The 48,464-nt window shown below is 43.9% G+C and carries 48 protein-coding genes and 1 pseudogene (1 of these 49 cut by a window edge); 43 read left to right on the top strand and 6 right to left on the bottom strand.

Translation table 11 applies throughout. From position 1 onward, the window contains the following. Together OKX56_RS05990 and OKX56_RS05995 are read right to left on the bottom strand one after the other, a co-directional pair. A protein-coding gene (locus tag OKX56_RS05990) for a hypothetical protein (protein WP_025204954.1) crosses the window boundary here: on the bottom strand, positions 1-763 show its 5' portion. The gene continues 2 nt to the left of window position 1, outside the view; 763 of the gene's 765 nt are visible here — the first part of the coding sequence; its start codon is at positions 761-763; only part of the stop codon is in view: it crosses the left edge, with 1 base visible at position 1. A gap of 20 nt (positions 764-783) precedes the next feature. Further along, positions 784-1,446, bottom strand: a complete 663-nt coding sequence (locus tag OKX56_RS05995) for a matrixin family metalloprotease (RefSeq protein WP_083221925.1) — start codon at positions 1,444-1,446, stop codon at positions 784-786. A 563-nt stretch (positions 1,447-2,009) separates the two neighbouring features. On the opposite strand from OKX56_RS05995, the pseudogene OKX56_RS06000 reads away from it, so the two are divergent. Continuing rightward, positions 2,010-2,747, top strand: a pseudogene (locus OKX56_RS06000) (transposase); the annotation flags it as partial. A 231-nt stretch (positions 2,748-2,978) separates the two neighbouring features. Here the strand turns inward: OKX56_RS06000 and OKX56_RS06005 are convergent. The 3 genes from OKX56_RS06005 to OKX56_RS06015 form a co-directional block, all read right to left on the bottom strand. Next, the gene (locus OKX56_RS06005) at positions 2,979-3,563 is read right to left on the bottom strand and encodes an indolepyruvate oxidoreductase subunit beta (protein WP_025204956.1); all 585 of its coding nucleotides are present in this window, start codon (positions 3,561-3,563) and stop codon (positions 2,979-2,981) included. Next, positions 3,556-5,319 carry an indolepyruvate ferredoxin oxidoreductase subunit alpha gene (gene iorA, locus OKX56_RS06010; protein ID WP_025204957.1) on the bottom strand — a complete coding sequence of 588 codons (1,764 nt, stop codon included), beginning with the start codon at positions 5,317-5,319 and terminating at the stop codon, positions 3,556-3,558. The genes OKX56_RS06005 and iorA overlap by 8 nt, the downstream gene beginning before the upstream one ends. A 217-nt stretch (positions 5,320-5,536) precedes the next feature. After that, positions 5,537-5,887, bottom strand: a complete 351-nt coding sequence (locus OKX56_RS06015) for a type II toxin-antitoxin system Phd/YefM family antitoxin (RefSeq protein WP_019224840.1) — start codon at positions 5,885-5,887, stop codon at positions 5,537-5,539. A 307-nt stretch (positions 5,888-6,194) separates the two neighbouring features. Between OKX56_RS06015 and OKX56_RS06020 the strand changes: the two genes are divergently transcribed. From OKX56_RS06020 to OKX56_RS06080, 13 genes are all read left to right on the top strand, one after another. Beyond that, positions 6,195-7,316, top strand: a complete 1,122-nt coding sequence (locus tag OKX56_RS06020; protein WP_025204958.1) for a PRK06851 family protein — start codon at positions 6,195-6,197, stop codon at positions 7,314-7,316. 139 nt (positions 7,317-7,455) lie between these two features. Beyond that, complete coding sequence (locus tag OKX56_RS06025) at positions 7,456-8,127, top strand: AlbA family DNA-binding domain-containing protein (RefSeq protein ID WP_025204959.1); 672 nt, start codon at positions 7,456-7,458, stop codon at positions 8,125-8,127. A gap of 1 nt (position 8,128) precedes the next feature. Continuing rightward, positions 8,129-8,752, top strand: coding sequence for a ribonuclease M5 (locus OKX56_RS06030; protein ID WP_025204960.1), 624 nt, complete (start codon positions 8,129-8,131; stop codon positions 8,750-8,752). Next, positions 8,753-9,607, top strand: a complete 855-nt coding sequence (rsmA, locus tag OKX56_RS06035) for a 16S rRNA (adenine(1518)-N(6)/adenine(1519)-N(6))-dimethyltransferase RsmA (RefSeq protein ID WP_025204961.1) — start codon at positions 8,753-8,755, stop codon at positions 9,605-9,607. It abuts the gene before it with no gap. 115 nt (positions 9,608-9,722) lie between these two features. Beyond that, positions 9,723-10,550 carry a sporulation peptidase YabG gene (gene yabG / locus OKX56_RS06040; RefSeq protein WP_019224834.1) on the top strand — a complete coding sequence of 276 codons (828 nt, stop codon included), beginning with the start codon at positions 9,723-9,725 and terminating at the stop codon, positions 10,548-10,550. A gap of 69 nt (positions 10,551-10,619) precedes the next feature. After that, positions 10,620-11,495, top strand: a complete 876-nt coding sequence (locus tag OKX56_RS06045) for a cyanophycinase (protein ID WP_025204962.1) — start codon at positions 10,620-10,622, stop codon at positions 11,493-11,495. Next, positions 11,492-14,122, top strand: a complete 2,631-nt coding sequence (cphA, locus tag OKX56_RS06050) for a cyanophycin synthetase (RefSeq protein ID WP_025204963.1) — start codon at positions 11,492-11,494, stop codon at positions 14,120-14,122. Before OKX56_RS06045 ends, cphA begins: the two co-directional genes overlap by 4 nt. Positions 14,123-14,210: 88 nt before the next feature. Beyond that, complete coding sequence (gene ispE / locus OKX56_RS06055) at positions 14,211-15,110, top strand: 4-(cytidine 5'-diphospho)-2-C-methyl-D-erythritol kinase (RefSeq protein ID WP_025204964.1); 900 nt, start codon at positions 14,211-14,213, stop codon at positions 15,108-15,110. Between the two features lie 6 nt (positions 15,111-15,116). Further along, positions 15,117-15,803, top strand: a complete 687-nt coding sequence (locus OKX56_RS06060) for a GntR family transcriptional regulator (RefSeq protein ID WP_015042331.1) — start codon at positions 15,117-15,119, stop codon at positions 15,801-15,803. A gap of 47 nt (positions 15,804-15,850) precedes the next feature. Next, entirely contained in the window at positions 15,851-16,663 is an 813-nt protein-coding gene (purR, locus tag OKX56_RS06065; RefSeq protein ID WP_019224831.1) for a pur operon repressor, read from the top strand. Positions 16,664-16,775: 112 nt separating this feature from the next. Continuing rightward, positions 16,776-17,033 (top strand): septation regulator SpoVG, encoded by a 258-nt coding sequence (spoVG, locus tag OKX56_RS06070; RefSeq protein ID WP_015042333.1) that lies wholly within the window; start codon positions 16,776-16,778, stop codon positions 17,031-17,033. Between the two features lie 230 nt (positions 17,034-17,263). Next, positions 17,264-18,625 carry a bifunctional UDP-N-acetylglucosamine diphosphorylase/glucosamine-1-phosphate N-acetyltransferase GlmU gene (glmU, locus tag OKX56_RS06075; protein WP_025204967.1) on the top strand — a complete coding sequence of 454 codons (1,362 nt, stop codon included), beginning with the start codon at positions 17,264-17,266 and terminating at the stop codon, positions 18,623-18,625. Between the two features lie 10 nt (positions 18,626-18,635). Beyond that, the gene (locus OKX56_RS06080; protein WP_019224828.1) at positions 18,636-19,577 is read left to right on the top strand and encodes a ribose-phosphate diphosphokinase; all 942 of its coding nucleotides are present in this window, start codon (positions 18,636-18,638) and stop codon (positions 19,575-19,577) included. A 13-nt stretch (positions 19,578-19,590) separates the two neighbouring features. Here OKX56_RS06080 and OKX56_RS06085 read toward each other — a convergent pair whose 3' ends face one another. Next, complete coding sequence (locus OKX56_RS06085; protein ID WP_025204968.1) at positions 19,591-20,352, bottom strand: PRC-barrel domain-containing protein; 762 nt, start codon at positions 20,350-20,352, stop codon at positions 19,591-19,593. A 202-nt stretch (positions 20,353-20,554) separates the two neighbouring features. On the opposite strand from OKX56_RS06085, the gene pth reads away from it, so the two are divergent. From pth to dusB, 29 genes are all read left to right on the top strand, one after another. Then, positions 20,555-21,127, top strand: coding sequence for an aminoacyl-tRNA hydrolase (gene pth, locus OKX56_RS06090; protein WP_025204970.1), 573 nt, complete (start codon positions 20,555-20,557; stop codon positions 21,125-21,127). 66 nt (positions 21,128-21,193) lie between these two features. Beyond that, complete coding sequence (locus tag OKX56_RS06095; protein ID WP_167539421.1) at positions 21,194-21,370, top strand: hypothetical protein; 177 nt, start codon at positions 21,194-21,196, stop codon at positions 21,368-21,370. Positions 21,371-21,468: 98 nt separating this feature from the next. Next, a complete protein-coding gene (gene mfd / locus OKX56_RS06100) occupies positions 21,469-25,038 on the top strand; it encodes a transcription-repair coupling factor (RefSeq protein WP_287895883.1) in 3,570 nt (1,189 codons plus the stop codon). Positions 25,039-25,099: 61 nt separating this feature from the next. Beyond that, positions 25,100-26,044, top strand: a complete 945-nt coding sequence (locus OKX56_RS06105; RefSeq protein ID WP_025204972.1) for a peptidylprolyl isomerase — start codon at positions 25,100-25,102, stop codon at positions 26,042-26,044. Between the two features lie 237 nt (positions 26,045-26,281). Continuing rightward, complete coding sequence (spoVT, locus tag OKX56_RS06110; RefSeq protein ID WP_015042341.1) at positions 26,282-26,830, top strand: stage V sporulation protein T; 549 nt, start codon at positions 26,282-26,284, stop codon at positions 26,828-26,830. A 232-nt stretch (positions 26,831-27,062) separates the two neighbouring features. Continuing rightward, entirely contained in the window at positions 27,063-28,232 is a 1,170-nt protein-coding gene (mazG, locus tag OKX56_RS06115; RefSeq protein WP_025204973.1) for a nucleoside triphosphate pyrophosphohydrolase, read from the top strand. Between the two features lie 87 nt (positions 28,233-28,319). After that, positions 28,320-28,592, top strand: a complete 273-nt coding sequence (gene hbs, locus OKX56_RS06120) for a non-specific DNA-binding protein Hbs (protein WP_015042343.1) — start codon at positions 28,320-28,322, stop codon at positions 28,590-28,592. Between the two features lie 99 nt (positions 28,593-28,691). Then, positions 28,692-28,946, top strand: a complete 255-nt coding sequence (locus tag OKX56_RS06125; protein ID WP_015045101.1) for an RNA-binding S4 domain-containing protein — start codon at positions 28,692-28,694, stop codon at positions 28,944-28,946. Positions 28,947-29,011: 65 nt separating this feature from the next. Continuing rightward, entirely contained in the window at positions 29,012-29,290 is a 279-nt protein-coding gene (yabP, locus tag OKX56_RS06130; RefSeq protein WP_025204976.1) for a sporulation protein YabP, read from the top strand. Positions 29,291-29,332: 42 nt separating this feature from the next. Further along, entirely contained in the window at positions 29,333-29,785 is a 453-nt protein-coding gene (yabQ, locus tag OKX56_RS06135; protein ID WP_019224820.1) for a spore cortex biosynthesis protein YabQ, read from the top strand. Positions 29,786-29,922: 137 nt separating this feature from the next. Then, on the top strand, positions 29,923-30,162 hold the full coding sequence (locus tag OKX56_RS06140; protein WP_025204977.1) for a sigma factor-like helix-turn-helix DNA-binding protein: 240 nt from the start codon (positions 29,923-29,925) through the stop codon (positions 30,160-30,162). Beyond that, positions 30,152-30,463, top strand: coding sequence for an FtsB family cell division protein (locus OKX56_RS06145; protein ID WP_019224818.1), 312 nt, complete (start codon positions 30,152-30,154; stop codon positions 30,461-30,463). The genes OKX56_RS06140 and OKX56_RS06145 overlap by 11 nt, the downstream gene beginning before the upstream one ends. Before the next feature lie 245 nt (positions 30,464-30,708). Beyond that, on the top strand, positions 30,709-32,832 hold the full coding sequence (locus OKX56_RS06150; RefSeq protein ID WP_025204978.1) for a SpoIIE family protein phosphatase: 2,124 nt from the start codon (positions 30,709-30,711) through the stop codon (positions 32,830-32,832). A 135-nt stretch (positions 32,833-32,967) separates the two neighbouring features. After that, a complete protein-coding gene (gene tilS, locus OKX56_RS06155) occupies positions 32,968-34,377 on the top strand; it encodes a tRNA lysidine(34) synthetase TilS (protein ID WP_025204979.1) in 1,410 nt (469 codons plus the stop codon). Positions 34,378-34,512: 135 nt separating this feature from the next. Further along, positions 34,513-36,405: an ATP-dependent zinc metalloprotease FtsH gene (gene ftsH / locus OKX56_RS06160; RefSeq protein ID WP_025204982.1), complete on the top strand. Its 1,893-nt coding sequence runs from the start codon at positions 34,513-34,515 to the stop codon at positions 36,403-36,405. A 66-nt stretch (positions 36,406-36,471) separates the two neighbouring features. After that, positions 36,472-36,921, top strand: a complete 450-nt coding sequence (ndk, locus tag OKX56_RS06165; protein ID WP_287895887.1) for a nucleoside-diphosphate kinase — start codon at positions 36,472-36,474, stop codon at positions 36,919-36,921. A gap of 109 nt (positions 36,922-37,030) precedes the next feature. Then, complete coding sequence (locus tag OKX56_RS06170) at positions 37,031-37,744, top strand: DUF881 domain-containing protein (protein ID WP_019224813.1); 714 nt, start codon at positions 37,031-37,033, stop codon at positions 37,742-37,744. A gap of 2 nt (positions 37,745-37,746) precedes the next feature. Beyond that, positions 37,747-38,451, top strand: a complete 705-nt coding sequence (locus OKX56_RS06175; protein WP_019224812.1) for a DUF881 domain-containing protein — start codon at positions 37,747-37,749, stop codon at positions 38,449-38,451. Between the two features lie 62 nt (positions 38,452-38,513). Continuing rightward, positions 38,514-39,737, top strand: coding sequence for a dihydropteroate synthase (folP, locus tag OKX56_RS06180; protein WP_083221926.1), 1,224 nt, complete (start codon positions 38,514-38,516; stop codon positions 39,735-39,737). Further along, positions 39,724-40,119: a dihydroneopterin aldolase gene (gene folB, locus OKX56_RS06185; protein ID WP_025204988.1), complete on the top strand. Its 396-nt coding sequence runs from the start codon at positions 39,724-39,726 to the stop codon at positions 40,117-40,119. Before folP ends, folB begins: the two co-directional genes overlap by 14 nt. Next, positions 40,088-40,561, top strand: coding sequence for a 2-amino-4-hydroxy-6-hydroxymethyldihydropteridine diphosphokinase (folK, locus tag OKX56_RS06190; protein WP_019224809.1), 474 nt, complete (start codon positions 40,088-40,090; stop codon positions 40,559-40,561). The genes folB and folK overlap by 32 nt, the downstream gene beginning before the upstream one ends. A gap of 281 nt (positions 40,562-40,842) precedes the next feature. Beyond that, positions 40,843-41,748, top strand: coding sequence for a Rossmann-like and DUF2520 domain-containing protein (locus OKX56_RS06195; RefSeq protein WP_019224808.1), 906 nt, complete (start codon positions 40,843-40,845; stop codon positions 41,746-41,748). Continuing rightward, positions 41,745-42,608 carry a pantoate--beta-alanine ligase gene (panC, locus tag OKX56_RS06200; protein ID WP_025204992.1) on the top strand — a complete coding sequence of 288 codons (864 nt, stop codon included), beginning with the start codon at positions 41,745-41,747 and terminating at the stop codon, positions 42,606-42,608. Before OKX56_RS06195 ends, panC begins: the two co-directional genes overlap by 4 nt. Before the next feature lie 6 nt (positions 42,609-42,614). Then, positions 42,615-42,998 (top strand): aspartate 1-decarboxylase, encoded by a 384-nt coding sequence (panD, locus tag OKX56_RS06205; protein WP_015042360.1) that lies wholly within the window; start codon positions 42,615-42,617, stop codon positions 42,996-42,998. A gap of 61 nt (positions 42,999-43,059) precedes the next feature. Further along, the gene (nadA, locus tag OKX56_RS06210; protein ID WP_025204993.1) at positions 43,060-43,980 is read left to right on the top strand and encodes a quinolinate synthase NadA; all 921 of its coding nucleotides are present in this window, start codon (positions 43,060-43,062) and stop codon (positions 43,978-43,980) included. A gap of 32 nt (positions 43,981-44,012) precedes the next feature. Beyond that, positions 44,013-45,626 carry an L-aspartate oxidase gene (gene nadB, locus OKX56_RS06215; RefSeq protein WP_019224805.1) on the top strand — a complete coding sequence of 538 codons (1,614 nt, stop codon included), beginning with the start codon at positions 44,013-44,015 and terminating at the stop codon, positions 45,624-45,626. Continuing rightward, positions 45,604-46,482 (top strand): carboxylating nicotinate-nucleotide diphosphorylase, encoded by an 879-nt coding sequence (nadC, locus tag OKX56_RS06220; RefSeq protein WP_019224804.1) that lies wholly within the window; start codon positions 45,604-45,606, stop codon positions 46,480-46,482. Before nadB ends, nadC begins: the two co-directional genes overlap by 23 nt. 37 nt (positions 46,483-46,519) lie before the next feature. Then, the gene (locus OKX56_RS06225; protein ID WP_019224803.1) at positions 46,520-47,287 is read left to right on the top strand and encodes a type III pantothenate kinase; all 768 of its coding nucleotides are present in this window, start codon (positions 46,520-46,522) and stop codon (positions 47,285-47,287) included. 20 nt (positions 47,288-47,307) lie between these two features. Continuing rightward, positions 47,308-48,285 (top strand): tRNA dihydrouridine synthase DusB, encoded by a 978-nt coding sequence (gene dusB / locus OKX56_RS06230; protein WP_025204995.1) that lies wholly within the window; start codon positions 47,308-47,310, stop codon positions 48,283-48,285. Positions 48,286-48,464 lie beyond the last annotated feature (179 nt).

Genomic DNA, 48,464 nt, shown 5'->3' on the forward strand with positions numbered 1-48,464 from the left:
ACAAATCACCTAAGACGTCATTAATAGTTTCAAATTTTCCACTTTCGTTATTCTTTACTTTTATCGTTGACATTTCGTCTTTAATTAATTTTTTAGATTCTGATTTTGCCATTGTGCTTTTATCAATTTCTCTCAAACCATCCTGCAAAAATACAATGCCGTATCTATCATAATCAGGATCATATTTTAAATACATTAAATATGTTTTACCTTGTTCTATATTTATGTTGCCCATTGTATAGGATGAAACATACTTTGTCTTTTTCTCTTCATTTGTAAGCGTCTTGGTTAATTCTACTTTTGTTTTTTGACTTTCAGTTAGTCCTTTTTCATATTCACTAAAACTAATTACTCCGCCAAGTCTTATAAATGGAATAATATTATCCTCAACATTTCCTTTGATAACTTTTTCAACTTTTATTTTGCCAATAGTTTGAATATCTGTATATAATTCTTCTTTAGGATTATAGTTTATACTTCCATCTACTGATTGGACTGTCCCGATAATTATAAAATCCGAATTTTCATTTCTAACTTTTTTATCAGTAGTATTGATTAAATAATCTAATTCAGATCTTAAGTCTAATACTACATCTTTATTCTCCGTAGTTGAACTTAAGCTATTTACATTTTTATCTATTGTGTTTTTAATGTTTGCAGATGCTAATACGGAATTGTTGCTTGTCTTAGATAATATAGTAATTCCACTCAATAATAGTATAAAAAATATACTACTAAAAATTATAACGGTTTTCTTTTTCATGAAAATCCCTCCTTGTATTATTAATATTTTGCATTTATTGCATCATTATCTTCTTGTTGTACAGTTTGTACTGTCCTACCATAGGCAGTTTGGCACATAATACTACCTGTGGGGTTACTATTATAATGTGCCAACCCGAATGCGTGTCCCATTTCATGTGCCGTTACTCCTTGCCTTAATGAAGAAGACAAAGTTGATAGTGCAGTATTATTTAAATAAATTTCTGAATACAACCAATTACTTAAATTTGGGTCTATTTCATAACCAGACGCATTCATTGGGCGAGTTTGTCCTCCTATATTATCTCCATCTGGACCCCAATAGGAGCTAGTCTTAGCATAGAAATCAATTGCGGTTCCACTATTTGTACTTTTAATATATAAATATATTGGATTAGATCCATAGCCTGTATGTTCCCAGTTATATGCGGCATCTCTAATCGGAGTATATAGAGGATTACTTGAACCATTCTCTATATAATAATATACATTAACTCCTCTAGAGCATGAATAAGTAAATGTAGGTGTTATTGCAAATACGGGTGTCGCCAAAAGAATAGTAAATAATGTTGATAAAATTATAGAACACAGATATTTTTTTGGTTTCATGTTCATGAATAAACATCCCTTCATCAGATATTTTTTACCAATAATTCTTGATAGGTTTTCAATTCCAACGTTCATTTTTCATGAGAACTGCCTCTTCAATTTAATTTAGTTAAATTAAACCAGACCTGAACTTTATTAAGCAAAGTTATGGACGTCGCCCTTGATAAACAGTACCCTTGGAAGTCCTGTTTATTGGGGGTTTCTTTATTGTAATATTTCTATTGCCTCACTCTTAAATGTCCTAATAATAAATCACCTCACTTTGGATATTTTTTTGCTACTTTCAATAAAAGCGTAAATTTCCAATATTGCTTTCTCATTACATAAAGACAATCACAATGACTTTTCGCAACACATTTTTATAGAATTCAAATAAAAAATAAAGGTCCATTGTCCAAGCTACGGACAGAGATAGAAAAAACGCTTGTTCTATTTTTGGTAAAATTGACTTATAAAGAGAGAAATAAACCCCTAAAGGTGGTTTTCGTCAGACAATAATAAATATAGAAGGGGCTGTGTGAAAACTAGCCCGAAGAAGCCGTCTAGAACGCAAGTTTTAGGCGGCTTTTCATACCATATAGAAAGCAAAAAATGGTAAAATATAAACATAGATATATAGTAAAAGCAGGTGAAAAAAGTTGTCAAAACCCGAGCAAAAGGTACATAACAAAGTCATTTTTAAAGAATATAACCAAAATCAGCTGAGTCTGCCCATCGACCTAGAGAGCCTGATTCCCCCGAATCATATGGTTAGAGTAATCAACACGGCCATAAAAAAAATGAACCTGGAACCACTCTATGCCCAGTATCCCGGCAAAGGAAGATCCAGTTTTCATCCGATAATGATGACAAAACTCGTTGTTTATGCCTATTTCGATAAAACATATTCCAGCCGCAGGATCGAAAAAGCTGCCAGAGAAAATATTATGTATATGTGGATCTGCGGAGGCAATGTCCCTGATTACAAGACTATCAATACCTTTCGCGGGGAAGGGATGAAGGATGTGATTCTCGACGTTTTCAGTGAAGTTGTAGAACTGCTTATAGAAGAAGGATATATCAAACTCGAAAACTACTTTATGGATGGCACAAAAATCGAAGCCAATGCCAACAAATACAGCTGGGTATGGGGGAAATCATCCAAACGCTACAAAGAAAACCTGCGTCAAAAGTGTCAGGAACTTATTCAATATGCCGAACAAGAAAATGACGAAGAGAACGCAGAATACGGGGAGCGAAACCTGGAAGAACTTGAAACCGACAAACCTATCGATTCTACAGCAATCGAAGCAGCAGTAAAACGTATCGATGAAAGGCTGTCCCAAATCCCGAAAGATAAAAAACTCAAAAAAGCCAAACGAATAATAGAAAAAGAATTGAGCAAGGTCAAACTGAAATGGGGATTACATTGCATAGCACATAATATGCGAAAAATGGTGGTCTGTAAGGGGTAATATGCCCCTTTTTTTATTCTTCTGCTTTGCTGTTACTGCAATGCGGCATAAATGGTCAATATTATATCAAAATAGCAAAGAAGCTGTGTGAAACTATTTAAGTTTCAGCACAGCCTCTTTCGTAATCAGTTATGTTGTAATCATCATAAATGCTTAACTTAGGTAACCGTTCCAACCAGCTTCAAAAGCTTTCAGATTAACTGCCAGTAGTTTAGACGGGACTGTTTCCCGGATAACATCAAGCCAAATCTGCTTGTCGATCTTCAGGCATCTGGCCAGCAATCCCAGCAAAACAACGTTGACTGCTTTGGCGTTGCCAGCTTCGACAGCCTTTTCGAGCCCGTTGATGATAAAAACTTCTTTACGTTCTTTTTCAATAATATCCAACACATCGGAAGGATATTGCGCAGCTCCGACGACTACCGGCATAGGATCGATTCTTTGGTCATTAATTAAGATGCTGCCATCCTTTTTCAGATAGGGCAGCCAGCGGAGAGCCTCCAGCTTCTCAAAAGCGAGTATAATATCCGCTTCACCTTCAGGAATGATCGGGGAGGCGACTTCTTTGCCGTATCTTACCTGGGTAACCACACTCCCGCCCCGCTGAGCCATCCCGTGAATCTCCGAGACCTTAACGTCCTGGCCGGTCATTTGGACGGCGCCCGCCATCACTCGGCTCGCAAGGATTGTCCCTTGTCCACCTACACCAACAATAAGAATATTCGTGATATCAATCATTGGCGCCACCTTCTTTCTTGATTGCTTCGCTGGGGCAGACAGTTGCACATAGCCCGCAACCTACACACTGAGCAAGGTTGATCCTGACTTCTTTTCCTTCCTTGGCGATACAGGGACAGCCTAATTTAAGACAGCGTAGACAGCCGGTACAAGCTTCTGTGGATATGCGATAAGGGTTATTCTTGCTTTTATCGATTAAGGCGCAAATCCGCTGGGTAATAATTACGGAAGGCTCTTCAGCAGCCAGCTCTTCTTTGATGATTTTCTCCAGTTCGTCCAGCTTAAACGGGTCAACAGCCCGGACCCTTTCTACGCCGACGGCCTTGGCCAGAAGGACGAGATCAATTTCTTTGGTAGGTTCTCCTTTAACAGTAAAACCGGTCGTCGGATTATGCTGGTGGCCGGTCATTGCCGTGATGCGGTTATCCAGAATAATGGTCGTTGTTGTTGCTTTATTGTATACGACGTCAACAAGTGCAGTTATCCCGGAATGAATGAAAGTGGAATCCCCAATCACCGCTACCAGATTGCGGGCGAAATCCTTACCTCTGGCTTTCTCCATGCCCATGGCAGTACCGATACTTGCTCCCATACAGATGGTCGTGTCAATGGCTTTAAGCGGAGCAAGGCAGCCAAGCGTATAACAACCAATATCACCGGCGACGGTGACTTTAAGCTTATTAAGTACATAGAAAAGACCTCTGTGCGGACAGCCGGGACATAGGACAGGAGGACGCGGAGGAATTTCATATTGCAGTTGATCTGGTTCGGTCGTCTCACGGGGAGAACAGTCCCCAAGCGTCTGCATGATTTTGGCGGCAATCGTTTCCGGCAGTAGTTCCCCGATCAGCGGAAAAGTATCCTTGCCATGAACATCAAGACCCCAGGACCTCACATACTCTTCGATAAAAGGTTCCAACTCTTCGACAATATATAACTGATCTACTTTGTTCGCAAAGTCCATAATCATTTTTTGGGGCAGCGGGAAGGTCATGCCAAGTTTTAAGATTGAAACTTCCGGTAAAACTTCTTTGACATACTGGTAGGTTACGCCGCTGGTAATTACTCCAATCTTCGTATCGTTCCATTCAACGCGGTTTAGATCGGTACTTTCAGCGTAGTCTTTTAGTTTTATTAGCCTATCCTCAACAACCACATGGCGGTGACGGGCATTTGCGGGAATCATCACATATTTGGAAGGATTTTTCTGATATTCCTTAATTCCTTTCTCTTTGCGGTCAGCAAGTTCGACCAGGGACTGGGAATGTGCCACCCGTGTTGTCGTTCTAAGCATAACCGGCGTATCAAACATCTCGCTGATGTCAAAAGCCAATTTGGTAAAAACTTTGGCCTCCTGGCTGTTGGCCGGCTCTAGTACCGGAATTTTTGCTGCCCGTCCAAAATGACGGTTATCCTGTTCATTTTGAGAACTATGCATGCCCGGATCGTCAGCAGATACAAGTACCAGTCCACCGTTAACACCGGTATACGAAAGTGTAAACAAGGGATCTGCTGCTACGTTTACCCCGACATGTTTCATGGAGACAAGCGCTCTTCCGCCGGCGATCGCAGCACCCAAACCAACTTCGAGTGCTACTTTTTCGTTCGGGGACCATTCCGCATACATCTCATCATATTTTGCTGCGTTTTCTGTAATTTCCGTACTGGGGGTTCCTGGATAAGCCGTGCATACTACAACTCCGGCTTCCCAGGCACCTCTTGCAATCGCTTCGTTGCCTGTCAGAAGCTTTTTCATTGTCCCCATCCTCTCAAATTTTAGATCTGCATTTATAAGATATCATCAAATGTTATAGGTTGTTTTCGGTGATATAAGATTCATTATAGTATGAATAAAGAAAACAGTTCAAGCAAAATCCAAGCTATTTTTTGAAAATATCTGGATGATTGCCAAACTGTTATAATTTATATAACTGTTCAATTTATATATAGGAATCAATTTAGTGGTTCGTCATTTAGTCATTTGATTCGCTTTCAAGGTCCAGGCCTTCGGGGTCTTCACTTTCAAGGAAAATATTGATTTCATCGTCAGAAAGAACATTATTTGTTTTCAGGGAGGCATAATTATCCTGGAAATGGGGCGAATAGAGCGGAGAACTGATATTCTGACCAGAGGCGACCATATCTCGGATGCGCATTAGTTCCGAATATTCATGGATGGAGATGATGACAGCCTGGGGTTTGTTATTTTTGACGATGATATAGGGATTGCCTTCATCTTCAACGGCCTGAATAACTTTTGAAGCTTGTCCACGGCCTAACTCCGAAACGGAAATCATACAGTCAAATACCCGGCGCAAATCCATGCGAGAAACTCCCCTCCCTCAGCAGATCACAAATGTCATGCTCAGACAAACGTCCAAAGACATTTTGATTATAAGCTGGAAACTGGAATAATGCAACAAGCGGCTGAATGATTTTAGTGGTAATTAACATGCATATCTGCATGAAAATAGTCGAAGAAACGACAATCCTTATTAATAAGAGAAATAAATCAATGAGATTTGTCAAAACTTTTTTCCTGAACTGCCCTGAACCATCAATTGAACCTTTTAAGGCAACAGGCAATAAAATGAAGCGTGAACATATTATTCATTGAGGAGTGTCGGTAAAATGAAAGGAAACATGAAACATGTATTTCCGGGCGGAAATACCTCAGAGGGATTTTTTTCGTACTATTCGTTTCTGCTGGAAAAAGGTACGAAACGAATTTTTGTGGTCAAAGGGGGACCTGGCGTCGGAAAATCAACGTTGATGAAAAAAATTGGGAACAGAATGGTAGAAATGGGTTATGATGTGGAATTCCACCACTGCTCTTCCGATCATCATTCCCTCGACGGAATAGCGGTTGTGGATGCCGGGATTGTGATGGTTGATGGAACTGCACCGCATATTGTGGATCCGAAGTATCCTGGAGGTCTGGATGAGATCATAAATCTGGGAGAATTCTGGGATACGGATGCCATACAGCACAATGTAAAACATATTATCGCGTCAACGAATGAAGTCAGCCGTCTGTTTGCCAGGGCTTACCGTTTGTTAAGTGCAGCCAGAGCGGTCGCGGAGAATATGATGGCAATAACCAGGCAGTCTATGGATTTTTCCGCGTTGAATATGGAAACATCGCGTTTGGCAAAGAAAATATTTGAGGGTGTGTACATGGTGGAAAGCTCCGGTAGGACCGGCGTGGCCAGACATCTGTTTTCCTGTGCGTATACACCGGAAGGTTTTGTTGATTTTACAGATTCTATTCTTCAGGAAATCCGGGAAATCGTTTATCTGGAAGGCGAGATGGGCACAGGAAGATCCGTTTTTATGGAGAAAATTGCCACCAAGGCCATGGAAAAAGGTTTTGATGTAGAAATCTATCACTTACCGCTGATCCCTTCCAAGATCGGAACGATTGTGATCAAAGAACTGCAGGTTGCCCTGACGTCGAGCGAATCTTTCCGAAACAATCATCAAGAGTCCGTTAACCTGAACAGGCATGTCCATACAGAGCTTTCTTCATCACTGACACAGGAACTGAACAGTGACCTGGATTTGTTTGGTCATCTTATGCACAGCGGAATGGACTGCATTCACCAGGCCAAACAGGAGCACGATGCTCTGGAGCAATATTATGTCCCGTATATGAATTTCAAGGCTGTCGAAGAAAAATACGAGGAGATCTTGAGCAGGATTTTGGATATTGCGGGCAGTGAGGCCTGCGCAGCAGAAAAACAACTGCATTAAGACATACCGCGGAGGGGGGGACAAAAGATGTGTCCCTCCCTCCCTTGGTTTTCTATCTCCCTGAGCGATCCTTTGAAGTGATTTTTTGTTTGATGATTGGTTATGATAGAATAGGAAAATATCCTATCATGAGGTTTTTATGGAAAAAGATCTATATATGACAATTTCCAGCAAAACAAAACAGCTGCTGGTCAAACAGGAAGGTTTCGATGCGGATTTCAAGATGACAGTTAAAGGCATTCAAGCCACAGATTTAGTAGCATTTGCGAATTCAGAAAATGGAGGAACCATTTTAGCTGGCGTGGGTGAAGTTGAAGATAAAAACAGCATGCAGAAAGGTAGAATCATCGGCTGTCCTGTTGGTGACAAGGAGAGACTCTTTATTTTAAGTAAAGCTGAGAGTTGTGTTCCGCCTGTTGAAGTCGCTATAATAATAGAAAACTATGCCAGAAAACCAATCTACCGAATTGAGATTCCCTCCGGTAAAGAAAAGCCGTACTGTACGGCCGGGGGCACATACAAGATCAGAGGGGACGGCCGGACCAACACCCTGCTTCCCGGAAGGCTGCTGACCCTTTACATCGAAAAACAAAGCGAAACATTTTTTAACCGCTTTCGCGAAGCAACGAAAGAACTGGGGAAAGATATTCTGGCTTCGGATACACTGCTTCAAAATGCCTTAAACGAGCTCAGACGCAAAGTGCTGCAGATTGAATCTGCCATTGGGAGCAATCAAAACAGCCTGGAAAAAATAGAGGCTATTGATAAAAAAATAGATAAGCTTTTGTCGCTGCAAGCTAAAGGAGAATGAAATGAATTTCAACACAAATACGGATCTTGATTATGAACCGCTGATCGTGGTCGAAGGGAAAAACGATGCGCATGCGGTCAGACGCGCCCTGGGCAAAGTTGACGTCATCTGGACGGAGGGGTTTGGATTGACCGAGCAAAAGCTGGAGTATATTGCGGAGATGGCAGAGAGACGTGGCGTTATTGTCTGTACGGATCCTGATTTTGCTGGAAAACAGATTCGGGAGCGAATCAATAAACGGATCCCGAAAGCCAGGCACGTTTATCTTTCCGTCGAGGTAGCGCGCAATCCGAAAGATTATGATATTGGCCTGGAAAACGTTTCTTCGGAGGAGATCAGGAAAGCGTTTTCCAAAATACTCGAAGTAAAGATTTCGAATATGGACAGCAACGACGGAGTGAAAATTGCTGAGAAGATAAATGCTGAGGCGGTAGTAATGGCTGATTTGCGGCAAAGCGGCCTGGTTGGGCAATGCTGTTCGGCTGCAAAACGGGTCCGGCTCGGGAAAATTTTGGGGATTGGGGATACCAACGCCAAGCAATTTTTATTTCGCGTCAACCGTTTTGGGATAACTAAAGACGAATTTTATTCCGCAGTAAAGCAGATGGAAGGGAATGGGAAGTAAGTGACGAAAGCAGGATGGGAAGATACGGCGTCCTATGTCCGCAGAGTTGTACGCCATGGGGTCCGGGCCAAAAAATCTTTGGGTCAAAATTTTTTAGTTAATGACAGTATTATCGAAAGGATCGTTCGGGAGGGTATGCCCTTAAATGATCTGCCGCTGGTTGAGATTGGACCGGGGCCGGGTGCTCTAACGAGGATGCTTGCCCCCAAATTCCCCAGATTGTGGGCGGTAGAACTTGATAAGGAAAAAGTTGAGTTACTCCAAAGAGAATTAAACGCCTACCCGTTTGTTCTGTTGCATATGGATGCCCTAAAGCTTAAACTAGCCAATCTTTGGGGACAGGAAAAAGGCTGGCTGATTGGCAATCTCCCGTACTACATCACAAATCCGCTACTAATGCATTTCCTTAACCAAGCGGAATCGCTGCTGGGCATGACCGTAATGGTTCAGAAAGAAGTTGCCGACCGAATGTGTGCCCTGCCCGGGGGAAGGGATTATGGGATATTATCGATTGCCGTTCAGTTATCAGCCGAGGTTAAAAGGCTGTTCGATGTTCCACCTTCGGCCTTCTGGCCTCAGCCGAAGGTCACATCGACGGTGCTAAGACTGGATATCCGGCCATATCCAGGATTCTCATTGGAAAAGAGAGACGTCTTTTTCAAGGTTGTGCGGGCGGCTTTTGCGCAGCGAAGGAAGATGCTGCTGAATACGCTTTCCAGCGGACTCTCTTTACCCAAAGAGCTAACTGCGGAGATACTCAAGGCTGCGGGAGTAGACCCGAAGCTCAGGGCTGAAGATGTCGGGATACTTGATTATCAGAAGATTGTAGCCGTCTGGGAGGCGCAAAGAAATTGATTCTAAGGATACCGGTTTGGGAACCGGTATTTTTTTATGTCATAAAATAGAGTAAATCAGAAAATATAGATGCAGCTATTTTTAAAGGAGTTTGCGAAGAGCAGGAGGGTTAGACATGTTTAAGACAGGAGATATTGTGGCCCGCCTTTCTTATAACCAGGATTTATTTCTAAAAATACTGGCCCTGAATAAAAGGCGCAAGAAAGTAACGGCAGTACTCGGTGGGCTCAATTACCGATTAATCGCCGACGCCGATGTCGATGACCTTATTTTCAAGGATGATAAGCAAATTGTCCATTATCAGCTGGCCGATTCTCAGGAAGTTTATAAAAAATTCCGTAAGGTTGTCTACGATCGCAAATTCAAGGTTGAAGAAGAGTACTTTGAAATACCGGGCAAAATTCTTCATTTGGACGGAGATCAGGAATATTTGGATCATTGTCTAAAAACGTATAGACAATTGGGACTTCAGGCCAAAGGAATTTGCAAATCGGAAGCGGAACAGCCCAAGGCAATTGCCGGGTCTTTGCGAGATTATCCGGCGGATATTCTGGTTTTGACAGGCCATGATTCTTTGCTTAAAGGGAAAAGCAATTTGAAAAGTCTGGACAGCTACCGGAGCTCGGGTCATTTTGTGCAGTCCGTTACGGAAGCAAGGAGAATTCAGCCGAATAAAGATCAGTTGGTTATCTTTGCAGGCGGATGCCAGTCTAATTTCGAAGCAATCATTGAAGCCGGTGCAAACTTTGCCTCTTCGCCAAGACGAATGATGATTCATGCCTTAGACCCTGTGTTTCTGGTGGAGAGCATTGCCTATACGCCAATTGACCGTACCGTTTCTCTCAAAGATATTATTCGGCATACAGTTACGGGCGTAGACGGTGTAGGCGGAATTGAAACAAGAGGACAGCTCAGAAGAGGTTACCCCAAAGTAGAGCATTAATTCATGAATAAAATACAAGTTTAGGAATAATTTACGCAGATTTCCACAAATTAAGCTCGGAGGGATGCTATGACCGAGCATATTATGGGAAATCTGCTTATTATCGGCGGAGCAGAAGACAAGGAAAAAGACTGTAAAATTTTAAAATATTATTATCGCGAGGCAGGAGAAAAAAGATCCAGGATATGTGTTATTACTGCAGCTTCAGAGGACGGGGAGCAGGCGGGGATCATTTATAGAGACCTTTTTATGAAGTTTGGCTGCTCAAATATAGACGTGATTGCCATTCAAGACAGAGCGTCTGCCAATGTAGGTGAAAATATTGAAAAGATCGTTCAAGCCAGCGGTATTTTCTTTACAGGGGGGGACCAGCTCAGGATCACAGCGATGATCGGCGGAACTGCAATGGGTATGGCCTTGCAGCATCTGTATGAGCAAGGGGTTATTATCGGAGGGACCAGTGCCGGAGCATCCGTAATGTCTGATACAATGATCATCGGCGGACAGGGAGATACGCCTGGTGAAGACTTAATTCAGATGGCCCCCGGACTAGGACTTTTGAAGGGTATCATTATTGACCAACATTTTGCCCAAAGAGGAAGGATTGGACGGCTAATGACGGCTGTCTCCTTAAATCCGTACTTCTTAGGAATCGGAATTGATGAAGATACATCTGTCCATATCAGAAATGACGGGAACTTTCGGGTGATCGGGCGCGGAACAGTACTTATTACCGATGCTTCATGTGCAGTAATCAGTAATGTGGATGACTTAAATAATGGAAAGCCTCTGGCCCTTGCCCCGGTCAAAGTACACATTTTGAGTGAAGGCTGGAGATTTAATATTACTGAACGGACCAGCTTTCTGAGTGAGGCTGAAGGATTCAGTATGAATCATTCGGAGCTGTCTAAAAAGGAAATGAAACAGGAGGCTACATCTTCATGAGGATACATCAGGTGAAAGCAATTGAAGGTGCAAACTTTTTCAGTTACAGGCCCGTGATCCGTGGAATCGTCAGTATTGCCGAATGGCAGGGGAAAATGACCCATGAGCTTGGCGATTTCAATCAAAGATTGTTAAAGGCGCTACCTTCACTTGCCGACCATACCTGTTCCCGTGGAAAACCCGGAGGGTTTGTTGAAAGACTGGAAGAAGGAACATTGCCTGGACATGTACTGGAGCATGTCAGTATAGAATTGCTGACGTTAGCCGGAGAAAAAAGCCGTTACGGCAAAACGCGTGTTCTGGTTGAAGAAATGGAAGAATATGAGGTGATCTATGAATATGAATGCAAGGAAGCAGCGATTGAGGCACTTTATGCTGCAGCCGGTTTTCTCAACCAGCTGCGCTATGGGGAAGAGCCGAATGCTGAGCCGTTGGTTGCTCAATTAAAAAAACTTCGTTCAGCGTATATGCCCGGGCCGTCCACGCAAGCCATTCTTCAGGCTTGCCTTGACAGAGGTATTCCTTACGATAAGCTCGGGGATGGAAATCTTTATCAGCTTGGCTATGGCCGTCTGCAAAAAAGAATACAGGCGGCGATGACAAGTGGAACGAGCTGCATCGGAACAGATATTGCATCAGACAAACAGCTTACGCGGCTAATACTCAGTGAGTCTGCCATACCGGTTCCACGCGGAAAGATTGCTTCTTCGGAAGAGGAGATTCTGAAGCTGTTCCGACAATTTGCCAGCAGTGTGGTTATAAAGCCATGTCTGGGAAATCAAGGGAAAGGTGTATCTCTCAATTTAACGAAGGAAAGTGAGATTGTTAAAGCCTGCCGCCTGGCGCAGGTCTACAGCACAAAGGTGATTATCGAAGAATACATCAAAGGAAACAACTACCGGCTTCTTGTTGTTGGGGGCAAATTGGTGGCGGCGGCCAGGAGAAGACCGCCGATGGTTGCCGGAAACGGCAAATCGAGCATTGAAGAACTGATCGAACAGGAAAATAACAATCCTCTAAGGGGAACGGGGCATGAAAAGTATTTATCAAAAATTGCGGTTGATCCCATTCTTATTTTGGATCTCAGCCGGCAGGGATTTTCGCTGAAATCTGTTCCACATCTTGGAGAAAAAGTCGTACTCCGGCAAAGTGCGAACCTCAGTACCGGATCAACGGCAGTGGACGTGACGGGTTTGGTGCACAGGGATAATGCTGAGCTGGCTGTTTACGCAGCAAGCGTACTGGGACTTGATATTGCCGGGATAGACTTTATTCTGGGAGATATCAGGCATTCTTACCGGGAGCAGGATGGCAGAATTATTGAGGTCAATGCAGCTCCGGGTTTAAGAATGCATTTGCTGCCCAGTGCCGGCCAAAGCAGGAATATCGGCAGGGATATTGTCAATATGCTCCTTCCGCATGGAAACGGCAGAATCCCTATTGTCTCGGTGACAGGAACCAATGGCAAGACAACTGTCGTCCGTCTTTTAAGTAAGATGCTCCGGAAACAGCAGTTAACGGTAGGGATGACATCCACGGAAGGAATCTATATTAATGACAGGCTGCTCAGCAAGGGTGATCACAGCGGACCTGCCAGCGCCCGGACTGTTCTGAGACACCCCGATGTCCAAGTTGCAGTCCTGGAAACAGCCAGAGGGGGGATTTTACGGGCAGGTCTCGGTTATGATTATGCGGATGTTGCGATTATCACAAATATTTCTGAGGATCATCTCGGTCAATACGGTATTGACAATATTGAGGATTTGAGCAAGGTGAAGAGTCTGGTTGCTGAAAGAGTACAAAAGCATGGTTTTGCCATTCTGAATGCGGATGATCCTCAGGTTGTGAACCTGGACCAAAAAACCAGTGGACATGTTATTTATTTTAGTACCGAAATCCAGAACAGAAGAATCTGTAAACACCTGGCGTTTGGAGGGGTTGCCGTGGTCGCAGATCAGAAGAAGATATGGATTTATCAGGGGACCTGCGGCTCAACTGTTTGTAACCTGAACAAAATCCCGATTACCTGGGGAGGAAAAGCGAGGCATAATGTTCAAAATGTCCTGGCAGCTGTTGCAGCTTGCTATGCGTTGGGATATAATGCTCAGCAAATCAGGAGGGCGGTAAGCGGCTTCGGGCAAAATCCTGAAGATAATCAGGGAAGGCTCGAATATTATGAAATGGATGGCTTTAAGGTAGTTCTGGATTACGGTCATAACCCTGCCGGTATTAAAGAGGTTGTCCAAACACTTCAGATGATTGGGCACAAGAGGATTGTGGGGTGTATCGGCTTGCCCGGTGACAGAAGCGACGCCACAGTAAAACAATTTGCCAGGGAAGCTGCCGCAGGATTTGATCTGCTGTATATTAAGGAAGATGCAGATCTGCGAGGCAGAAAATCAGGAGAAATTGCGCATATGATCTATGAAGAGGCTTTAAGTGAAGGGAAAAAGGCAAGTTCAATGAAGATCATTCTTAAGGAAGAGGAAGCACTGCGCGAAGCTCTGGCAAAAGCCAGAGAAGGAGATATTGTTGTGATCTTTTATGAAAAAGCAGAGCCGTTAAGAAAAATCATTAATGACCACCTCAATTTAATCCTGCCGGAAATAAGAAATTTGGCGGATTAGAATATTTTTCTGGCAGGATGAGGGTGTAATACGCTATAATATTAGGAAAATAATTCTATCGTATCAAAGGTAAAAGAACTTGGTAAATATGAAAGAAAATTCTGTGGTTGTTTTGGCACCGGCCAAGATAAACCTCGCGCTGGCTGTCAATGATATCAGGACTGACGGATATCATAGTCTTGAAACGGTCTTCCAATCTGTGTCTCTATTTGACCGGGTTGAAATCACACTTCAAGGTGACGGGATATCTTGCCTTTGCGGCGAATTAAGCGGCGAAAAAAATCTCGCTTATCAGGCTGCCGGGCTTTTTCTGGATGAATATAAGGCCAGGACATCAGGTGTAACTCCCGGAGCTGAGATTAATATCGAAAAGCATATTCCGTTGCAGGCGGGGCTTGCCGGGGGAAGCAGTGATGCCGCAGCTGTTCTTATAGGACTGAACAGGCTACTGTCAAATCCTTTCTCTTATGAACATTTAGTGGGACTGGCTAAACAGTGTGGTTCGGATACGGCATTTTGTCTGCTTGGAGGAACAGCATGGGGGGAAGGGACCGGTTCTGAACTCAAAGAACTTCCCCGGGCGCCCGAGATGGATATCATCCTGGTTAAACCGGAACAGGGAGTAAGCACTGCAGATGCATATCGATTGTTTGATAAACGCGCTGAATTTTCGAAGCTCAATCAAAAAAAATGGGTGAGTGTTCTAAGTGCTGCCAGGATTGATATGATTGGCAGAATGCTTTCCAATGATCTGGAGAATGTTGTTTTTGATCTTGTCCCTGAGATTTCTGTCTTAAAACGGTGGCTGCTGGAAGGAGGCTGCCTTGGAGCTCTGATGTCCGGAAGCGGGTCTACACTGTTCGGAGTCGTAAAGGATCATGGTCAGGGAGAAAAGATGCGCAAGGTTCTGGCTGAGAAGGGTTATCATCAAACCTGGTTAGTAAAAACGATCGGTTCTCGAAATATTAAATCTGGAGAAAAGGAGTGATTTTTGGTGGAAAGACGTTTAGTACCGGTAAAACTTGACAGTTATAAACCTCTGAGGGAAATTGTGCTTGAGGCTCTACGGGAGGCTATCGTCAGTGGAGTCCTGGAGCCGGGAGAACGCTTGATGGAAATCCAGCTGGCGGAAGAAATGGGCGTAAGCCGTACACCTGTAAGAGAAGCGATCCGTAAACTTGAACTGGAGGGCTTTGTGGTCATGGTTCCGCGAAGGGGCGCTTATGTGGCAGGAGTCTCTCATAAGGATGTTAAAGACGTATTTGAAATCCGCGCAGCCCTGGAAGGACTGGCAGCAGGACTCGCCGCCGAGAAGATTACAGAAGAAGAAATTGACGAGATGGAGCGGATTTTATATTATGAAAAAATGCCTGATTCTCTGGATGTTATTGTCCAGTCCGATATAGACTTCCACGCTCTTTTGTATAAGGCAAGCCGGAATGAAAGGCTGATTCAAATTCTTGCAAACCTGAAAGAGCAGACACAGCGGTTCCGGACAACATCTTTGGCAGTTCCGGGAAGGGTTAAAAATACGATTCAGGAACACCGGGCGATCATTGATGCTGTGGCAAGGCATGATGTGGAAGAAGCGCAAAAGCTTGCAGCGGCGCATATTGAAAATGCCGGGAATGTCATGTTTGAAGCTTTAAGGGGCATGTCATCGAGCCGTAAAAGCGAATAACAGTTCCTGCATAGTGTTTTATGAGATAAAATAAAAGAGATGATTGCATGAAAAGAATTGAAAGAATGATTGCGTTAACAGAAATCCTGATTTCCCACCCGAATGAGCTTTTGACTTTAGGTTTTTTTGCCGACCGTTTTGATACTGCGAGATCGACCATCAGTGAAGACCTGGTCGCGATTAAAGAAAGTTTAACGCTCACGGACAAGGGAAATTTGGATACAATCTCAGGAGCGGCCGGAGGTGTCAAGTATTTGCCCGGAATCGGCAGAGAAGAAGCAAAAGACTTCCTGACATCTCTTGCCGGAAACTTAAATGCGGGCGACAGAACGCTTCCTGGCGGATTTCTTTATATGTCTGATATTCTCTATAATCCTATCATTGCCAGGAAATTAGGGCTTATTTTTGCGAGCGTTTTTCGGAAAAGAAGTCCTGAAGCCGTGATAACGATTGAAACAAAAGGGATTCCGCTGGCCCTGATGACTGCTGATGCGCTGGGTGTACCTGCTGTTGTGGTGCAGCATGGCAATAAAGTGACGGAAGGTTCTTCGGTTAGTATCAATTACATATCCGGTTCCTCCAAAAGAATTCAGACCATGTCTTTAACCCGCAAGGCTTTGGGTACCGGGAAAAAAGTACTGATCATTGATGATTTCATTAAAGCCGGGGGCACAGCCAAAGGGCTGATCGACCTTATGCAGGAATTTGATGCCAAAGTCGTAGGCCTTGGCATTTTGATGGAAGACACACTCTGGAATAACTCAAGGCTAGTCGAAGACTACCTTGCTCTTCTGCAGCTGGAAATCGATTCTTCAAAAGGCAGGACGTTTGTCAAGGCAAATGACCCAAAAATGATGTAGAATATTTTGAATTGGAAATTTTTTTTGTTAAAAAGAAGGAGTTTTTTGCCAAATAGAGAATAAAAAAAGAAGATTTTTCTGGAGGCGAAAGAGAAGGGTGGTGATTCTCAGCATGGAGATTACTGACGTCAGAGTCCGAAAGGTAAATGCCGAAGGCAAGATGAAAGCAGTCGTATCGGTTACATTTGACAACGAATTTGTTGTTCACGATGTAAAAGTGGTTGAAGGGACGAATGGTTTATTTGTGGCGATGCCCAGTCGAAAGACCCCGGAAGGCGATTTTCGCGATATTGCCCACCCGATTTCATCTGCGGCAAGAGAAAAAATCCAGACTAAGGTACTGGAAGAATACGGAAAGGGCATTGAATAATATTTGATTCAGCTGAGGAGAGACCATCATTTGAGAGGTCTCTTTTTTATCATATTAAATAAATCTGCAATAATATAGGCGGAATACAAAAAAATATCTGTAATTTCTTTTTATTCTTGGCAATAATTCGTTATAATAATGAAGTACAACTATGCGAGTATCTGCTCATCAATCATAGGATATTTTAAGGTTGATAAGGTACTTGATCACTTTGGAGGGTAAATAAGGAAATGTCTCATTTTACAGCAGTCATTTTGGCTGCGGGAAAAGGTACCCGTATGAAATCGGAATTACCAAAAGTGATGCACACGTTGGCTGGCCGTCCGCTGATCGACCACGTTCTGGAGAAGGTTGCAAAACCGGGAATTAATGATGTTATTACGATTGTCGGTCATGGCCGCGAAATGTTGTGGGAACACCTTGGGGAACGAACCAGGGTGGTTGTTCAAGAAGAACAATTGGGCACAGGTCACGCCGTGATGCAGGTATTGCCATTGATCGATGAAGACAGTAGCATTCTGGTCTTAAGCGGGGATCAGCCGCTTTTAGCCGGGCATACGCTTCAGTCATTAATGGAGATTCACCAAAAGACGGGCTCTTCAGCTACAGTACTCACGGCGGTCATGGAGAATCCTTCTGGTTATGGAAGGATATTGAAAGAGGACAATGTTTTTCAAGGCATTATCGAAGAAAAAGATGCAGATGTTTTGCAAAAAGGGATTAAGGAGATCAATACAGGCACCTATTGTTTCAACGGAGCAGCCTTAAAATTTGCGCTTCAGAAGATTACACCTAAAAATGCCCAGGGCGAGTATTATCTCACTGATGTCTTTGATATCCTACTTTCGTACGGTCAAAAAATTGAGATCTTTTGTACGGACGACCCGTCAGAAGCTTTAGGCATTAATAATCGGGTTCAGCTGGCTGAAGCTGAGGATATCTTGTATGATCGAATCAGAAAATACTGGATGATGGAGGGAGTAACGATCATCAATCCTCCATCGGTTTTTATAGATGCGGAAGTTGTTCTTGGGAAGGACGTCATCCTTAATCCTTTTACAATGATTAAAGGAAATACCAGGATTGAAGAAGGCGCAAACATTGGCCCCTCGACAACACTGATCAACTGTGTTTGTCAGAAGGGATGTCAGATCGAACACTCTGTTGCGCGAGACGCGGTGATCGGAGAGAATTGCCTTGTGGGACCGTATGCTTACCTGAGACCCGGAACGGTTTTGGGTAAAGAGGTTAAAGTTGGTGATTTCGTAGAAATTAAAAACAGCATCATTGAAGAGGGAACCAAAGTCCCTCACCTGAGCTATATTGGCGATTCCAGGTTGGGCAAAAATGTGAACATAGGTGCAGGAACGATTACCTGCAACTATGATGGCGAGAATAAGCATCAGACCATTATTGAAGACCGTGTTTTTGTCGGCAGCAATACAAACTTTGTTGCTCCGGTATCTATCGGCAAAGAAGCAGTCATCGGCGCCGGGTCAACAATTACGAAAGATGTTCCTGATCAGGCTCTGGCGATCGAAAGATCACAACAGCGAATTATTGAAAATTGGCACTTGTCCAAGAAAAAGTAGGGGGAAAATTATGGCTACGAAAGAACTTAAAATTTTTTGCGGAAACGCAAATAGGGAACTCGCGCAGGAGATTGCCGATTATCTTGGCATTTCCATGGGGGTTGCCAATGTCAAAACATTTATGGACGGCGAAATCAACATCGGAATTGATGAAAGCGTAAGGGGTGCCGATGTGTTTGTTGTTCAGCCGACCTGCGCGCCAACCAACGATAGTATTATGGAGCTGTTAATCCTTATTGATGCCTTGCGGAGAGCGTCAGCCTATCGGATTACGGCAGTGGTTCCCTATTACGGCTATGCCAGACAGGAAAGGAAGACAAAGGCCAGAGAACCGATTACGGCGAAACTCATGGCCAATCTCATAACGACTGCTGGAGCGGATCGTCTGGTGGCCATGGATCTTCATGCACCTGCAATTCAGGGATTTTTCGACATTCCAGTTGATCATCTCCCCGGAGTACCGATCCTCGCGGAATATTTTATGGAGAAGAAACTCGAAGATATTTGCGTTGTATCACCTGATATCGGAGGAGTCGGCAGGGCCAGGAATTTTGCGGAACGAATCGGGGCATCGCTCGCAATTGTGGATAAACGTCGGCCTGAACCGAATGTATCAAAAATAATGCATGTCATCGGTGACCTGCAGGGAAAAATAGCAGTACTTATTGACGATATCACAGATACCGGTGGTACGATTACCCAGGCTGCAGCTGTACTGATGGAAAAAGGAGCCAAAGAGGTCTATGCCTGTTGTACGCACCCGGTATTATCTGGCCCTGCTATCGGCATTCTCGAAAAATCCGTTATTAAAGAATTTGTCGTAACAAATACCATTCCTTTAACCCCGGAAAAGAAGATTGATAAGATTAAAGTGCTTTCTGTTGCTCCTTTATTGGGCGAAGCTATCGTTAGAATCCATGAGGATTTATCCGTCAGTAAATTATTCAGTTAGTTCTTCGGAGCACTTAGATAAGGCCGTCTTTGGGACCTTTGTCTGCATTGGTGGTGGCTTCTTCATCTTGCCCCTCGCAGAAATTATCCGTAACAGACGTGCTGATTTCTGCTGAGACAGGCTGGATTGGTTTGTCTGTATCATCCGGGAAATCTTCGCTTGTTTCAGCGTCCTTGTTCTTTTTCCAGAATCTGTTCAGATCCTGACTTTTTCGGCTTGCCTTTTGGGAAGCAACCTGGATCATGGATTTGACATTATCATTGATGCCTTTCGTAAAAAGTTCAAGTCTCTCTTCACAGTCTTTAACCACAACGACGACATCGGAACCGATGGTAAGAATATCGTCGGCTTTCAGGCTGGCTTTTCCCTTGAAAAGCCCCTCTATTTTACCTCCGGAGATATCAAGACTTGATATCATGCCATTTTCGGTATCGATATAGAACTCTTCAATGATACCGAGGGTTTTGCCGCTGGCAGTAATGACTTTTGTTCCAATGATCGCCGTTTTTTCTTTGAGAAGTTCTAAAATATCAGGTAAATTTGTCGCTTTTTCCGCCTGATTCTCAGTGCTGACGGTGATGACGTTTTCACCAATGCTGACAACCCTGTTATAAGGAATAATACGCTGTTCTTTGAAGAACCCCTTGGGGTCGACCATCAATGCGGCAACAGCTTTGGCTTTCGGGTCAATGACGATATTGCGCACAAGCCCGATTTGTTGGCCTTCTTTTAGAGAAATAATCGGCAGGGATAAAATTTTTTTACTGGGCAGCATAGGATTCCCTCCTTTTTTAAGTCTATCAAGAAAACGCTAACAGCTTTCCGACAGATCAAAGTGCAACTAAGGCTACCGCCAAAGCTTGGCGCCAGCCAAGTTTTCTAAAAAATAATCTTTATAAAATTAATCCTTGATTAATGCTGTTCTGTCTATTCAATTTATGCTTAGGACTTAAACGATATGCCGATAAGGAGAATTTATGAGGGCTGTAATCGGTCTCGGGAATCCGGGAGTTAAATATAGCGAGACAAAACATAATGCAGGATTCATGCTACTGGACAGAATTGCGGCTCAGGAAGGATTGTCTTTTCGTAATGATTTTCGCGGTAAAGTGGTTGAAATGAGAAACAAAGATGAGCGGATATTCTTTCTGAAGCCAATTACTTATATGAATCTAAGCGGTTTAGCCGTTGGGGAACTGATAAGCTATTATAAAATAAATACGCAGAATATATTGGTGGTCCATGATGATATGGATCTCCCCCTCGGCAGGATACGATTGAGGGCCAAAGGGAGTGCCGGGGGACATAACGGACTGAAATCCATAATTTCGGAATTGGGGTCACAGGATTTCTGGCGTCTTAAAATCGGCGTTGGAAGACCAAAGACAGAATTTGATGTGGTTAATCATGTACTCTCAACGTTTCCCAAAGAGGAAAAAGCAGTGTTGGATGGTACTCTGGACAGGGCACAGCGCGCTGTAGGATTGTGGATAGAGGGCCGTGGGGACGAGGCCATGAATCTATTTAACCAGGAAAAACAGTCACTTTAAATGAAGCTGAAGCGTATAACCTTAGATTGGATAGGCAAGCATATTACTTAGGAGGTGTTTTATCCTATGTATATGCTTAAAATATGCCGTTGCTGTGATACCATCGTTGGTGAACTGGAGATGGATGACGCCAGGCCACTCAGGATGGATTTTTCTGTTGAAATTAAAGGTAATGTTGCCTATACACTTTGCTCAAAATGCATGAGGGAACTGGATATCAGCCGAGTGACGTACTATCAGTAAATATGGTTTGCTCAACCCGAATACTCGGAGAACAGGTATTTTCTATCCTGACCAGAGATATGATAAGGAATGAGCCACTTTTTGCAGGAGGGCAGCACATGCCTACGATTAATGATTTTTTGTACAAAGGTTTGGATATTGGGGAAATAAGCGCTGCCTTAAGCAGAAAAGAGTCCCCACAAATGATTTACCAAATGACCGGCAGCGAAAAAGCTGCGTTTGCAGCCCAGGTCTCCTTGCTGAAGCAGCAGGCTCTGATCATCACCTATACAGATGAACAAGCCCAAAAATGGGCAAGAGATCTGGAGGCATGGCTTCCCGGAAAAAATATTATGCTTTTCCCGACAACAGAGTGGCTTCCGTTTGAAGTTTTCAGCAGAAGTCACGAAATTACGGCAGAGAGAATCCGGGTCCTGAGCAGCCTGCTCCCATTCAACCGGGAAACAGACAGCGAAACAATTGTCGTTGCGCCCGTCCAGGCGATCATGAAGAAACTAATTCGCCCGGAAAAGTGGCTGATACATTGTATCCTTTTTAAGGTCGGGGAACAGTATGCAGTTTCTGACCTTATGCGCTTATTGGTAGAGGCCGGTTATGAACGTGAAGAAACCATTGAGGGCAGAGGACAGTTTGCTTTGCGCGGTGGGATTCTCGATATTGCACCACATGACAGAGATCCTGTCAGGATAGAATTTTTTGATGAGGAAGTAGATTCTATCCGGATATTTGATTTGGAGACCCAAAAATCACTGGAAAGTATTTCTGAGGTCCTTATTGTTCCTGTTCAGGAGTATGTTATTGATACCAAAAGGCAGCAGGATCTGAAAGGGGAAATCAAAGCCAGGGCCCGCAAAGCCGTCGGTCGTTTACAGCGGCTGGATCGGGTAGAAGCGGTTAAGAGACTTCATAAAAAAGTAGAATATCTTGAAAACCGGCTGAACACGGGAATTCTTGATGAAAGCATTTATCCTTACCTTAGTCTGCTGTCCGAAGAGTATGTTCCTTTCTTTGAATGGCTCGATCAGGATTGTCTTGTATTTCTCGATGAACCGCTCCGGCTTAAGGAGCAGCTGGATTTTCAGTCCAATCAGCGTCTTACTGAATTTACGGACAACCTAGAAAAGGGAGAAGAGTTTGTTAATCCCGATCATTTATTTATCAGCTTTGAAGATTTGCTCGCTAGCGGAAAGCGTCCTTTGCTGGGCCTGTCGAATTTATTGCGGGAAATACCCGGGTTTGACCCTAAAAGAGTGACGAACATGATTGCCCGCCCTTTAGCCGGGTATGGTAAGACTTCAATCCTGGTGGAAGAGATTCAGCGGTGGAAGTCCATCGGATACATGATTGCACTTTTTGCAGGGAACGAGGAACAATCTCAGCGACTTGGGCAAGGGTTAAAGGACAGAAGCATTAATGCCAGTCTGGTCAGGATGGAAGATCCAATCATACAGGGCGGCGTTTATATTTATCCGCTTTCGATCAACCAAGGCTTTGAACTGCCTGTAAGCAAAATGGTTATTTTTTCAGAATCGGAAATATACCGAAGAGAACGAAAACACCAGGCAAAGCCCAAAAAAGGCCCAAAAGAAACAGATATTCTTTCTTTCAGCGACCTTAAACCAGGTGATTACGTTGTGCACTTTTACCATGGAATCGGCAAGTTTACCGGAATTGAAACCATTGAGGTCGATGGTATTGAAAAGGATTATTTTGCGATTCGTTATGCCGGTGAAGATAAGCTGTATGTGCCGCTTGATCAGCTGCAGCTGCTGCAGAAATACCTCGGGACAGAAGAATCAAGCACGCCCAAGCTGAACAAACTGAACGGCAATGAATGGAACAAGGCGAAAGCCAGGGCACAGAGTGCTGTTAAAGAGATGGCCATCAATTTACTTGAGCTTTATGCGAAAAGGGAAGGGGCTGTGGGATTTGCTTATCCGGAAGACAGCCATTGGCAGAAAGAGTTTGAAGACCGCTTCCCATATGAAGAAACACCAGACCAGTTGCAGAGTATTATGGAAGTCAAGAAAGATATGATGAAGTCCCGGCCGATGGACCGGCTTCTTTGTGGGGATGTGGGGTACGGTAAAACTGAAGTTGCCCTGAGAGCCGCATTTAAGGCGATAATCAGCGGCAAGCAGGTTGCAGTCATGGTACCGACGACCATCCTCGCCCAGCAGCATTATAATACGTTTAGAGAACGCTTTATGGATTATCCTGTAAAAATCGAAATGCTAAGCCGTTTTCGCACAGCCAAGGAACAGAAGCAGATCATTCAGAGTCTGAAGGACGGGTCGCTTGATATCGTGGTCGGTACCCACCGTCTCCTATCGGAAGGTGTTAGCTTCAAGGACCTGGGTCTGCTTGTTGTCGATGAAGAGCAGCGTTTTGGTGTTGCTCACAAAGAGAAGCTCAAAACCCTGAAGACCAATGTCGATGTTTTAACCCTTTCAGCTACGCCGATTCCCAGAACCCTGCATATGTCTCTAGTTGGCTTAAGAGATATGAGCGTTATCATGACGCCTCCGGAAGATAGGTTCCCTGTTCAGACATTTGTTGCCGAATTTAATGCGGATCTAGTAAGAGATGCAATACGCAGGGAATTATACAGAGGGGGCCAGGTGTTTTTTGTCCATAACCGGGTCGAGACACTGGATAGAGTGGTCAGACTGCTGAATTTGATTATCCCGGAAGCCCGTTGTGGGGTTGTACATGGGCAGATGAGCGAAAGCCAGCTTGAGAAAGAAATGATTTCCTTTTTGGAAAAAGAGAAAGATATTCTAATTTGCACTACCATCATCGAAACAGGTTTGGATATGCCGAACGTCAATACACTTATTGTCGATGGAGCGGATAAATTTGGCCTGAGCCAGCTTTATCAGCTCAGGGGCAGGGTGGGCAGGTCAAACCGGAAAGCGTATGCCTACTTTTTATACCAACCGCAAAAAATTCTGACAGAAGAGGCAGAAAAGAGGCTGACTACAATCAGGGAATTCACTGAATTTGGTTCCGGTTTCAAGATTGCCATGCGTGATTTGGAAATAAGAGGAGCAGGTAATTTTATCGGGGGGGAGCAGCATGGGCATCTTGCAAGCATTGGCTTCAGCCTTTATGTCAAGATGCTGAAAGAGGCAGTTCAGCAATTACGTGGTGAAACAGTGGAAGAAGTCGCTGAGCCAGTCATAGATATTCAGGTCAAGGCGCTCCTTCCTGATGAATATATCGTGGATAAGCAGATTAAGGCTACGCTTTACCAGAGAATGCTCGGCATTTCTAGTGAAGAACACTTAAGTGACTTTCTGGATGAACTGGTGGACAGATTTGGAAACCCGCCCGATGAAGTTGAAAACCTGGCTAAAATTATCAGGATAAGAATGAAAGCCAAACAACTGGGTCTCGAACAGGTTGCTCAGCATAAACAGAATATCTCCCTGCGGTTTGCCGCTGATCCCGGAATATCCGGAGAACAGCTGATGAGTATTGCCGCAAAATTTCCTTACCCGTTGTCATTTGCAGCTGGGGAACAAGGTAATCTTGAATTGAATCTGCGGCTTAGGGTTTCGAGTATAGAAGATATCTTTAAAGCCATATTCAAATTATTTGATATTTTAGAGGAATATGTGATGCATCCGGCAGCAGCTGCCAGGACCGTATCCGGTACAGTTTAAATTGCTTAATAAATCGTAACTTGGTATAATGACTTCATCCAGCGAAAGGGAGATAGGATTAATGAAAAAAATAACAATAACAATGATCATCATGCTGCTTGCTTCGCTGCTTATGCTCAATGGCTGCGCCAAACAGGAATTTGCAGTTAAAGTGAATAAGCAAAGTATCCCCATGACGACTTATGAAGAAAAGTTAAATGCCAGCAAAACCTATTATGAGAAGCAGGGTATGGACTTTAGCACGGATGAGGGCAAGGCCAGTCTGGAAAGCATCAAGAGTTCCGTCCTCGAAAATATTATTATGACAGAATTAATTCGACAGGAAGTTGAGAAGAATAAATGGGATACAACCAATCCAGATGTTACAAAGAAAATAGATGAGCTCAAAAGTACGCTGACCAATCAGGATTATGCAAGTTTTCTGAAAGAACAGGCGATGACCGAAGAAGAAGTGGCCAATTTTTATGCTTTTTCGTATTACGTTGGTAAAGATGTGACAGTTTCGGATCAGGAAGTCCAGCAGTATTTTGAATCGCATTACTCGGATTTTGGCGGACAGGATGAACAGGTCAAGGCCAGCCACGTTTTGGTTGCAACTGAAGCGGAAGCCAATAAAGTAATCCAGGAGTATAAGGCTGGTAAAGATTTTTCCGAACTGGCCAAGGAATATTCTACAGACACCGGCAGTAAGGATTCAGGCGGGAATCTCGATTATTTTTCCCACGGAGAAATGGTGACTGAATTTGAAGAGGCTGCTTTCAGCCAGAAGGTAGGAACCATCTCGGAAAAACCGGTGAAGACGGAATATGGCTACCATGTCATTTTGGTTGAAGACCATAAAGAGGCTGTTGTGCCTGACTTTGAAAAGGTTAAAACAAGCGTTCAGGAAGCTGCTTTGGCAAATGCCAAAAATCTGAAAGTATCAAGCTATTATTCGGAACTCAGACAAGCAGCTGAAGTCGAATACGCCGAAGAATTAAAACCGGCAGATACAACTGCTAAATAAGCAATAGGATTGTTTAATCTGATCAAACCATAAGAGGAGTAACAAAACTTCAGTTTTTGTTACTCCTCTATTTATTTATTCGTGAGTCTGCAATAGACCAAGAATATTTTGGTACAAGACAGATCGGTCATCTTGGATTATTCTTTTTTGCGTGTATGGAAAAATATGAATAATAAAGCAGTTCAAGATATATACTAAGATTGAATTAGTCGCTTTGGAAAAAGGAGGGAGAACTTAATGAAAGCAACCGGAATTGTCAGAAGAATAGATGATCTTGGCCGAGTAGTTATTCCCAAGGAAATCCGGCGGACTTTACGGATAAGAGAAGGAGATCCACTGGAGATTTTTGTGGACAGAGAAGGGGAAGTGATACTAAAGAAGTATTCGCCCATTGGTGAGTTGGGAGACTTCGCCAAAGAATATGCGGATTCTTTATTTGAATCAACAGGACATATTGCCTGTATCGGAGATAGAGATGTCATCATCGCGGTGTCAGGGGCTTCCAAGAAAGACTACCTAAACAAATCTCTTGGCGCTGTAGCCGAGCAGGCCATGGAAGAAAGGAGGACCATTTACAATACGGGAGAATCTTCTGTTTTGAAAGAAACAGAAGGAGAGGAGAAAGTCAAAGCAACAAATCAGGTCATTGCACCGATTATTGCTGAAGGCGATCCCATTGGGGTAGTCGTACTCATGTCCAAAGAACCGAACATCAAGATGGGAGATTTGGAAATCAAACTTGCTGAAACTGCAGCGGGCTTTTTAGCCAAACAAATGGAACAGTAATGTTTAAATGCAAAGAATAAAAATCAAAAAGGACTGTTAACAGCATGTTGACAGTCCTTTTCTTAATGGTGCGTGCTCAGATAAGCGCGTATTACCTAATTGGTGAAAGTCCAGTTGGGGTAAGTACCAAGGCGTCCCGAGATGCTTGCCAAAGATCTTCCTACCATTTATAGTATTATTGGACAAGCAACGAGTGCCTTATCAACCTTAATATCAAACAGGAGGAAAGCAAGTGAACCCGATATTAAATATTCTGGGCCTCGGAGACCAAGGACTTGATTCTTTGTCTCTTGCCGCCTATAAATTATTGAAAGGTTCAGATCTGATATTCCTGTGGAATGCCGAACATCCGGCAGCTTCAGATCTGATTCGGGAGGGTTTTCCGTGCCAGGAAATATTCGCAGCAGCGGAAAAAACGGAAAATATTCTTTTAGACCTAGACACAGGACTCGATTTGATTGCAGAAAAGGTTATGACGGTGTCCGGTAAGAAGCAAATAACGCTCGCTTTGCCGGGTTTCCCAATCGCGGAAGGCAGGATCACAGCCGGACTTTACCGAAGGCTTGGAACCTCTTTTACTCTGAAGGCGACAATGATCAGGGAAAATAGTGACCCGCTGGAAAGGCTCACTGCAATTATGGCCGAATTGCGTTCTGCTCGGGGGTGTCCTTGGGATAAGGAGCAGGACCATGAGTCGCTGAAGAAATATCTGATTGAAGAGACCTATGAAGTGTTGGATGCAATTGATTCCAAAAATATGAATAATTTATGTGAGGAATTGGGAGACTTATTATTACAAGTCGTGTTCCATTCCCGCATTGCAGAGGAATCCGGGCGATTCAGCCTGAACGATGTCATAAAGGGCATTTCGGATAAACTGATACGCCGGCATCCTCATGTTTTTGGGTCAGTTGAAGTAGCATCAAGCCAGGAGGTTCTGGTAAACTGGGATGAAATTAAAAAAATGGAAAAGCTGACATCCCAAAGTCCGGAAAAAGAAACGGAAAGGAATTTCTTTGATATTCCAGGAGGGCTTCCAGCGCTGCAATTCGCTGAAAAGACTCAAAAAAAGGCTTCCAAAGCCGGTTTTGACTGGGAGGATCACCGGGGCCCCCTTTCTAAAATCTATGAAGAGCTCGCTGAGCTTGAAAAGGAAGTGGGAAAAAGTCCAAGAATAGAAGAAGAACTAGGCGATTTGCTCTTTTCTATTGTTAATCTGTCGCGTTTTCTCGGAATAAACGCTGAAGAAGCCCTGCGGCAGGGGACGAAGAAATTTCAACAAAGATTTTATAAAATGGTGCACAAAATAGATTTGGAAGGACCTAACAGAGGAGGAATGAGCATGGAAAACATGAATTTTTTCTGGGAAGTGGTAAAAAGTGAAGAAAAAACTGGGGTTTGAGGTTTATTTTAGCATTTCCAAGAAGGAGAATGCAGTTTCATAGCGAATATAGAGGCTATTAGTTTATTATTATTGGGAGGGAGACTTTTGAATAAAGCGGAACTCGTTGCTGCAGTAGCAGAAAAGACCGAATTCACCAAGAAGGATGCCGAAAAAGCGGTAGCCGCAGTCTTTGACACAATCAGTCAAGCAATGGCAAGTGGTGAGAAAGTCCAATTAGTTGGTTTTGGTACATTTGAGGTTAAGAAAAGAGAAGAGCGTGTTGGTAGAAATCCTCAGACCAAAGAGGAAATTGTCATTCCCGCATGCAAAGTACCTGGCTTTAAGGCAGGAAAAGCTTTAAAAGAGTCAGTACAGTAAGTTCTTGAATTTTTTAAGTTCATAGCTTGATTGCGAAAAACCAGGTTCTTTTTGAGCCTGGTTTTTTAAGATGCATTTCAAAATAAGGAGTTGTTTTGTTTGAGACTGGACAAATATCTTAAGGTATCAAGGCTTATCAAAAGGAGAACTGTGGCCAAGGATGTCTGTGGAGGCGAAAAAGTCAGTGTAAATGGCAGAGTTGCCAAACCTTCGGCAGAAGTAAAGCCTGGAGACATTATTTGCATTGATATGCGGAATCATATCCTTGAGGTCAAGGTGCTGTCGACGCCACCAAGTGCCAAGGCGGAAGAAGCTGAGACACTCTATCAGTTGATTAAAGATGAAAAAAAATAATGATGTCTAAACCCCCGACTTTCTGAATAAGTATTTATTCAGAAAGGGCTTTGGGGGGGATGGAAATGACAGGCCAACAGGAAATTGAGCATAAGATTGTTATCAAAGACAGAAGACTACTTACGGTTTCAGGGGTAAAAAAGGTAAAATCGTTCGACCCCAAAGAGATTACGCTGGATACCACAAAAGGTAGGGTGACGATTAAGGGGCGGGACCTGGGTGTAAACAATCTCAACCTCGAACAATCAGAGCTGGAGATTGAAGGCCAAATTGACATGCTGACTTATGCTGCGAGTGGATCTGGAGAAACCTCCAAAGGAGTATGGGAAAAAATTTTCAAATAGCTTTTTGAAGGGGGCGAAATCGGGATTAGCGAGTTTGCTGTTTTGATTAGCATTGTCCTAAGTGGATTACTTGTTGGGATATGTTTTGATTTTTACCGAATGTTACGCTGGCATTTGGGCCTGACAAAGATACAGACGTTTTTGGGGGATTTACTTTTCTCTATTGCTGCGCTTGGAATTATTTTTTGCTTAGCGCAAAAAGCAAATTACCTTGAATTTCGTTTTTATCTTTTTTTGGGAAGTTTGTTAGGTCTTTTGCTCTATATTGCGATTTTTAGCCGATATGTTAAAAAAATTTTTGATGTATTATTTCGCTTGATCCGTTACGTTAGCCAATTCATCAGAAAGCTTATCCAGGCGTTTTTGCGGGGCGTTTACATCGGAATTGCCGGAATGATGCGGATTCCCTATGGCATTCTGCGCTGGCTGGGGATGCTTCTGTATCGGATCGGTGAAGCGATAAGCCGGAATACTTTGATCAAAAAAAGCAAATAGTATTGATTTTGACTAGCTTTAATTATATAATAACTATACTTATAATATTTTTGTAGTTGATTTGTACGGAATATGTAGCTGGTATGTAGACGGATTTTTGTCTTTGTTGGTAAATTGACAATAAGGAAAAGAAGATTTTGCACTGGGAAATACGAGGGTTGGAAAAACTAAGTTTCCGGGAGAGACAAGCTGTCATGCTTAAAGAAAGCGGGCGTTCCAGCGAGGATATCGCCAAGGTTTTGGGGATAAGCGGCAGTTCTGTTTCAACCATGCTCGCAAGGGCCAAGACCAAAGGATATCAGATCATCGGAATCATCCAGGATCATGAATTAGGGCTGAATTATCCACTGGAGGATGATGAGGAAAATGAGAAATAGCAAAAAGCATACAAAAAAGAGAATAAAAAAGATAAACCCAATATTCGTAATTGTTTTGGGGATTGCTTTGATGTTAGGCGGAAGCTGGTCCTATCAGCTGCTTCAGTTGGATCGTTCCATTGAGCAGCAAAAAGCAGAGCTCGAGAGTAAAAAGCTTCAGATTATTGCTCAAAATGGTCAATTGCATGAGGAAATAGAGAAATTAAATACCCCGAGTTATGTGGAACAATTAGCCAGAGAAAAACTTGGACTGGTTCGTAAAGGAGAAATTTTAATAGCTCCCAAAGAGTCGGAAAATTAATCTATAAATGATAAGTGTATTTGATAAGCGCTGCCGCACAACGAATTATTTTTAATTTGTTAACGGCAGCGCTTTTTGATCAGGTAATATCATGTCAATTGGGCGGTGATATTCGTATATGATACAATGCCAATAGTTTTTTTGCTGAAGCAAGAAAAATGATTGCCGACGGAGATTCCCGAATTAGACAAGCTTCGCGGCAGCCATCAGCTATAATAATTCCATTAAGTGGAAGAGGTGGCATTATGGCTGAATGGGCAACACTCAAAGCGGAAAAAATCATTAACCGATTTTCTGACTCGCTGGGAATACAATGTCTGATTGTTATCGGAGGTTTTTTAACAGCCCGGGCAAACCTATTGGGTATTTATCCATTTGCTATTGCCTATCTTGCAGTTCTCGGCATGAATATGAAAAAATGGATTCTGCCGGGTCTTACCGGAATTACGGTCGGTCTGGTATCTGTCCAGGATTTTTCAGTGTTTCTGGAAGTTATGCCGAGCGCGGTTCTAGGTGTTCTGGCAGTTCAGATGATCAAAGAGAGCAAGGGAAAAATACTTCTTCTCGCTGGGCTTACGGCACTTGGAACCTTACTGCCCGGATTAGGCGTATCATGGTTTACCAATGGCTTCGGAGTGGAGTCTATCTTGCTGGTAATGGTCCAAAGCATTATTGCGGCAGGCTTTTCAATTATTTTTTTCTTTGCGTTTCTTCATAAGGAAAGCCTTATGAAGGGCAATTTCAAGGGCGAACAAGGTATGGTATGGATTTTAGTTCTGGCAGTCTGCTTAAGCGGCTTACAAGGGCTCGCTTTTGGGAAAATCAATTTACAGATCACATTTCTGGGGTTCTTTCTGCTTTTTGTGGCCTATAAATACGGAGCTGGTTCAGCTGCAGGTGTCGGAGCAATTTTAGGCTTTTTGTTAAAATGGAATCTTGGAATCGATAACCTGATTGATGCGGGACTCTACAGCTTACTCGGGTTTATGTGCGGAGGGTTTACCCGTTTTGGCAAGATGGGAGTTGCGGCTGCCTACAGCGCTTCTATTTTGATGGCCTCTTTTTTTGTCAATGAGACATTTTTGACTTCTCATCTTTATTCGTCCGCGCTTGCGCTTCTTATGTTTTTCTTATTACCCGGAAAACATGAAAAATTTTTTCTGAAGAATAAAGTAATGCCAGAAATCGAAACAACAGTAAGCAAAGTCAAAACTGTTGGTGACCTATTTGATCAGCTTGCTTATGGTTTCCAGGCGGCAGGACTTGAATCCAGGCTGCAGCCGGAAGTACCGGAAATGATGAATACCCTGGTCGATAAGATATGTCGGCATTGCCCGGATTCGAATTATTGCTGGCAGCAGGATTTTCACCAAACCTATCATTTTATGTATGACTTGTTTGCCTATGAAGAGAAAAGAATTCAAAGAAACCAAACCGGTGAAGCTTCAGACCAAATCAATCAGGAGAAAGTGCCTGTCGAATGGGGAAAATGCAGTAAACTTGAAGAAGTCATGCTGGCGGCTCAATTTATTCTGGAGCAGGAAAAAGACAAAGAGGTTTGGCAAAAACGTCTGGCCATAAACAGAGAAGCCTTAGCCGGCCAGTACAGAAGTGTATCTCAGGTGATCGGGCACCTCGCCCAGGAGCTTCATTCTCAGCATAATCACGAAGACGGAAAACCACTGGTCTGGTCCCGCAAGCATAAACTGGTTTTAGATCTGGGTATCGGCTCTTTTATTAAAACCGGTAATGGCATAAGCGGCGATAACTTTAGTTCGGTTTCGTTATCTTCATCCAAAAACGCGCTGATTATCTGTGACGGTATGGGCGCAGGGGAAGAGGCGGCCAGGATGAGCTCAGCGGCACTTACAATACTGGAACAGCTTCTGAGTACTGGATTTGAACCGGAGAGTGCCATCAAAGCGCTTAATTCAATCCTGGTTTTACGTTCTCCGGAAGAGAGCTTTGTCACCGTCGATATGGCCGTGTTGAATATCGAGGCAGATCAAGCCAGGCTGATTAAAATTGGAGCAGCACCGACCTATATCATCAGCAGAAACAAAGTAGATGCAGTAAAAACATCAAGTCTGCCGGCTGGTATACTGAACGATATTGATATCCCGGCGATTGATATTCCTTTTAAAGACGAGACGCTTGTCATCGTAACAGACGGAATCTTGGATGTGGCTAAAAGAAAGGACGATTGGCTCAAAGAATATCTGAAGAACAACAGAAGTTTGTCTTCGCAGGATCTGGCCGACAGTATTGTCAAAGAAGCACGAAGACTGTCCGGGGCCTGCCTGGAGGATGACGGGGTTGTCCTGGTTGTCAAGAGGAAGGACTTGGCTGGAAACGATGCCAGAAATTAAACCCAGTTTTAAGCTGTTGTTAAGATTTAACCTTTATATTAAAAATAAAAATATTTGTTTTAAATGCTTTGACAAATCGGCAAAATCTGGAGAGAATAGTATTAATACGATTTTAGGAAGGCTGCGGAGAAAATAATGTATGAAAGCTTGAGCTCGGAGGTATTGCCGCAACAAATTCCGTCTCAGTCCAAGGTGCTTGTAGCTGTTTCGGGAGGACCGGACTCGGTGGCCCTGGCTCATGTCATTTACCGCTATTCGTGCGAAAATCAAGATAAGAATATTTCTTTTGTTATTACGCATGTCAATCATAAGGTCAGGAGAGAAGCCGACAAGGAAGCGGAGCTTGTTAAGAATCTTGCTGGGGAATGGAAAGCAGGATTTATTTTGCATGAATTTGATGCGAAACGTAACGCTTCAGCTTGCCGCCAAAGTTTTCAGGAAGCATCAAGGGAATGGCGCTATGCCCGCTGGAAGGAAGACATGGAAGCGTGGGGCTGTGATTTACTGGCCACTGCCCACCATTTGGGAGATCAGGCGGAAACTGTTCTCTACCGTCTCTTAAGAGGGAGCGGAACAACAGGACTTGCAGGCATTTATCCTGTTAAAGACAAAATCATCCGTCCGCTCCTTTCGGTAACAAAAGAAGAAATCCTGGAATACTGCAAAGTTCAAAGTCTTCCCTATTCAATTGACAAGAGCAATCTGGAAACGGACTATTACAGGAATAAGATCAGACTCGAGCTAATTCCTGGACTGGAAAGCAAATATAATCAGAGGATTACGGATGCTTTGGGACGAACAGCGGAACTGCTGCGCTGGGACGAAGAATATATTTGTGCCCAGACGGAAGCTTTGTGGCCCAGGTACTGTCTCCGGGCAGATCATACCAGAGTCCTGCTTTCGCACGAAGCCTGGAAAGAACCGGAGGCAATCCTTTCCCGCCTGCTCCGGAAAGCGGCTTCGCAGGTATCGGGAGAAACAAGAGGGCCAGCGTTTAAATTTGTTAAGCTTTGGATGCAAAAGGGGAAACAGACCGGATGGCGTCAGGATCTTCAAGGTTTTAAGGTAGAAGTTGTCAAGCAAGGCCTTTTCTTTTTTAACGTAGAGCGAGAATCAAAAGAGTATATTTCCGGGAAAGATAGAATTGAAGAGTTCCGGCTTTTTGTCAAGTTACCTCTTGCTTTGAACGTTTGGAATAAAATTACGGAGTTAAAAGTACAGGTGGGAATTTTTGATTTCTATCCGGAAGAACAGCATGTTTTGTGGAGTACCGAACTTGATCCGGTCCAAATGTCTGTTCAGACTGAGCCTTTGGTATGTAGGACGAGACAGGCCGGAGACCGTATTTATTTTAAGAATTTAGGGCATAAAGCAATTAAAAAGGTTTTTCAGGACAAAGATATTTCTGCTGGGGAACGTGATAAGATTCTGTTTTTTGCTTTTGGCGATCTCGTCGTCTGGATCCCAGGTGTATGCAGGGGAGATAGCCTTTTGCCGGCTGGTCCGCAATCTTCCAGACTGTATTTGGTTGCGGCTGAAATATAAGGTTTTCTACTATTTTGGATTGATTGTAAAATAGGAAACCACATGATATAATATCTCATAGTTTTTCAAACGTTCGAATAAATGTACTTTAAGTATTGACAATATGTTTCCATCAATGAGAGGAGGATCTCCGGATTGAAAATACTAAAAAATGTCGCGATCTATTTGTTGATTATTCTTCTTGCAGTTTTGCTTATCAAATGGGTAAATCCTCCTGAAGCAAAGGATACCAGTCTAAAATATAATGCTTTTAAGCAGGCTATTGCTTCGGGCGGCGTCAGTGATGTTTCCGTTCAGGTCAATGATAAATACTACGTCTATACCGTTACCATGAAAGACAGCAAGATCTACGAAGTCGCCGGTCCCTCGGGAGATCAAACCCTTCTGGATGAGATGGAAAAACAGAATATCAACCTTACATTTGAGCCTCCGGCCACTGTACCGTGGTGGGTTTCTGTCCTGCCAACTCTCCTGATGTTCCTGTTTATTTTTGGGTTGTTCTTCTACATGATGCAGCAAACCCAAGGCGGCGGAAGCAAGGTAATGCAATTTGGCAAAAGCAGGGCACGGTTGGTATCAGATGAACACAAATATACGTTTAAAGATGTTGCAGGTGCAGATGAAGTTAAGGAAGAATTGGAAGAAATCGTAGAATTTCTGAAATCACCGAAAAAATTCAATGAGATTGGAGCTAAGATTCCGAAAGGGGTACTCCTTTTTGGCCCTCCCGGAACCGGAAAAACTTTGCTGGCGAAAGCCGTTTCCGGAGAAGCCGGAGTTCCGTTCTTCAGCATCAGCGGTTCGGATTTTGTGGAAATGTTTGTTGGTGTTGGAGCCTCAAGGGTGAGGGATCTTTTTGAACAGGCTAAAAAGAATTCCCCCTGTATCGTTTTTATCGATGAAATTGATGCTGTGGGACGTCAGCGCGGTGCCGGCTTGGGCGGCGGCCATGATGAGCGCGAGCAGACCCTGAATCAGCTTCTGGTCGAAATGGACGGATTTAACGGTAACGAAGGTGTCATCGTCATTGCTGCGACCAACCGTTCGGATATCCTGGATCCGGCTCTTCTCCGTCCTGGGCGTTTTGACAGACAGATTGTTGTCACTCTCCCGGATATCAAAGGAAGAGAGGAAATTCTGATGGTCCATGTCAAGGGTAAACCGTTAGCTTCAGATGTTAACCTTGAAGTTTTAGCGCGCAGAACCCCCGGCTTTACAGGGGCTGATCTTGCCAATCTGGTCAATGAAGCTGCTTTGCTTTCAGCCCGGCGTAATGAGAAAAAAGTCGATATGAAGGCGCTGGAAGATTCGATTGAAAGAGTCATTGCCGGTCCGGAAAAGAAAAGCCGGGTGATCAGTGATTTTGAAAAGAAACTGGTTTCTTACCATGAAGCCGGCCATGCGCTTCTGGGAGAATACCTTCCGCATACGGATCCCCTGCATAAGGTTTCGATTATACCAAGAGGCCGGGCAGGAGGCTATACGCTGCTGCTGCCGAAAGAGGACCGCAACTATATGACGAAGTCCCAGCTGCTTGACCAGGTCACCATGCTTTTGGGCGGCAGAGTAGCTGAAGCTCTGGTTTTGCATGAGATCAGTACCGGCGCTTCCAACGACCTGGAACGTGCGACAGGCATCGTAAGAAAAATGATTACCGAACTCGGGATGTCGGAAGAGCTCGGACCGGTAACTTTCGGCCATAAAGAAGAACAGGTTTTCCTGGGACGTGATATTGCGCGTGACCGTAATTACAGTGAATCTGTAGCCCAGGCGATTGATCATGAGGTGCGCCGTATCATTGATGAATCTTATCAAAAGGCGCAGGATATCATTTCAGAGAAAATTGAGATTCTGCATGCGATTGCCCAGGCACTGATGGTCAATGAAACGCTGGAGGCAGACTCTTTCCAGGATATTATTGCCAAATATGACGAGTCACGCATAGGTGATCCTTATGACACGCCTCTGTCCACAAACGGCAACAGTACGGAAGATAATGAACCAAAAGAAGAAAGTGAAAATGCTTAAGGTTGACAAGATACTTGCTCAGATGAGCTCAAAATATCTTATAATAGACATTTAAGGAGGATTCCCGTGGAAAGAACTTTTCTTATGCTTAAGCCGGACGCCATTCAAAGAGGTCTGGTTGGTGAAGTGATTGGCAGATTTGAAAAGAAAGGATTTAAGCTTGTTGGCTTAAAGTTGATCCAGGTAGACAGAGCCTTGGCGGAAGAACACTATAAGGAACATAAGGGTAAAGGTTTTTTTGAACCTACCGTTCAGTATATTATGTCCTCGCTGGTTGTGGCGATGGTCTGGGAAGGCAAGAATGTAGTCGCTATAGCTAGAGAAATGATGGGGGCGACCAATCCTGCCAATGCCAACCCTGGTTCTATCAGAGGCGCCTATGCGATGGACATCAGCAGAAACGTCATCCATGGCTCAGATTCTGTGGAAAGTGCCGAGAGGGAAATTTCCTTGTACTTCAAACCGGCGGAGATTCTTCATTATGCAAAAGCCGGTGAAGAGTGGCTTAGCGAGTAAATACAAGGACACCCATTCGGGTGTCCTTTTTACAGTCTGTCAGAAAAACTCAAAGTACTTTCTGAACCAAGTTTTGTTTTATATGTCAGAATAAGCCGGGGTGAATCAGATGCAGGATAAAAAGAAAATGGCATGGATGATGATCAGTGTGGGTATGCTGCTGATCGGTGTTTTTCTTGTAATTATTATTAAATCCTATATGGCTGATCAAAATGCTTCTTCGCAGGAGAAAAATCTCCCGAGCCTTCTTCAGCTGGAGATGGAGAATGAACAATTGGCTGGAGAAAATGACAAACTGCTGGAAGAATTGACGAAGTATCAGGCGGGGGAAAGCGCTGCGGCCCTGGCTTCCGAGCAGTTGGAGCAGGCGAAGATCAGTGCAGGGCTTGTGTCCCTCAGTGGCCCGGGCATTGTGATCGTTCTGGATGATTCTGATCAGAAGCGAAGCACAAGTAATGGGAACATTGGGAATTATTATATCCATGAGGAATACTTGAGGGCAATCGTCAATGCACTGTGGAATGGCGGAGCTGAGGCCATTTCGATTAATGACCAGCGGATTACTTCTAATACAGAAATATTCTGCAGCGGTTCTTATATTAAGATCAACAACACAAGACAGATGCCACCGTATAACATCGTGGCGATTGGCAATCAGGATAACTTAAAATCGGCTCTTCAGTTTTACGTATGGGACATGCTCGGGGAATATCAGCAACAATACGGCATAACCCGTAAACTGGAAATACCTAAGGAATCTGTCACAGTACCTGCCGCCAATCAGTACAGTTATAAGTATGCACAGCCTGTCAAGGAGGGTTAGACTTGATAAACAAACATGTCATAACGGTTGCGACGATTGCCGCCGTAGCGATTGGCTTTTTGATTTCCCTTCAATTTCAGGCGCAAAGAGAAGTGGACAGTGCAGAAAAAATTCAGCAGCAAAGAGTTGAGCAGACCGATACGGTGATGAAAACCTTGCAGGATGAAAACAATTCTTTGCAGGAAGAATATAATCGAATATCTGCAGAATTGGAAAGATACAGGAACCAAAACAGTGAGAATCCCTATCTTAGGGCAAGACTGGATCAGCTTAAAATCGCTGACGGAACCATCGCTGTTACCGGACCTGGGGTTAAGATGATTGTCAAAGACAGCGGTCCGGATACTGATGCAGTTATCCCGCTGAGTACGGATGAGCTGCGCGAGATCGTGAATGTCCTGCGATTGGCAGGAGCAGAAGCGATCAGCATCAATGGTCAGCGGATTGTTGCTTCGACTTCCATTGTTATCAGCGGGACAGCGACAATCCTGGTGAATTCAGTCCCGATCAGCAGGATTGGCGGAACCACGTATGAAATCCTGGCTATTGGCAAACAGGATGATCTACTCGACTATTTGACGAATATGATCGCGATTGACTTGAAACAATTTGGCAGAAAAGTTGAAATAACCCGCGAAACGGTGACAATTCCATCCTTTAAAGGAAGCTATACCTTCGAGTACGCTTCGGAGGTAAAGAAAGGATAACCTGATAACAGGTGAGCGCCTGAATTGGAGAAAATGAATTCATTGATTAAGGCGGAAAAGGAGTGAAGGATTTGAAGGCGTACAATATGCGATGGCTAAAAATAGACAGCCTGCTGCAGGCTGAAAGAGCCCTAAGCCAGGTTGGCGTTGACCCTGGTGGTCTTCCATATATGAACGGCAAGGCTTTGACCAAACCGATCAAGCTGGAGAATGTACCGGCTCCGGTAGCCTTGGTTCTGAAACAGGAAATGCTCTCCTCCGGTGGAGATGCAGCTGTCCATAAAGATTTGCTCGACAACGGAGCACCGGAAAGCGATGTGTTGCTTATAGGTACCTATAAGCAGTTAACCAAACTTGCGGACAGACTGGCGACGATGTCCGCGGAGTTCCAATCCCTCGCTCAGTCCTTATGCGAGCTGATGACCTATTTGGAGGAACCTCCGGCCGGAATCATTGATTGCAGGGGAAAGAGTCTCATTTGGGGTCAAAAGACTTTGATCATGGGAATATTAAACGTAACGCCGGATTCCTTTTCCGACGGCGGAAAATTTGACAACATCGAGAATGCTTTAAAGCAGGCGGAAAAAATGGTTGCCGACGGTGCTGATATGCTTGATATTGGCGGGGAGTCCACCCGCCCGGGATATGGCGGCGTCAGTGCCGAAGAAGAGTGGTCCAGACTTGAACCGGTACTTAAAGCACTTATCCCGGTCTGTTCGGTTCCAATATCGATTGATACCCAAAAAGCAGCTGTTGCAGCCAAGTCTTTGCGGTTGGGGGCCCATATCATTAATGATATCTGGGGTTTGCAGAAAGATCCTGAAATGGCCGGCGTTATTGCAGAATATCAAGCTCCGGTCGTGATAATGCATAATCAGGATCATACAGAATATAAGAATATGATGGGTGAAATATTGTCATTCCTGGAGCGTAGCATTGAAATGGCTCTAGACTGCGGATTGACGCAGAATCAAATTATTGTCGATCCCGGAATCGGGTTTGGAAAAACACCGGAACAGAATATGGAAGTCTTAAGCCGGATGGAAGAATTTAAATCGCTAGGGTGTCCTCTTCTTCTGGGAGTATCCCGCAAATCCGTGATTGGACGGACCTTGAACCTTCCGGTTGATCAAAGGCTGGAACCGACGATTGCCCTGGGGACGCTCGGAATTGTCGCCGGAGCAGATATTCTGCGTGTGCATGATGTTCCCGAAAACAAAAAGGCTGCGCTTATCACTGACCTGGTGATACGTCGAAAAAGAGGAGAAGATTATGAAGGAAAGTGATGTCATTCACCTGCGTGGTATGGAGTTTTATGCTTACCATGGGGTGATGGAGGAGGAGCAGGTTCTTGGCCAAAGATTTCTGATTGACGTGGACATCTTCCTGAAAAAACCGGTCAGTATGCAGGACAATCTAGCGGAAACTGTCAATTATGCTGAAGTCTATCAAGTAATCAAAAATTGTGTCCTTGATCAGCGTTATCAGCTGATCGAAACGCTTGCCGAAAAAATAGCCTTGGAAATTACAACCGGATTTCGCTGTTCAGGCGTCCGGGTAGAGGTACATAAGCCGAATGCCCCGGTTTCCGGAATTCTTAAGGATATATCCGTAGAAATCATACGGGAGAAAAAAGATGAGAGCATTTTTAAGTTTGGGGAGCAATGAAGGAGACCGCAAGGAATATTTGGATCGGGCACTCAATATGCTGATGGATACTTCAGGGATCATGATTCAGCGTATTTCCAGCCTCTATGAGACTGAACCCTGGGGCAATGTTGACCAGTCACCTTTCCTGAATATGGCCATTGGCATTGAAACGGAGCTGGATCCTTACGAACTGCTTGAGGTCTGCCAGCAAATTGAAACGTCTCTAGGAAGAAAACGACTGACTCATTGGGGGCCGCGCACCATTGATATCGATATTCTTTCCTATCAGGATTACGTAATTCAGACTGAAAAACTGACAATTCCGCATCCCTTTATGGAACAAAGAGAGTTCGTACTGGCTCCGCTAAGAGAAATATCACCGGATTATATTCTGCAGTCAGGAAGAGTAATCGGAACTGTTCAAGGCGAAGGACTTATTAAAAAAATTACTAAAATATAGGTATAAATAAGATCAATACGTTTTAAGTAAAATTATAAAAAATCATAAAATATGGATGGTTCTTTAAGATTTTTCTTTATTATTTCTCTTCTTTATCATATACTAAAGAGTAAGCTGCAGACGATATCTGTATAGAGTTGTACCGTAGCAGTTCTACTATTTTTTATGACTGATCGGATCGTGCATCAACCGCTTGGATTATTACTACTGGGACGGTGAAGGCAGGGTATATGTTGAATTCGTTTATAACAATACACCTTCACCATGTGAGGTGTATTTTTTTGTCAGAAAATACAATAAAATTTGGAATCATCGGAACTGGCGTGGTCGGGACATCTCTGGCGATTCTGTTGGAGAAAGCAGGGCTGGAGTGTATCGGAGTCCATACCCGCGGCAAAAGGTCATATGATCATTTTCGCAGATACTTGCCAAAAGAGCAGCTTGGATTGAAGCAGCTTGTGATGGAGTCAGATCTGATTTTTATTACGACTCAGGATTGCAACATTGAAGACGCAGCGGCCAGACTTTCTCAGGAGAAGGATATTAAACCAGGTCAAATCTGGATTCACTGCTCAGGGTCTTTGCCTTCGGGAGTCATGTGTCAGGATCCTGTACTGCCTGTCGGCTACCTGTCTCTGCATCCACTGCAGGCCTTTGCAAATATTGATGTCGCGGTTTCCGTCATGAAGGGAACCTATTTTGGCATAGAAGGCAGCAGTCCGGAGGTTGAGCGCCAAGGGGAGGAACTGGTTATGTTATTAGGCGGAATTCCACTTAAAATTAATCCGGCTAAAAAAAGCCTTTATCATGCTGGAGCGGTTGTCGTCTCAAATTATCTTGTTTCGCTGGTCCTGCTGGCAGTCAAACTATTTGAACAGGCCGGAATAGAGCGTAAAGACGCTCTGGCTGCCTTACTTCCGCTGTTAGCCGGATCCTGTCGGAATATTGGCAAACTGGGGCTTCCTGGGGCGCTTACAGGGCCAATTGCCAGGGGAGATGCCGAAGTCGTCGCAAGACATTTACAAAGCATGCCTGAAGAGATAAGAACAGTCTATAGAGAGCTTGGAAAGCTGGCCTTGGAATTGGGATTAGAAAAAAAACTATGGGATAGGGCATCCTATCGCCCAGAAGATTTAAACGACCTGGAAGAACTTTTGAATGACTTAGGAAAGGAAACAAAGCAATGATCATTGCCAAAAAAATAACTGAAACAAGAGAAAAAATAGCATCAGCCAAACAGCTGGGAAAAGCTGTTGTCCTTATACCCACGATGGGCTTCTTGCATGAAGGCCATCAGTCCATGGTCAAAATAGCCAGAAATCAAGATCCGAATCACAAAAAAATCTATATTGTGATGAGTATATTTGTGAATCCCTTACAGTTTGGTCCGAATGAGGATTATGAGAAATATCCGCGTGATCTTGCCAGGGATTCGGGACTCGCCGAACAGGCAGGAGTAGACTTGTTATTTGCTCCTTCGGTCGCGGAAATGTATCCGGACGGAAAAAGCCTTACGGCAGTTCAGGTATCCCAGATCACCGAGGTCCTCTGCGGAGCCAGCCGTCAGGGACACTTTCAGGGAGTAGCAACTGTTGTGACGAAACTTTTTAATATTATTCAACCTGATGAAGCCTATTTTGGCTTAAAAGATTACCAGCAGGTTGCTGTCATCAAACAAATGACAAAAGATTTAAATAGCCCTGTTAAAATCGTGGCCTTCCCGACGGTTCGAGAAAGCGACGGACTAGCCAAGAGTTCTAGAAACGCTTATTTGAGCAGTGAAGACCGGCGGCAAGCCCCGGTGTTATTCCGTTCATTGCAGGAAGCGGAGGCACGAATTATTGAAGGTGAGACCTGCACTGAAGTTGTCAGAGAAGAGATCAGACAGAGAATAAGCAGTGAATCAAACGGGAAAATTGATTATGTAGAAATAAGAAAAGCGGACAATCTTGCAGCTGTCGACAGTATTGACTGCCCTGTTGTGATTGCTCTTGCCGTACGTTTTGGCACAACGCGCTTGATTGATAATATTGTCGTGGAGGTGTGAGAAAAAATGTTCAGAAATATGATGAAATCAAAGATCCATAAAGCTAGGGTTACTGAAGCCAACCTGAATTATGTGGGAAGCATAACGATAGACCGCAGCCTGATGGAGCAGGCCGATATTCTGGAAAATGAGAAAGTTCAGGTCGTTAACCTGAATAATGGAGCAAGGCTGGAAACGTATGTTATTCCAGGAGAGGAGAATTCCGGAATGATCTGTCTAAATGGAGCAGCAGCCAGGCTGGTTCAGGTCGGGGATCAGGTGATTATTATTTCCTATGGGCTGTTTTCCGATGAAGAAAGCAAAGGATATACACCGAAAATTGTTTTTGTCGACGAAAAGAACCAGCCGGTCAGAATCGATGATGTTGAAGTGCACGGCGTACAGGCTTGACACATTTTATGTCGAAGAATAGAATTAGAAAAAGGTCTACGAGCGAAAGGAGCGGCTGATAATGGATAATGACGAACGCAAAGATCAGCTGATCAATGATATAAATGCTCTGCGCAAGCAAAGAAAAGCGGTAATTCTTGCCCATTATTACCAGCCGAGGGACATTCAGGATATTGCGGATTTTGTCGGAGATTCACTTCAGCTCGCCCAGCAGGCTGCCCGGACAGATGCGGATGTCATCGTATTCTGCGGGGTCCATTTTATGGCAGAAAGTGCTGCAATCCTATCCCCGGAAAAGACTGTCCTGCTTCCAGAACCTTCGGCCGGCTGCCCAATGGCTGACATGGTCGAAGCAAACCGGCTCAAAGAAGCGAAGACCAAATTGCCCGGTGCAAAGGTGGTCTGTTATGTTAATTCATCCGCAGAGGTGAAAGCCGTAAGCGATATTTGTTGTACATCATCCAATGCAGAGAAAATTGTTCAATCTCTTGGAAAAGAGGAGATCCTGTTTGTGCCTGACGGCAACCTCGGCGGATATATTGCAGCCAAAACGAACAGAAAGATTAACCTGTGGCCGGGATTTTGTCCGACCCATCACAGACTCGCCAGGGAAGATATCTTAAAGGCGCGGGAGGAACATCAGGGAGCAAAAGTTCTGGTTCATCCTGAATGCCGCGAGGAAGTCTGGCGGGAAGCCGATTATGTTGGCTCTACTGCCGGAATTATTAAGTATGCAGAAAATTCAACGGACACCGAATTTATTATTGGAACGGAATGCGGCATTTTGCATGAACTTACTAAACGCTGTCCTGGAAAACAATTTTATATGGCTTCAGCGCATATGATCTGCCCGAATATGAAAAAGATCAGCTTGCAAAAGGTCAAGGATACCCTTTCAAACATGGCACCGGTCGTTACTGTGTCAAAAGAAATCAGAGAGAAGGCGGTCTGCGCGCTGGAAAGAATGCTGGCCGTCCAATAATGAACATATGATATTGAGGATGAGTAAGAGATATGAATGAGAATGACTATCTGATTCCCTGGGACAAGGATAAGCTTGAGATCTTCCAGACAGAAGTGCTTATTCTCGGAAGCGGAATTGCGGGATTGTTTGCAGCAATCAAACTTTGTCCCAAATATGAAGTAACCGTTCTGACCAAGAAAGATGTGATGGCAAGCAACACTGAGCATGCTCAGGGAGGTATTGCCGTTGCTCTTAATGAGGATGACTCTCCTGAATTTCACTATGGCGATACCATTAAAGCCGGAGCAGGGCTATGCAACCTGAAAGCAGTCAAGATCCTGGCTGAGAAAGGACCGGAGTGTGTCAGTAAGCTGATTGATTTTGGCACCAAATTTGATGAAAGCAATAATAAACTGGATTTTACGCGGGAAGGTGCCCACAGTAAAAGCAGGGTACTGCATGCTCACGGTGATGCCACCGGCGGAGAAATAGAACGTGCCCTGGTAGAAGTTGTGCATTCCAGCCCGATTACCGTTAAAGAAAACTATTATTTAATTGATTTTGTTAAGAACAGTAAAGCAGAGGTTTGCGGAGCTCTGGTGCTTAACAATATTACCTTGGCAATGGAAATATGGCTGGCTAAAGCCATTATCCTGGCCACGGGCGGTGCAGGTCAGATGTATAAGCATACGACCAATCCTGCGGTTGCGACAGGAGATGGAATAGCTGCTGCTTATCGGGCAGGAGCCGAACTTATGGATATGGAATTTATTCAATTCCATCCTACGGCCCTGCTGCTGCCGGGAGCGCCCAATTTTTTAATTTCGGAGGCAGCCAGAGGAGAGGGAGCTGTACTGGTAAACTCACGCGGAGAACGTTTTATGGAGGGTGTTCCCGGTAAAGAGCTTGCTCCGAGGGATGTTGTATCAAGGGAGATATGGAAGCAGATGCAGACAGGACAGGTCTATCTCGATTTCAGCCCGATGGGACACTCCAAAGTCGAACAAAGGTTTCCAGGAATCCATAAAACCTGTCTGAATTATGGCGTTGATATTTCTACAGATCCGGTACCGGTTGGCCCTGCTGCGCATTACTTAATGGGCGGAGTCCGCATCAATGAATTTGGTGAAACGAATTTGCCAAATCTTTTTGCTTGTGGTGAATGTGCCTGTAATGGCGTTCATGGTGCCAACAGGCTCGCCAGCAACTCCTTGTTGGACGGATTAGTATTTGCTTCAACCATTTCTGATACAATCAATCAGAAGATTGGCGAAATGCCCAACCCGGAAGATGTTTTGCCGTATGAAGGCTGCCCCGATGAATGTGATGTCCGGGATTCCGCTGCAGACCCGGCTAATCTGAAAGAAGAACTGCAGAATATTTTATGGGATAAAGTCGGAATCATTCGGGATGAAGAACATTTGCGGCAGGCCCAGGCGGAATTAAATCAATTGATGGAACGGTTTAACCCCCATTCTGAAGTATCGGAACTCGAGCTTGGCAATATGCTTGCGATTGGAATGGTGATTATCAAGGCTGCTTTGGCACGTGAAGAAAGCAGAGGGGGCCATTTCCGACGGGATTTCCCGAATGCGGAGGAACACTGGCAAAAGCATTCTGTCTATATGAGGGGGGATTATCATGTTCGCTACGTTTCAATATGAAGAATTGATTGAACGTGCTTTAAAAGAAGATATTGGTACCGGAGATCTCAGTACGCTGATCATTCCTAAAGATTACCAGAGTGAAGCCAGAATCTATGCCAAAGCACATGGGATTATCTGCGGCCTTTTTATTGCTGAGATGACCTTTAAGAAGATAGATCCGTACATAGACGTTCAGATGCAGGTTGAAGACGGAGACAGTATCGGACCAGGGACCCTGATCATGAAAATTAATGGTTCACTGGCAGGAATCCTTCAAGCTGAAAGAACTGTACTTAATTTCATTCAGCATCTTTCAGGAATATCTAGTATTACCAAAAGATTTGTCGAACTTGTATCTGATTTAGGCGTTAAGGTCACAGATACGCGCAAAACGATGCCGGGTATGAGAAACCTGCAGAAATACGCTGTCAGGGTCGGCGGAGGAACGAACCACCGTTTTGGTTTGTATGATGCCGTTATGCTTAAGGATAATCATCTGGACGCAATCGGAAATCTGGCTGAGGCTGTTCAAAAAATCAAAACAAAAGTTGGCCATATGGTTAAAATAGAGGTTGAATGTGAAACGCTGGAACAGGTACGGGAAGCCGTTCTGAGCGGCGTTGACGTGATTATGCTCGATAATATGTCCCTGCAGGATATGAAAACAGCGGTTCAGTATATTAACCACCGGGTTGTCGTAGAGGCGTCCGGAGGAGTTAGGGAAGACACAGTGCGTCAAATTGCTGAGACGGGAGTGGACATTATTTCAGTAGGCAGGCTTACGCATTCGGTCGAAGCGATTGATTTTTCAATGGTCGTTGATGATTTCAAACCATCTATTCAGAAGCACCTTCATTCTGCTGAAAAAATATAATCTGGCACTTATCCGGTTCTAAAGGGAGGCGGGTACAATGATTTTGGTCATCGATATCGGGAATACGAATATTGTACTTGGTGTTTACCAAGACCGTGAGCTTATTCATTACTGGAGAATTTCCACGGAAAAAAACAATACATCGGATGAATATGCGTCGACAATTAAGAATTTATTCAGTTTTCACGATTTGTCTTTCAGCAATATATCCGGGGCTATTATTTCTTCGGTTGTACCACCTGTGACGCCTGCGCTGGAACGGATGATCAAAAAGTATTTCAGCGTAACCCCGATTATTGTTGGTCCAGGCGTTAAGACCGGTATTTCCATTAATATTGATAATCCAAGGGAACTTGGGGCTGATAGGATTGTAAACGCTGTAGCTGCCTATGCCAAATACGGCGGGTTAATAATTATTGTTGATTTTGGCACGGCAACAACTTTTTGCGCTGTCAGTGAAAAGGGAGAGTACTTAGGGGGAGCGATTGCGCCTGGAATCGGGATTTCTACTGAGGCACTCTACCAGAAAGCCTCGAAATTGCCTAAAGTAGAGATTGTTAAGACCAAAAACGTTATCGGCAAAAATACAGTCAGCGGTATGCAAGCGGGAATATATCATGGATTTTGCGGACAGATTGACCGTATTGTCGAGCTGATGAAAAAAGAACTTGGCGGAAAAACTAAAGTCATTGCAACCGGGGGTCTGGCTGAACTGATTGTCGGGGATTCCAAAATGATCGATATTATTGATCCTTTTTTAACGTTGGAAGGACTTTTGTATATTTATGAAAGAAATCTGCGGTAATTGTATATGTTGAGGTAAAAATGAAATTAGGGAAGTATCATTTGTCAGAAAAGCCTGTTTTTATGGCCCCGATGGCAGGGATAACGGATAAGGCCTTTCGGGAAATCATCCGGCTTACAGGCGGCAAATACGTCATAACGGAAATGATCAGCGATAAAGCCCTGCTGCATCATAACGCCAAGACATTTAAAATGCTTGATCTTAAAGGAGAAGAAGAACCCCGAATTGTTCAGCTTTTTGGATCTGAACCTGTCCCAATGGCCAGAGCAGCTGAAATAGCTGAAACATATGGAGCTGATATCATAGACATTAATATGGGATGTCCGACACCAAAGATTGTGAAAAATGGTGAAGGAGCATCCCTTCTTCGAAACATTCCGTTAGCGATAGAAATTGTCTCCGAAGTGGTAAAGGCTGTGAGGGTTCCTGTTACCGTTAAAATCCGCCTGGGATGGGATAGTTCCACTATCGTTGCGCTTGAACTGGCGCCAATGTTAGAGCAGGCAGGAGTCAGCATGCTGACAGTTCATGCCCGGACCAGAGAACAATATTATTCCGGCAAGGCTGACTGGGAATGGATCAGTAAAATTAAAGCAAGAATTGGCATACCTGTGATTGGGAATGGGGATATTCTATCTCCGGAAGATGCGCTGAAAATGGTTCAGCTTACCGGATGCGATGGAGTCATGATAGCGAGGGGAGCTTTAGGAAATCCGTGGCTGATTGGCAGATCCCAATATTATCTCGATACGGAAACACTTCCACAGGAACCTGACAATAGAGAAAAACTTAGAATACTTATTCAGCATTTTGAAAAGATTATTGAATATAAAGGCGAAAGAACCGGTGTACAGGAGATCCGCAAACACGCTTCCTGGTATATCAAGGGTATGAGGAAAGCAGCAGAGTACCGGAACCAGATCATGAAAATCAAAAGTTACCAAGAAATGAAGACGTTGTTTTCAGGCATTTACTCGATGGAATGCCCGGACCATTAATCCGGCTATCAAAATATTAAGTAAATTTGCTTGACAATAAAATGGAGGTTCCTTATAATCTCATCTTTGACACTTTAAAGAGCAAAAAAGCCTGGAACCCCTTGCAAACAAGGGAAATCCGGGCTTTTACATTTTTAAAAAAGTGAGTAATGTTTTTATGACTTTGTACTTTTGAGAAT

The sequence above is a fragment of the Dehalobacter sp. genome (genome assembly GCF_030063005.1).
In the GTDB taxonomy this organism is placed as follows: Bacteria; Bacillota; Desulfitobacteriia; order Desulfitobacteriales; family Syntrophobotulaceae; genus Dehalobacter; species Dehalobacter restrictus.

What these genes read in the sequence shown, in the direction of transcription:
- folK (WP_019224809.1), top strand. Translation starts at nt 40,088, where the DNA reads ATGAGAGCATTTTTAAGTTTGGGGAGCAATGAAGGAGACCGCAAGGAA.
- panC (WP_025204992.1), top strand. Translation starts at nt 41,745, where the DNA reads ATGATCATTGCCAAAAAAATAACTGAAACAAGAGAAAAAATAGCATCA.
- OKX56_RS06045 (WP_025204962.1), top strand. Translation starts at nt 10,620, where the DNA reads ATGACCGAGCATATTATGGGAAATCTGCTTATTATCGGCGGAGCAGAA.
- mfd (WP_287895883.1), top strand. Translation starts at nt 21,469, where the DNA reads ATGCCTACGATTAATGATTTTTTGTACAAAGGTTTGGATATTGGGGAA.
- nadA (WP_025204993.1), top strand. Translation starts at nt 43,060, where the DNA reads ATGGATAATGACGAACGCAAAGATCAGCTGATCAATGATATAAATGCT.
- OKX56_RS06095 (WP_167539421.1), top strand. Translation starts at nt 21,194, where the DNA reads ATGTATATGCTTAAAATATGCCGTTGCTGTGATACCATCGTTGGTGAA.
- cphA (WP_025204963.1), top strand. Translation starts at nt 11,492, where the DNA reads ATGAGGATACATCAGGTGAAAGCAATTGAAGGTGCAAACTTTTTCAGT.
- yabG (WP_019224834.1), top strand. Translation starts at nt 9,723, where the DNA reads ATGTTTAAGACAGGAGATATTGTGGCCCGCCTTTCTTATAACCAGGAT.
- yabP (WP_025204976.1), top strand. Translation starts at nt 29,012, where the DNA reads ATGACAGGCCAACAGGAAATTGAGCATAAGATTGTTATCAAAGACAGA.
- folB (WP_025204988.1), top strand. Translation starts at nt 39,724, where the DNA reads ATGAAGGAAAGTGATGTCATTCACCTGCGTGGTATGGAGTTTTATGCT.
- OKX56_RS06145 (WP_019224818.1), top strand. Translation starts at nt 30,152, where the DNA reads ATGAGAAATAGCAAAAAGCATACAAAAAAGAGAATAAAAAAGATAAAC.
- OKX56_RS06170 (WP_019224813.1), top strand. Translation starts at nt 37,031, where the DNA reads ATGCAGGATAAAAAGAAAATGGCATGGATGATGATCAGTGTGGGTATG.
- OKX56_RS06020 (WP_025204958.1), top strand. Translation starts at nt 6,195, where the DNA reads ATGAAAGGAAACATGAAACATGTATTTCCGGGCGGAAATACCTCAGAG.
- panD (WP_015042360.1), top strand. Translation starts at nt 42,615, where the DNA reads ATGTTCAGAAATATGATGAAATCAAAGATCCATAAAGCTAGGGTTACT.
- OKX56_RS06005 (WP_025204956.1), bottom strand. Translation starts at nt 3,563, where the DNA reads ATGATTGATATCACGAATATTCTTATTGTTGGTGTAGGTGGACAAGGG.
- ispE (WP_025204964.1), top strand. Translation starts at nt 14,211, where the DNA reads ATGAAAGAAAATTCTGTGGTTGTTTTGGCACCGGCCAAGATAAACCTC.
- nadB (WP_019224805.1), top strand. Translation starts at nt 44,013, where the DNA reads ATGAATGAGAATGACTATCTGATTCCCTGGGACAAGGATAAGCTTGAG.
- OKX56_RS06150 (WP_025204978.1), top strand. Translation starts at nt 30,709, where the DNA reads ATGGCTGAATGGGCAACACTCAAAGCGGAAAAAATCATTAACCGATTT.
- OKX56_RS06080 (WP_019224828.1), top strand. Translation starts at nt 18,636, where the DNA reads ATGGCTACGAAAGAACTTAAAATTTTTTGCGGAAACGCAAATAGGGAA.
- OKX56_RS06085 (WP_025204968.1), bottom strand. Translation starts at nt 20,352, where the DNA reads ATGCTGCCCAGTAAAAAAATTTTATCCCTGCCGATTATTTCTCTAAAA.
- tilS (WP_025204979.1), top strand. Translation starts at nt 32,968, where the DNA reads ATGTATGAAAGCTTGAGCTCGGAGGTATTGCCGCAACAAATTCCGTCT.
- purR (WP_019224831.1), top strand. Translation starts at nt 15,851, where the DNA reads ATGAAAAGAATTGAAAGAATGATTGCGTTAACAGAAATCCTGATTTCC.
- pth (WP_025204970.1), top strand. Translation starts at nt 20,555, where the DNA reads ATGAGGGCTGTAATCGGTCTCGGGAATCCGGGAGTTAAATATAGCGAG.
- OKX56_RS06025 (WP_025204959.1), top strand. Translation starts at nt 7,456, where the DNA reads ATGGAAAAAGATCTATATATGACAATTTCCAGCAAAACAAAACAGCTG.
- dusB (WP_025204995.1), top strand. Translation starts at nt 47,308, where the DNA reads ATGAAATTAGGGAAGTATCATTTGTCAGAAAAGCCTGTTTTTATGGCC.
- OKX56_RS06030 (WP_025204960.1), top strand. Translation starts at nt 8,129, where the DNA reads ATGAATTTCAACACAAATACGGATCTTGATTATGAACCGCTGATCGTG.
- OKX56_RS06015 (WP_019224840.1), bottom strand. Translation starts at nt 5,887, where the DNA reads ATGGATTTGCGCCGGGTATTTGACTGTATGATTTCCGTTTCGGAGTTA.
- OKX56_RS06225 (WP_019224803.1), top strand. Translation starts at nt 46,520, where the DNA reads ATGATTTTGGTCATCGATATCGGGAATACGAATATTGTACTTGGTGTT.
- glmU (WP_025204967.1), top strand. Translation starts at nt 17,264, where the DNA reads ATGTCTCATTTTACAGCAGTCATTTTGGCTGCGGGAAAAGGTACCCGT.
- spoVG (WP_015042333.1), top strand. Translation starts at nt 16,776, where the DNA reads ATGGAGATTACTGACGTCAGAGTCCGAAAGGTAAATGCCGAAGGCAAG.
- iorA (WP_025204957.1), bottom strand. Translation starts at nt 5,319, where the DNA reads ATGAAAAAGCTTCTGACAGGCAACGAAGCGATTGCAAGAGGTGCCTGG.
- spoVT (WP_015042341.1), top strand. Translation starts at nt 26,282, where the DNA reads ATGAAAGCAACCGGAATTGTCAGAAGAATAGATGATCTTGGCCGAGTA.
- OKX56_RS06105 (WP_025204972.1), top strand. Translation starts at nt 25,100, where the DNA reads ATGAAAAAAATAACAATAACAATGATCATCATGCTGCTTGCTTCGCTG.
- OKX56_RS05995 (WP_083221925.1), bottom strand. Translation starts at nt 1,446, where the DNA reads ATGAACGTTGGAATTGAAAACCTATCAAGAATTATTGGTAAAAAATAT.
- nadC (WP_019224804.1), top strand. Translation starts at nt 45,604, where the DNA reads ATGTTCGCTACGTTTCAATATGAAGAATTGATTGAACGTGCTTTAAAA.